The organism is Streptomyces nidicola (genome assembly GCF_050106155.1).
Lineage (GTDB): Bacteria > Actinomycetota > Actinomycetes > Streptomycetales > Streptomycetaceae > Streptomyces.
Genome location: NZ_JBNBPI010000001.1, coordinates 7,708,539 through 7,763,857, shown reverse-complemented (window position 1 = coordinate 7,763,857; position 55,319 = coordinate 7,708,539). Strand labels below are relative to the sequence as shown.

Sequence of the window (55,319 nt, the reverse complement as noted above, 5' to 3'; positions counted from 1 at the left end):
CCTGGGCCTCGTACACCGCGTCGTAGATCCGGCGCTGGACGGGCGTGAAGGTGCCGTTGATCGGCAGGGTGCGGGTGACGTCGGCGGTGTAGAGGGTGCGTGATTCGACGCCGGCGTCGAGCAGGAGCAGGTCGCCGGGGCGCACCGGGCCGTCGTTGTCGGTCCAGTGCATGATCGTGGCGTGCTCGCCGGCCGCGCAGATGCTGCCGTAGCCGACGGCGTTGCCCTCAAGTCGCGCGCGGCGGAAGAAGGTTCCCTCGATCCACCGCTCGGACGAGGCGACCGCCTTCGACAACTCCCCGACCACGTCGGTGAATCCGCGCACGGTCGAGTCGACCGCGCCGCGGATCTCGGCGATCTCCCAGTCGTCCTTGACGACGCGCAGGTCGTCGAGCGCCGTCACCAGTTCGGCGTCGCGGTCGGCGTCGGTCGTGACGGCGGCCTCCAGGGCCGGGTCCACGCCGCGGACGATACGGGTGGGTGCGCTGCCGGTGGCGCAGGCGGAAGCCAGGTCGGCGGCGGCCGTACGCACGTCCCGGCACTCCAGGCCGAGTACGCGCTGCGCCTCCGCGAGGGAACGGCGGCGGCCCATCCACAGCTCGGCGGTGGCACCGGTCCAGAACCCGTCGTCGTCGCGGCTGTCGCGCGGAAGCTGGTAGCAGTACGCGTCGTGGCCGCCGTCCGCGCGGGGTTCGAGCACGAGCGCGCCGTCACGGGCCTGGTCCCCGGTCAGGTGGACGTACGCCGAGTAGGGCCGGAACGGGTAGGTGTCGTCGTTCGACCGCACCTTGAGGTTCCCCGAGGGGATCACGAGCCGCTCACCGGGGAAGCGGGCGGAGAGCGCGGCGCGCCGGGCGGCCGCGTACGGGGCCTGCTCGTCGGGGGCCAGGTCACGCCGCTCGGTGTCCGCCCAGTGCGTGCGCATCAGGGCGGACAGTTCCTCGGAGATCCCGGAGTAGAGCCCATTCCTGCGGCCTTCGGCCATGACGTGTGCCTTCCAATCCTTTGGGTGGTCGGGGGGGCCGCGGCTGGTCGGCCGGCGTGTTCCGCTACCGGTCGGCTGCGGTGCTCCGCGGCTGGTCGGCCACGGCGTTCTGCGGCCGGTCGGCTGCGGTGCTCCGCGGCCGGTCGGCTGCGATGTTCCACTGCCGGTCGGCTGCGATGTTCGGCCGCCGGCAGACACGGTGTTCCGCAGCTGGTCGGCCACGGTGCTCCGTGGCCGGCCGGCTGCGGTGTTCCACTGCCGGGTCAGCCACGATGCTCCGCTGCCGGTCGGCTGCGGTGTTCCGCCGCCGGTCGGCCACGATGCTCCGCTGTCAGTCGGCCACGGCGTTCCGCTACCGGTCAGCCACGGCGTTCCGCCGCCGTCGGCCGCGGTACCCGCGCACCGTAGTCGGCCCGGCGGGCCTCTGGTGCCCAGTAGTGCCACTGGCACGGATCGGTCACGCGCGGGCTAGGGAGGCAGTCGATAATGCGCTTCATGACCAACGCGAAACTCGGCGCGGCCCTCCGGCTGCTCGGCCTCGACGACGCGGCGGCCCGGCTCTATCCGGCGCTGCTCGACCTGGCCCCCGCTCCGCTGGGCGAGATCGCCGCGGCGGCGGGCCTGGACCGTACCGACGACCCGGCCGCGGCGTACGCCACGCTCGTCGACGCCGGTCTCGCCGTGGCCACCGGCCCGGACGGGGATCCGGTGGCACCCGTGCCGCCCGCCGCCGCGCTGGAGGTGCTCGCCCGGCACCGGACGGCGGAGCTGGAGGAGTCGCGGGTCGCCGTCGGCGGTGCCTTCGAGTCGTTCCGGCGCCGACGCCTCGCCACCCACCGGGACGCGCTCGTCGAGGTCGTCACCGGTGACGCCGTGGGCCCCCGGACGCGGCAGGCCTGGGCGAGCGCGCGCGAGCAGATCCGCCAGCTGGAGTCACCGCCGTACACACCCATGCCCGAGTCCACGGACGACGCGCTGGCCACACTCGCCCGCGGCGTCACCCAGCGCGTCGTCTACTCGCGCGAGTCACTGGAGCATCCGGGCCGCCTGCGGGAGTCCATCGAACCGTGCATCAACGCCGGCGAGCAGGCCAGGGTGCTCCCCTCGGTACCGGTCAAGCTCGTGATCATCGACGACGCGTACGCCCTGGTGTCGCTGGCCATCGAGGAGGCCGACGTGAACCACACGACGCTGGTCGTGCAGCCGTGCGGGCTGCTGACCGCGCTGGTGGCCCTGTTCGAGCAGTGCTGGCGCCAGGCCCTGCCGTTCCACGGCCGCACCTCGGCCCCGGGCGGCCCGCCGCCCGCCGACCGCCGGCTGCTGTGGCTCCTCGCGGGCGGTGCGAGCGACGAGACCATCGCCCGCGAACTGGGCATCAGCCGACGCACCCTCTTCCGCCGCCTGCAGATCCTGATGGCCCGGCTCGGCGCCGCGAACCGCTTCCAGCTCGCACTGCACGCGCAGCGCAACGGGTGGCTGTGACGGATCCCCGTACGTACGACGGACGGGTCATGGCAGGGGAACGGCAGGAGAACCGTCCTACTCGTGGTCGGCGCAGAGGTCGGCGGTCAGGGCCGCGCGGGCCCATTCCTCCCAGGCGTCCGGGGACCAGCCTCGGTCACGGACGAAGACCAGGTACAGCTCGGGGCTGAGCACCCCGTACAGCAGATCGGCGGCGCGGGCGACATCGACGTCGGCGCGGGCGTCGGGCTTGGTGACCAGCGCTTCGGCCGCGGCGTACTGGACCGTGTAGCGCGGATCCGGACTCGCGGGCCACTGCGCGGCGATCTCCGGATCGGTGGCCGCGGCGGCCGCGATGAGCGGCATGATCGGGGCGACCCGGCCGAGGATCTCGCGCACCCCCCGTACGTGGGCGCGGAGTTGGCCGGCCGCGGTGGGCTCGGCGCACGCGTCGCGGAACCAGTCCCGCTCCATCGTCGCGACCGGTTCGGCGTCACCGGCGATGGACGTGTCGACGACGTCCTTGAACAGCGCGCGCTTGTTGCGGAACACGAAGTACACCGTCTGCACGGCCACGCCCGCACGGTCCGCGACCTCCTGAAGGCTCGTCGCCCCGTACCCCTGCGCGACGAACAGCTCCCGCGCGGCCGCGACGACCTTCTCGCGGGTTCGCCGCGAACGCTCGGCCCTCTTGTCGGGCCGCTTGTCGATGCGCTTACCGATGGGTTTGCCGGTACCTGTGTCGGATCCCTTGACCGCCGCCATGCCCGGAGTCTATCTCTAGAGTCAGTCACTAGAGTTCAACTCTAAGTACTTGGGGGCAACGATGCGCGAGACCGGGACATGGACGGCCGCGGAGCTCGACCAAGAGGCGGCGGTGCGCCGCGCGTTGGAGGACTACTACCGGGACGGCGAGCCGCCGTGGGACAGCGGCGTCACACCGCCCGAGCTGGTGGACGTGGTGGAGGGACCCGCCGCGCCGCCATCCGGCCGCGCCCTCGAACTCGGCTGCGGCACCGGGACCAACTCCGTGTACCTGGCCCGGCACGGCTGGCAGGTGGCGGCCGTGGACCTGGTCGACCGCGCGGTCCGGCAGGCCCGCGAGAAGGCGGCCACGGCGGGGGTGGACGTCACGGTGCTGTGCGGGGACGCCACGCGCCTCGACGAGGTGGGCGTGCCCGGCCCGTACGACCTGTTCTTCGACCTGAGCTGCTTCTGCGGCATCCCGACACACCGCCGCGACGCCTACGCGTCCGGCCTCACGGCACGGGCCGCACCGGGAGCACGCCTGCTGATGTTCGGCTACGCCCCCGGGGTGCTCGACGACCGGTTCTCCGGAACCACCGCGGACGAACTCCGTTCCAGGTTCCCGGGGTGGCACCTGACCGACGTCACACCGGGCACGAACCCGTTCCCGACGTTCTGGTTCACCTTGCAGCGCGACGGGGCGGCGGCGTGAGGGCTGTCGACCCGCCCCTGCCCCCGCGTCAGAAGAACGCCGGCGGGTGCTGGGTGCCGTAGGACGGTTCGAGTGTGTGGGCGGCGGTCAGGGCGAGGTCGTCGCGGTGATGGGGGGCGACGAGCTGGACGGCGAGGGGCAGGCCGTCCGGGGCAGTGCCGGTGGGGATGCTGATGGCGGGGTGGCCGGTGTCGTTGAAGACGGAGGTGTACGAGATGGGCAGGGCCCTGTCCCGGACGGCCGCGGCGATGTCGGGGCCTTCGGCGGGCCACGCGGTGGTGGGGGTGGTAGGCATGAGCAGCAGGTCGTACCGGCCGAAGAGGTTGGCCGCCCAGTGGCCGAGGCGGGACCGGTGGGCCCAGTAGGCGGCCTGCTCGGCCGGTCCGAGCGAGCGGCTGCCGTCGAGGACATCGGCGAACCACGGCTCGAAGGCGTCCTGGCGGGCGGTGAAGTCCTCGTGGACGTCGAGCAGTCGGGCGTACGCCAGAAGGCGCTGCCGCAGTTGGAAGGGGGCGGGGAACCGGTCGGCGCCAGGGAGGTCCGCCTCGTCGTCACGGACGTCGTGGCCCTGGTCACGCAGGATGCCGGCCGCGTGGTCGAGGGCGCGCAGGATCTCGGGGCGCGGTGCGGCGACGCCGAGGGTGCGCAGGACGCCGATACGCAGAGCGGGCAGCGGCTCGGCGAGGGCCGCACGGTACGAAAGGGCGGGTGCGGGCAGCGAGTTGGGGTCGACGGGGTGGTGTCCGGCGGCGACGTCGAGGTGCAGCGCGGTGTCCCGGACGGTGCGGGCCATGCCGCTCAGACAGGAGTGCTGGGTCCACTGCGGCATCCGGGACGGGCCGTGCGGGACGCGTCCGCGGGACGGTTTGAGGCCGACGACGCCGCAGAGTGCGGCCGGGATGCGGGTGGAGCCGCCGCCGTCTCCGGCGGTGGCCAGGGCGACGAGTCCGGCGGCGACCGCCGCGGCCGACCCACCGCTCGAACCTCCCGGAGTCCGCTCGGGATTCCACGGGTTGCGGGTGACGCCGAAGGCCTCGTTGGCGGTGTGCACGGCGGCGCCGAGCGGGGGTGTGTTCGTCTTGCCGATGACCAGGGCGCCGGCGGCCCGCAGCCGGGAGACGTGCACGCTGTCGTGGTCGGCGGGCGCGCCGTCCCGGTAGGCGCGCGTGCCTCGGGTGGTGCGGAAGCCCGCGGCGTCCTCGAGATCCTTGACGAGGACCGGCAGGCCTGCGAGGGGCCCCGCACTCTCTCCGTGGGCGAGGCGCCGTTCGAGGTCGGTGGCTTCGGAGAGTGCCCGCTCGGGGTCGAGCGCGACGACGGAGTTGATCGCCTTGTCGGCCGTGGCGATCCGGTCGAGGGTGTGGCGCATCAGCTCGGTCGGTGAGAGCTCCCGGCGGCGGATCAGATCGGTGAGTTCGGTCGCCGAGGCGTAGGACAGATCGGTCATGTCGTGGGTTCCTTGGGGGTCCGGACGAGGGCGGAGGTGGCGGAGGTGGCGGCGGCTTCCAGGCTGATGCCGGTGGTGCGCGGGCCGAAGCGGGCGGCGACCAGGCCGCCGGTGGCGGCAAGTACAGCGAGCAGGGCGAAGACGGCCGTGTATCCGGCGCCGCTGTAGACGGCGGCGACGATCATCGGGGCGGCGAAGTTGAAGATGCGGGACAGGGCGTTGGCGGTGCCCGAGCCGAGGGCGCGGATGCGGGTGGGGAAGATCTCGGCCGAGTACACCTGGAGGAAGGGCACGGCCATCTGGAACAGCAGGCTGACCAGGCAGCCCAGGATCAGGACGGCGGCGGGGGCGCGGACGAACGCGAACAACAGCAGAGTGACGGCGGACAGGGCACCCAGGACGAGTTGGGTCCGGCGCCGGTCCCACCGGTCGATGAGCGGCACGGTCACCAGAGCCCCCAGCGGAGCGGCGGTCGCCAGGGCAGCGGACAGCAGCAGCGTGTCGTCGAGGTCGAGTCCGGTCTCGGCGAGGAGTGTCGGCGTCCAGGTGTTGTACGCGGAGTAGGCGAGCAGTCCGGTCACCCACATCGTGCTGACGACAAGGAAGTTGCGGCGGTTGGCGCCGGTCCACAGTTCGCTGATCCGGGGGCGCTCCGGAGCGCCGGCCTGGTCCGGCACCGTCGTCGTGGCCGGTGCGGGCGGCCCGTCGACCGGCGGCCGGACGCCGGACCGGAGCTCGATCGAGCGCACGATGTCCTCGGCCTCGGCGAACCGGCCCCGGGAGGCGAGCCAGCGGGGACTTTCCGGGACCCAGCGGTGGATCAGCCAGGCGAAGACGACGCCGAAGAGACCGAGGCCGAACACGAGGCGCCAGCCCCAGGTCCACTGCGGCACCAGGAAGTAGCCGACCCAGGCGGCGATGGGGATACCGAGCGAGCCGACCGCCACCTTGTACGTCTGCAGGCGCCCCCGGGCGGCGGCGGGAACGAATTCGCTGAGGACGACGATGGCGACCACGGCCATGCCCTGGACACCGAGGTGCGCGGCGGTGCGGGCGGCGATCAACTGCCATGGGTTCTGGACCAGTACGCAGCCGACGGTGGCGACGCAGTAGAGGGTGACGCAGGCCAGCATGGTGCGCCGGCGGCCGATCCGGTCGGCGAGATAGCCGCTCAGAATGCCTCCCGCGAAGGCGCCGAGCTGACCGACTCCGGCGACGAGCGCGACGGTCGACAGCGGCATGCCCCACTGCTCGCGCAGAGCGGGGGCGACGAACGCGAAGGCATAGGTCTCCACCCATTCGAAGAGGATCATCCCGGCGAGAGCGATGACCATACGGCGGTGGAACGGACCGAGCGGGAGCCGGTCGAGACGCCTCCCGAGTGCGGTGGCTTGCAGGGTGACGGCCATGGGTGCGATACCTCCCGGACGAGGAAATGGGCAGGAGGGGTCAGATCACGCCGTCGGCCCGCAGGGCCGCGAGTTCGTCTTCCGAGAGGCCGAGCACACCCGCGTACACCTCGGAGTTGTGCTCGCCGAGGGCGGGTCCTGTGGACCGGATGCTGCCCGGAGTCTTCGACATCCTCGGCAGCGGAGCGACCATCGGCAGCGGCCCGAAGTCGGGGTCCTCCACCGTGACGAGCGTCCCCCGCTCCCGGTAGTGCGCGTCGGCGGCGATGTCGGCGATGCTCATCAGCGGCGATGCCGGAATCCCGGCATCGCTCAGCAGCTTTGTCACCTCGTCCGCCGCGTACCCGACCGCCCAGTCCGCGACGACGGCGTACAGCGCGTCCGCGTTGTCCATCCGTGCCGCACGCGTCGCGTACGAGGGGTCCGTCGCCAGCTCCGGGCGTCCCATGGCCTCGGCGAGGCGACCGAAGAGGCCGTCGGTTCCGGCATGGATCGACACGCGGCGCCCGTCGGCGGTGGTGAAGTCGCTGGCGGGCACGATCTGCGGGTTCCGGTTCCCCAGTCGCTCGCGGACCCTGCCCGTCGTCGCGTACGCGGCGAGCGCGTCCTCCGAGGCCCGGAACCCCGCCTCGTACAGGGCCAGATCGATCACCTGGCCGCCACCGCCCCTGGTGTCACGGTGGTAGAGCGCGGTGACCACCGAGAACGCGCCCAGGTAGGCGGCCATGTAGTCGATCGTGGAGTACCCGCTGCGCACCGGCGGGCGGTCCGCGTCGCCGGTCACGTACGTCAGTCCGGCGAAGGCACTCGCGATGCGGTCGAAGGATCCGCGGTCGCTGTACGGCCCGGTCAGGCCGTAGCCCGTGACGTACACGAGCACGGTGTCCGGCGCGAGTTCGCGCAGCGAGTCCGGGTCCAGGCCCCACGCCTTGAGGGTCGGCGGGCGGTAGTTGGTGATGACGACGTCGAAGTGCGGCACGAGCCGTCGCACCACCCGCTGTCCCGCTTCGGTGCGCAGATCCAGGGTGACGGACTTCTTGTTGCGGGCCTCCTGTGCCCAGTACGGGGACCGGGCGCCCGGGGTCGTGCCACGCGTGAAGTCGCCGCGGCCGGGGTCCTCGACCTTGACGACCTCGGCGCCGAAGTCGCCGAGAAACGTGGCGGTGACCGGCGCGGCCAGGACGGTGGACAGGTCGAGGACGCGTATGCCCGCCAGCGGAAGTGTCGACATGGGTGCCCCTTCGCACGCTATTCACGTTCCGTTATTAACGAAACGTTGTTAGCGGGACCTTAGAGTGGTCCCCTCGGCACGGCAAGGGTTGAGGCGGGAAGTTTTGTCCAGGACGGACGGGGAGCAGCACATGACCGACAGTGGGGCCGGCGCGGCGGGTGAGGCCGGGCGGACCGGGGCCGGGAAGAAGCGGCGCCGGCGACGCAGCCGCGAGGAGACCGAGGCGGACCTGCTGTCCGCCGCGCGCACCCTGCTGGAGCGCGACGGAGTCCTCGCCGGGGTGAACCTCCGCGAGATCGCCGCCGAGGCGGGCGTCAACCACGGGCAGATCTACCAGTACTTCGGCACCCGGCAGTCCCTGCTGCGCGCCGCGGCGTCCGAACTCGTCGAGCGCCAGAGCGAGGAGCGCGGCGACCACTGGGAACAGCCGTTCTCCGAGCGGCGCCGCGAGATGTTCCGGCATCGGCTGGACGAGCCCGAACTGGTCAAGCTCGAAGCGCTCCTGGCGCTCGACGGCGACGACAACTTCAGCCCTCTGCCTCGCTTCTCCCAGACGCTGCAGAGCCTGGAACGCGACCAGGCCGACGGCTCCCTGCCCGAGGAGGCCGATGTCGTCGCCGCCCATGTCATGACCGCCGCGGCGCAGATGGGTTACGTCATCTTCCGCGAGGCCTACGCCCGCGACACGGGCGTCACCGTCGACGAACTCGACGCGCGAGCCGCCCGGGCCTACGGCCTCATGCTGGCCGGACTCACCGCGCCGCCGTCGCAGGGGTCCGGGCAGGCGTGACGGGTCCTTGTTGGTGTCGCGAGGGCGGGCTTTCCGGCGACGGCGGTTCAGGGGTGTGGGAACCGGTGGGGTGTGGCTGCACGGTCTTCGTCGGGTGTGGGGCGTTGCCGCTCCCCTTCTCCGGAGGGTCGAGGAGGTGGCCTGTCGTCTGGACCCCGGCGCCGCAGACGAGCAGCGCCACGGCCAGCGCGGTGAGTCCGGTGGCGGCGCGCCGCCGCCGGGGCGTCGGGGAACGCGGGTCGGTGTCCGTCATCAGTCCACGTACTCCTGGGCGACCTCGACGTAGTTGAAGCCCTTGACGTCGGTGGCGATCTGCATCCGGCCGCTCTTCGACGAGGCGATCAGGGTGTTGAGCAGACCCGTGATCGCGCCGCTCAGCGCCGACTCGGTGTCCGAACCGTCGGCGATGAACAGCGCCTTGGTCGCCACCTGTTCCAGCACGTCGCGCTTCGCGCCGCCGAAGCCGTAGGCGATCACGTGCGGATGACGCGGCCAGCCCCGGTCCACCAGCTTGCGGAACGGTTCTTGCCAGTGCGCGTCGGTCGGCACGCCGTCGGTCAGGAAGAAGACCGTCGGCCGCAGCACGTCGAGGTTCTGCCTCCTCAGGTCGCTGACATCCTGTTCGATGCACTCCCGCACCCGGTCGAAGGTCTTGCCGTACTCCGTGCGTCCGCCGCAGATCACTTCGGGCATGACCGGCACCTGTTCCATGTCCGACATCGGGATCACGACGTGCACGTCGGTGGAGAAGGCGACCACGCAGACTCTGGCGAACTCCGAGACGCGGGGGTTGGTCGCCAGGTTGTAGTGCAGGCGGGCGAGGGTCGCGTTGAGCACTGACTCGTGCTGCTTCATCGACGAGGACGCGTCGATCACTACGTAGGTGGGCAGGCAGAGTGTCATGGTGCACCTCTGGGCTAGTGGTTGGCGAGGATCACGATCAGCAGGATCGCGGCGATGACGAGGACGGCGATCCAGCCGGCGTCCAGGCCGTTCTCGGGCGGTTTCGGGGGCGTCGACTCGGCTTCCTTCACGGGCCGTTGGGCGTCGGCGGCAGGTCGCGGAGCCGGGAGCCGTGCGGGCTTCGAAGGCAGCGGGGGCAGCTCGGTGCGGGTCGGACGTGGTGTCGTCCTCAGATACGGGCCGTTGTTCAGCGCCTGGTGCAGCTGCGCGGCCGAGGGCCGCCGCTCACGGTCGGTCGCGAGCAGCATGTCGAGCAGCACTTCGGACACGGCCGGCCGGTTCGGCCAGGGGGACGCGGCGACGGTGTGGAAGGTGTGCGCGTCGCGCAGCCCCGTCATGCACTTGGCGACGAGCAGTCCGAGCCGGTAGCGGTCGGTGTACTCGTCCGCGTCGGCGCCCGCCGGCGTGAGCGGGTCGGCCCAGTTCGGCTGGTGGATGTCGGGCATCTTCGCCGGCTGACATCCGTCGACGTCGATGAGGTAGACGGAGTGCTGGGCCGGGCTCCAGAAGGCGTTGGAGAACGACCAGTCCGAGTAGACCAGGCCCAGGCTCTCCAAGACCGCGGCGAGCCGCGTCAGTTGGCGGCAGGCGGCCAGCCTGCCCGCCGCGCCGGGGGACGGCAGTCCGACGCCCCGGATCGACTGGTCCGACTTCGCCAGCCAGTCGATCTCCACGAACCGGCGCTCGCTGAACGCGCCGCGCCGTAGCTCGCACCGGTACTCCTCGGGCGCCATCGGGATCACGCAGCCGACGGCGGGGTTGCCGGGCTCCTGGATCCGGGCAGCGGGCCAGCACGTACCGGCGTACAGCAGCGCACGCTCCGCCTCAGGCAGCGTGTCCGGGGCCGAGATCAGCAGGTCGAGACGCTCGGCGTCCTCCGGATGCTGGTCGGGCCGGTAGAGCTTGGCCAGCCAGCCAGGATGGTTCGTCAGGGGTGTCACCGCGACGGCCTGGCCGTTGTGTTCCGAGATCGGCTCGGCCAGCGGGCCGAGGTCACCCACGCTCACGGTGCGGGGCAACGCCCAGCCCCGCGGATCTGCCGCCGGACCACCGCCGGTGCTGTCATCGGCGCCGTCGACGCCGTCGACGAGAGAAGTCATGCCCCGGCTCCGTTCCACAGGACGACCGCGGTCCGGTCGTCGAGGCACTGCGGGGCGTCGAAGCCGACGTCGGCGGTGAACCGGGTGGCCGGGACCGGCGCGCGCCAGGCGTTCGCGAAGTACTCGTTGACGTTGCCCGCGGGGTCCGCCCACGCGTCGCCGATGCCGTCCGTGACGAGGGCGAGGGCGGCGCCGGGGGCCAGCGTGACGCAGTGGTCCCTGGTCAGTTGCGGGGTGTCGGGCAGCCGACCGACGACCTCGTTCGAGACCACGGCGGACGTACGGTCCTTGACCTCGCCTGCGGCGAACCGCCACAACGGGACGTGCGGGTCGAGTGTCCAGGCCGAACTGTCGCCGAGCCAGGCGATCCAGGCCCGCGCGACGCCGTTCGCGTCCGGCTCCGCGAGCACCGCGGTGATCAGCACGGTGGCCAGCTGCGAGCTGTCGACGCCCCGGCCGTTCGCCTGCGTGGCGACCGACTGCGCGATGCGCCCGTACAGCTCCTTGGCGTCGAGCCCGTCGAATCCCACCGTCTCCAGTTGTTCGCGCAGCAGGGTGACGGCCTGGCTGGAGGCCGTGGTGGCCCCGGCGTCGGACCGGGCCGCGCTGGACAGGCCGTCGGCCACGGCCACGATCGCGTGCCGGCTGTCCCGGCTCCGTCCGATCCGGTAGGAGTCCTGGCGCGGCTCGGCGGGTTGGGCGCAGCGGTGGCCAGGGCCGATGACGGAGGCCGCGCGGAGGGTGAAGGCACCGATGGTGGCCTCGTCGGCGGCGATCCCGTTCTGGACGGTGCGTTCCGGGAGCTGCCAGCGGTAGCCCTGGGCGCGGGCGCCGTCGCCGAAGCGGGGGACGCTCAGGTCGGTCGGCCGCTCGCGCAGGAACGGCCGGGGCTTCGGGGGCTGGGGCATCGGTGGCTGGGGCTGCGGCGCCGCGGGTGCGGTGACGTAGCGGCAGATCGGGGGCGCTGTGTCGGGCGGGGCGCCGTACTGGGGTTCCCTGGCGAGTCGCTCGCGCGGCCCCGACCCGGAACCGGACCCCAGCACGGCCGCCGCGCCGACCACGCCCACGGCCGCGAGGGCGAACGCGTCCACGAGCGGGCCGAAGCGTCGGTGCTCCGTGGTGACCTCGAAGAAGGCACCGATCACGACAGCCGCGAGCAGCACCGAGCGCCACCGTGTGTCCATGCGGGCGCCCCGCCGGGCGCCGTCCCGGCTCACGGCCGTTCCCCGCGCGCGTGGGTCTCCTGCCGGGACTTCGGCCCGGAGGCGAAGTGCTGGCTGCCGTTCTGCACCGCGTACAGCTCGGCCGAATCGGTGGCGAAGTTGAGCTGGGTCACGTTGTCCGGCCTTTCCGGTGTGCGCAGCGAGGCCAGGGCCATGACGTCCTGGGCGAGATCCGGGTCCCGGTCGAGCAGCCGGGACAGGGCCTCGGTCCAGTAGTCCACGGCCCGGGCGTCGACCGCTCCCCTCGTGGCGGTCGACGCCCGGTCAAGGGCCGGAGCGCGGTCAAGGGCCGACGCCCGGTCAAGGACCGAAGCGCGGTCAAGGGCCGACGCCCGGTCAAGGACCGAAGCGCGGTCAAGGGCCGACGCCCGGTCGAGCGCTTCGGCCAGCTCGTTGTCGCGGCCGCCGCCGCGGGCCCGGGCGAGCACGCGGCTCATCAGCCCCTTCGCCTCGTACCAGAGATCCGTGCCCATGGCGGAGACCAGAGCGGTGGCGCCGCTTGCGGCCAGTTCGGCGAGTTCCTCGTTCATCAGCGGGTATCAACCTCGGTCGTCGTGGCGGATGTGCTGGTCGCCCCGGTGCACGGCGAAGACCGTGCCGTGCCCCGTGGCCCGGACGAGCTGCTCCACGGCCCGCGGCTCGGGCGGCTCCGGCGGCGCGGGCGGTGCGGGCCGCTCCGGCTGCGTGCCGGAATCGCCCCGTGGCCCGATGGGGCTGCCCGGGTACCAGAGCCAGGCCCTCGCGGCGTACTCCTTGACCCGCACGTCGGCCGCGGTGAAGGCGTCGGCCGCCAGCCCCTCGTGGCCGTGCCCGACGGTTTCCTCGTGGACGTGCTGCGAAAGGATCGCGGCCAGCGGGGCGCCGTCGGTGCCGGTCAGGGTCGCGCGGCGCAGCGGGGCCGAGTCGAGCAGTCGGGCCAGCGCCTCGAAGGGGGCGCCGGAGACGGTGCCGTCCGGATCGAACCGGATCTCCCCCGCGTGCACCGCGGCCCGCACCCGTAGCCGGCTGTCCGCGCCGGCCCGCCGGTTGTGCGCACGGATGCGTGCGCTCAGCTCCGGGAGCAGCGGGAACAGCAGTGCGGCCTTGGGCAGTTGGGCCGGGGCGACGAGCCGGCAGCCGTCGCCGGTGTCGCCGCAGGTGAAGTCCCGCACGTCCAGATCAGCGGCGCCCAGCGCGTCGGCCAGTGCGGAACGCAGCACGCCGCGGATCTCCTGCAGCCGCCGCTCGCCGCGGCCCGCGGAGCCGGCGATGTCACACGCCAGCAGGGCTCGGTACTCGTATCTCGGAATCACTGTTCCTCCGCGTTCATCTGCGGCCACGACGAACTCGGGCAATTCCAGGCCGAGTTGTCGCCGTCCGGGCATCCGGGTCATCCGGCGTGGACAAGATGATTGACGAGACCGTAGAGGAGGGGTCCCCGAGCAGAACGGCTACTAATACGGCTTGTGCCGCTTCGGCCGCACGAGGAAGAGAGGTGGGGCGATGGACACCACACGTGTTCGCGGGGCCGGGGCCTACTGGCCGCCCGCCGGGCTGCTCGGCCGCGTCGACGAGGACGAACGCGCGATCCTCATGGGACTCGGCCACGGCGTGACCTATCCAGCCGGCCAGATCACCATCCGCGAGGCGGAGACATCGGACTTCGCGCTGCTGCTGCTCGGCGGCATGGTGAAGGTCACCGCGCACGCGCAGGACGGCCGCGAGGCGCTGCTGGCGGTGCGGATGGCCGGAGACCTGGTCGGGGAGTTCGCCGGCATCGACGGCAGGCCACGCGTCGGCACCGTGACCGCGTGCGGCAGGGTGCTGGCCCGCTACATCCTCCGCTCCGAGCTCCTGGAGTGCACGAAACGGCACCCCGCCATAGGACTCGCGCTCAGCGCGAGCGTCGTGGCCAAGCTGCGCACGGCGACCGGCCGGATCGTCGATTTCACCGGCTGCGACGTGCTCGGACGACTGGCCAGGATCCTGCACCACCTGGCCGTCATCTACGGGCGCCCCGGTCGGCACGTGGCCCAACTCCCGCTGTCCCAGCCGGAGATGGCCACCCTCGTCGGCGCGGCGGAGTCGTCCATCCACAAGGCCCTGCGGGCGCTGCGGGAGTCCGGCGCGATCACGACCGGCTACCGCAGGATCACGATCCTCGACCTGGATCACCTCGCCCGGATCGCCGTCACGGCCGGGCCCGCCTGACCGCCTGATCACCGGCGATCCCGCCGAATACGTAAAAGCACCGGGTTCGTACGACGGGTCGGCGCCAGCCTGCCCAAGTACCAAGACCCTGGCGCGGGAGAGAACGAGGGAAGCAGATGTCAGAGAACAACGGGGCTCCGGGGATCCGGACCGGCGATGTGTCCGGAACGGTGGTCATCGGCAACAACAACACCGTGAGCATCCTGGAGGGAACGCCGCCGGATCCGGTCAAGCGCCCGTCGATCTCCCAGCTGCCGCGCTCCACCAACGAGCCGCTGATCGGCCGGGCGCGGGACGTGCGGGCGCTCCAAGAGGCGGTTCAGACACGGTCGTTGGTGCAGGTCTGGGGCGCGTCCGGGATCGGCAAGAGCGCGTTGCTGCGCCACCTGGCGTGCACTTCGGAGCGCGGCCAGGACGGCGCGGCGTACATCGAGGCCGGCGGACGCACGGCCGACGACATCGCGCAGGCCGTCTTCGACATCGCCTTCGACGCACCGAACTACAAGCCGTCGTGGGAGGTGATGAAGGAACATCTGAAGACGCTGCGGCTGCGGATCTACCTCGACGACGCCGGGCTCGACGACAAGGAGCTGCGCCGGCTCGTCGACATGGCCGAGCACTCCACGTTCGTGTTCACCTCGCAGCAGCGGTCCGCCGTCGACGGTGTGCATGCGGTCCGGCTCCAGGGACTGACGACCGCGGCGGCAGCGGAACTTGTGGCGGCGCTGCTCTCCCGCGAGCTGCGCCCCGACGAGGTGCCGCTCGTGCACGCGCTGTGCGACGCGGTGGACGGCAACCCGCTCCGGCTGCGGCGCATCGCCCTGTCGGTCGCGACCGGCAAGGGCCTGCCCGGCATCGCCGACCTTCCCGAACTGCTGCCGGCACTGCTGAACAAGGTCCGCCCGGAGGAACGCGACCTGCTGCACCTGCTCGGCTCGCTGGCCGGCGCCGAGTTGGCGCCCCGACACCTCAACGATCTGCTCGGCCGGACGGACTCCGACGCGCTCGCCGGCGGCCTGGTGCGACACGGACTGCTGCTCGCGACGGAGACCGGATACAGCTGTCCGCCGGATGTCGCCGAGTGCGTACTGAACACGCGGCACACGGAGTTCCCCGCCGACCGGCTCTGCCGGACACTCACCACGTGGGTCGAGGCGAGGGACACCACCCCGGAGGATGTCGCGGTGCACTTCCAGGCACTGGATGTCGCGGTGCTTCGGGCGGAGCGACACGGTCACGCGGGACTCGGGGTGGCGCTGGCCCGGGCCGCCTCGCCGAAGCTGGCACTGTCCCGGCAGTTCGACGCGTGGGGCAGCCTGCTCGGTGCCGGGTGGTCGGCGGCCCGGAGCGCGGGCGACGAGGGCGGTGAGGAGTTCTTCCTGCACGAGGCCCGCACCCGGCGGAAAGCGCTCGGGCGCGGCGCGATGACGGCGGCGCTGGCGCTCGAGGCGGGGGTGCTGTTCCGCGAACTCACCGTTCTGCACGCGCAGTCGGCGACCCAGCAGGTGGCCGGAGCGGCATCGACCGGCGCACTGCCGCACTCGGCCGCCTCCGCACACGGCGCGGCCCACTCGGCCGCCTCCACGCACGCCGCCGCCCACACGGCGGCCGCACCGCACACCGCCGCCGCCACGTCCGCCGCCCCGGCTCCCGCGCACACAGCCGTGACCCACGGGGCGACGAGGCCGGTGGTCGACCTGTCCTCGCAGGCCGCACAGCCGCACGTCGCCGCCCACGGGGCCGGTACACATTCGGCCGCCGCACACTCGGCCACCGCGCCGACACCACCACGGATCGACCTCTCGGGGGCGCACTCTTCGGCCGCCCACCCGACATCCGCCGCGACCACCACATCCGCGACGGGCACGGGCCACTCGGCAACCGCCGCGGCCGGCGCGGCGGGCGCCAAGGGCGGCATGTCGGCACTCGCCGTCGCCTGCACGATCGGCATCGCGGCCGTACTCGGCGTGGGTGCCATCGTCTACGCGAACGACCAGCCGAACACGTCGCCTGCGGCCGGGGCGAGCTCAGTCAGTACGCCGGACCTGAGCGACGACACCGTGCCCGACGACGGCACCGTGCCCGACGAGGCCACCTCGCCCAGTGTTGATCCCGTGTGCGCGACGGTGCTCCCCGAACTGTCCGCTCAATCCGCGACGTTCAACGCGGACGCCGCCCGCGCGAGCACCGCGATCGATTCGTACAACTCGGCGATGAACTCCTACAACTCGGGGGCCACGTCGACTCCCCCCAGCGAAAGCATGTTCCTCTCCGAGACCGGCTCCGTAGTCAGTGACATGGAGGACGTCGAGAGCACGCTGCGGGAGGCCGACGCGCAGGCCCAGGACAGCGCTGTGTCATCGGACCTCAACGACATGCTGGCCGCCGCCGAAGAAGTCAAGAGCCAATACGAATCGTTCGGGGGCGGCCAGGAAGGTTCGGCGATCGACACGACGAGTGGGACTTCGGACTTCAACTCGGCGCTGTCCAGTCTGCAAACCGACTGCGGCGCGTGATCCGCCGCGCCAGACCAACAAGGAAGGGCGGGCCATGGCCGAGAATTCCACCCACGGAGACATCCACACCGGGGACGTCTCCGGCACCTTCGTCGTAGGAGACAACAACCGCGTGACGAACACGACGCGTGACCCCGAACAAGCACCATCGCGACCGGCGCCGGAGCCGCAGCCGCAGCCGCAGCCGGAGTCGCAGCCTCAGCAGGAGAGTTCGGCGACGGACCGGGCAGCCGTCTTCGCACTCCAGCACGGCACGATGCACGTCACGTACAACGCCGCACCCGAGCCCGAGGCAGAAGACTGAGAGACGCCGCGTGCCCCGGCCGACGACCGGCCGGGGCACGTACGCAGCGATCCGCTCAGTCCTTCAGTCGTTGTCGGCCAGCAGCTCCAGATCCTGCGCACTCAGCGTCGCCGTCTTCAGCAGTTCCCTGATCAAGTTCACACTGAGCGTCGAGCCGACCGGCTCGCCGACCTCGTCGCGCAGCAGTCCGCGCACACCACGGCGGTGCAGCCGCTCGCGCACGTCCTCGACCGTGTTCGCGACCGACTTGTGGGTCCAGGACTTGTTCGCGTAGGGCGAAGCGTTGGCCAGACGAGCCGTGTCCTCCCAGGCCAGCGGGAGCGGAAAGGCATCGTGGCCCGCCAGATAGCGCCGGGCGAGCGCGGTGAGCACCAGCCGCTCCTGCGGGGAGAGTTCGTAGACCGTCTCGGGATCCACGGTCTCCGCACCGCTCGCGGAACGCGGGTTGCCGTCGTCCTCGTCCACGACGCGCACCTCCACCAAGTGGGAACGCCGCTTGGACGAGTTGATCACCAGCGGGGTGTATCCGGACTCGATGAGCCGCTTGTGGCCGTTGAGTATCAGCACACCGTCCGGCAGCTCGATGGGCAGATTGCCGGTGTTGACCAGCCACCAGTCGCCGTCCGCGGCCGTGCAGGTGAACACGCCGTGCCGACGGCTGACGGTCGGGTCGTCCACACCGACCGGCACATGCACGTCCTCGCGGTCCCGCCCGAACAACAGCGTGTACCGGCGCGGCGGCACGGCGTACCCGCCCTCCGGCCCCAGTACGAAGATCGTCCCTGGCGGCGCCGAGGGCACCCGGTCCGAGGGACTGCCCGGCGGCAGCATCTGGGGTGGAAAGTTTCCGTACGCCATGTCACATACCTCCGGCTCGGCTCGCGTCAGTGTAAGAGCGCGCCGCGAGGACCGGTCCCCCCACAGATGTGCGACAGGCAAGGGCACGTTTGCCGCCAACTCGTGTTGCCTTGCCCCGACTTGATCGATAGCCTGCCCGCCGTGAGCGCGAGCGGTCGGGGACCTGTTGATGACGGATAGCACGATCGCCGAGCCGCTCGGCACGGACGATCCGCAGGAGATCGGCAGCTTCCACATCATCGGCCTGCTCGGCGTCGGTGGCATGGGCGAGGTCTACCTCGGGGCGTCCGACAAGGGCTACGCCGCCGTCAAGCGCGTCCGGCCGCGGCTGGTCGCCGGAGAGCGCTTCGAGCGCGAGGTCGGCATCCTCTACCGGGTACCGGCCGGGGTGGGCCCGCGGGTGCTGGCGAGCGACGGCACCGCGGAACGCCCCTGGTTCGCCACCGAGTACGTGCCCGGGCTCACCGTCGACGAGGCGGTCCGGCTGCGCGGCCCGCTGCCCGCCGAGGCATTGTGGCTGCTGCTGGCGGAGGCGGCCACGCACCTTTCGGCCGTGCACGCTTCGGAGATCGTGCACCGTGACATCAAGCCCGGCAACGTCATGCTGGTCCGGGACGGCGTGCAGCTGATCGACTTCGGGATCGCACGCGCGGCGGACCAGGCGAGGCTCACCAAGAGCGGCGGCAGCTACGGCACGCAGGGCTTCTCGGCACCGGAACAGCAGGCCGGGGACGAGGACGTGGGCGCACCCGCGGACGTCTACTCGCTCGGGGCGCTCCTGCTCTACGCGGCGTCGGGCCGCACGCCCGGTGTCGTCCCCGACGTAGAGCCGTTACGTGCCATGGACGCCGACCTCGCCGACGTCATCGGGTCCTGCCTCACGACCGGCCCCGGGGATCGCCCGACCGCCGCCGAGGTGGCGCGGGCGGCCCGCGCACACCTGCTCGTTCCTCCTCCCTCCTGGCCTTCCGAGGTCACGTCACGCATCGACTCACGACGTGCCTTCGCCTCGACCCCGGTCGGCAAGCTGGAGACCGTCCCGCCGCCGGACCTGGAGGCGGATCCGACGCCCGGCGCCGCGCACCGCCCACGTGCCCGCCGGCTCCTGCTTCCGGCCGCCGCGGTGATCGCCCTCGGCGCCGTCGCGGCGTTCGTACTCGTTCCGTCCGATTCCCGGCACGACGGCGCCGCGCGTCCGTCCGCCGACGAGACCGTGGCCGCGGCGACACGGACGCCCGCCAAGGGCCCGACCCGTTCGGCCTCCCCCTCCGAGAAATCCGGACACCCGACCCCGACCACCGCACCCGACAAGGCCGACAGCGCCCCACCGGGGACATCCAGCGCCCGCCCGCCCACGCACACCGCCCCCACCACCGCGCCCTCGCCGGCGGCCACTCCCCGCGTCACCTCGTCGTCGATCAGCGGAGTCAACGGCAGCGACGATCCGGCACAGGTCAAGGGCTCCGAGGCGGACACCTCCTGGGTCGGCAACAACGCCACCTGCTCCGCCTGGCTGGACCACAACGGCTCCGGCGAACTCGCGGGCGTGCTCAACACGTCCATGAACCAAAGCTGCGGCGCCGAACTGCACCGCAGCGACGGCATCGCCCACACGTTCCAGGCCTCCTGGGGCGCCGCGAAAACAAACTTCATCTCCGGCGTCGGCCACACGATGTGGATCTGCGTCTGGAACGCGAGCAACCGATCCGACGAGCAGTGCTCCGCCCGCTTCACCATGAACGGCAACACGCCGGTCAAGCAGTGAGCAACCGACACACTCCACCTTCAGGCAAGAAACGACAACCGCACCTGCCGGCGAGGATTGTCCTTGTTGGTGTCCACCAGACACACCGACTGCCACGTCCCCAGCTCCAAGCCGCCATCCACCACCGGCAACGTCGCATGCGGCGGCACGATCGCCGGGAGGACGTGGTCGCGGCCGTGGCCCGGGGAACCGTGGCTGTGCTGCCAGCGGTCGTCCGCGGGGAGGAGGGTGTGGAGGGCGGCGAGGAGGTCGTCGTCGCTGCCGGCGCCCGTTTCGATGATGGCGATGCCGGCCGTGGCGTGCGGGACGAAGAGGTTGAGGAGGCCGTCGCGGCCTTGGGCGACCTCGCGCAGGAAGGACTCGCAGTCGCGGGTGAGGTCGGCGATGCGCTCGGTGGAGCCGGTCGTGATGTCCAGGATTCGGGTCGTGAAGACGTCTGACATGAGTGCATTGTCCCCCAGGAAGGCGGCCGGGCGCCCGGTGGGGACGGCCGGGGTTCGGGACGTGCGGTCCATACGTTGAGACGTCATTGACCATGCGTCGGCGACTGGATACGTTCTGCCGCATGTTGCGTTCAGCCATGCTCACCACGCGCGGTCACATCGACCTGCTGCGGGTGGCCTCTGCCGCGTGTCGTCGCGGCTGCTGACGCCCCCTCTCGCCACTTCTGCGCTTCTTCATTCCCCTGCGCTCACCCGTTCTCGTTGCCGCTTCGGTGTTCGTCCGTGACGGCGCGCCGCTGACGCGCGCCCGCTGACGCCGAGGCGCGCCCTCGCCTGCCATGGAGTGCCATGAGCATCAGTCATGCTCCGCCCGTTTCGTCCGCCCCGGACCGGTCGTCGCCAGAGTCACCCTCTACGGCGCCACCCGAACTCGTTCCTCTCGTCCCCTCCTCCACCCGCCGCGCCCGCGTTCCCCGTTGGCTGCGGCGCACCAGTGGGCCGCTACTGCTCCTCGTACTGTGGCAAGTCCTCACGTCTGTAGGGGTGTTGACGCCTGATGTGTTGGCGTCGCCGGGCACCATCGCGCGTGTCGGGGCGGATCTGGTGTCCGACGGGTCGTTGCCCTCGGCCATGGGTGTCTCGCTGCAACGTGTCGCCGTCGGGCTGCTGTGCGGTGTCGTCGTCGGGACCGGGCTCGCGCTGCTGTCAGGTCTTTTCCGGGTCGGCGAGGATCTCGTCGACGCGAGTGTGCAGATGCTGCGGACCGTGCCGTTCGTCGGGCTGATTCCGCTGTTCATCATCTGGTTCGGGATCGGTGAGGCGCCGAAGGTCGCCATCATCACCCTTGGCGTGTCCTTCCCGCTGTACCTGAATGTGTACGCCGGGATTCGTGGCGTCGACTCCCAACTCATCGAGGCCGGTGAGTCGTTGGGGCTGAGCCGGTGGGGGCTCGTGCGTCATGTCGTACTGCCGGGCGCGCTGCCCGGCGCCATGACCGGGTTGCGGTACTCGCTCGGTATCGCCTGGCTGGCGCTCGTCTTCGCCGAGCAGATCAACGCGGACGCCGGCATCGGGTTCCTGATGGTGCAGGCGCGGGACTTCCTGCGCACCGACGTCATCGTCGTCTGCCTGATCGTCTACGCGTTCCTCGGCCTGCTCGCCGACTTCGTCGTCCGTTCCCTCGAAAGGCTGCTGCTGCAATGGCGACCGACGTTCACCGGCCGGTGACCCCGTCCCCCGAGACCACCATCGGCGCCGGCTCCGCCGTGCGCGTCGAAGGTCTCTCCCGTTCCTTCGACGGTCGTGCCGTCATCGATGACCTTCAACTCGATGTGCAGCCAGGGGAGTTCGTCGCCCTGCTCGGGCGCAGCGGGTGCGGCAAGTCCACGCTGCTGCGCATCCTCGCCGGGCTCGACCGCGACATCGAAGGCACCGTACTCGTACCCCGACGCAAGGCCGTCGCGTTCCAGGCGCCGCGGCTCATGCCGTGGAAGCGGGTGTGGCGCAACGTACTGCTCGGTCTACCGGGCAAGCCCGAACGTGCCGTCGCCGAGCGGGCGTTGGACGAGGTGGGCCTCAGTCACCGTACGGACGCCTGGCCCAAGACGCTCTCCGGTGGCGAGGCCCAGCGTGCCTCGCTCGCCCGCGCCCTCGTGCGCGAACCCGATCTGCTGCTGCTCGACGAGCCGTTCGGCGCGCTCGACGCGCTGACCCGGATCAAGGCCCAGCGCCTGGTCGGCGAGCTGTGGCAACGGCGGGGCTACGCCGTGCTGTTGGTCACCCACGATGTCGAGGAAGCGGTGCTGCTCGCCGACCGGGTGCTGGTCATGGACGACGGTGTCATCGCCCACGAGACCCGAATCGATCTGGAGCGGCCGCGCGATCTCACCGATCCGCGCTTCGCCGAACTGCGCGCCGAGCTGCTGAATCGGCTGGGTGTGGACGGGGCCTCTCACTAACCCACCCACTGGTCCTGTCACTAGTCCCGTCACTAGTCCCGTCACTAGCCCACCCACTGGCCCTCGCACTGGTCCCCCACTTGTCCTCTCGCTGAGCCCACCGCCACTCCCTCCCCTCCTCGCGTTTTCCCTCCTCGTCCCCCTATTTTTGAACGGACTTGTCATGCGACGCCCTCTCATAGCCGGCGCCCTCGTCACTCCCCTCGCCCTCCTGCTCGCCGCCTGCTCCGGTGCCACCACCGCCAGCACCTCCACCGGCAGCGGTGGCAGTGGTGGCGGCGTCGACGGAAAGGGGTCGCTCACCCTCAACGTCGGTGACCAGAAGGGTGGTTCGGAGGCAGTACTGAGGGCCGCCGGTGAACTGGACGACCTGGACTACAAGATTCGCTGGTCCACATTCACCTCGGGGCCGCCGCTCCTCGAAGCCATCAACGCCAAGGCCGTGGACATCGGCGGCGTCGGCAACACACCTCCCGTCTTCGCGGCCGGTGCCGACTCGAAGATCAAGGTGGTGTCCGCCAGTCACGGGACCGCCAGGGGTGACACGATCCTTGTCCCGAAGGACTCGAAGCTGAAGAGCCCGGCGCAGCTCAAGGGCAGGTCGATCGCCGTGGCCCAGGGGTCCTCGGCGCACTTCCAGCTCGTCGCCTCGCTCAAGAAGGTCGGGCTCACGCTGAAGGACGTGAAGGTCAAATACCTTCAACCGGCCGACGCACTCGCCGCGTTCACCGCCGGCAAGGTCGACGCGTGGGCCGTCTGGGACCCGTACACCTCGCAGGCGTTGCGCGCGAAGCTCGGTCGTGTGCTCACCGACGGCGACGGTGTCACCAACGGGCTCGCCTTCCAGGTCGCCTCCCCCGTCGCCCTCGCCGACAAGAAGAAGTCCGCCGCCATCAAGGACTATCTCGATCGGCTGCGGCGCGCCCAGAACTGGGTCTACAAGCACCCGCAGGCGTGGGCGAAGGTGTGGGCCAAGGACACCGGGCTGCCGTACGGGGCGGCGTACGACGCCGTGAAGCGTACGAACGGCACACGTGTCACCGTCGCCGTCGACAAGAACGTGATCGCCTCGGAGCAGCAAATCGCCGACACCTTCACGAAGTTGAAGCTGATTCCGCGCCAGGTCGACTTCTCGAAGTACGTCGACACGCGCTTCAACGACAAGCTGCCGCCCTCCACCACCGCCCCGCGCACATACGGCAAGGAGTCCTGAAGCCATGAACGTTCATCTGCACTGGTTCCTGCCGACCGGCGGCGACGGGCGGACCCTCGTCGACCGGCATGCCTTCAGTGGTGGCGCCCTCGAGCGTGCGCCGGGCGGGCCGATCTCCGGAGTGCGCGCGCCCGACCTCGACTATCTCGTTCAAATCGCCAAGGCCGCGGAGCAGTTGGGCTTCGAGGCCGTGCTCACTCCGACCGGGACGTGGTGCGAGGACGCGTGGCTGACGACGGTCGCGCTCGCCCAGCACACCGAGCGTCTGAAGTTTCTGGTGGCGTTCCGGCCCGGAGTGATCTCGCCGACGCTCGCCGCGCAGATGGCGTCGACGTATCAACGCCTCACGAACGGGCGGCTCTTGCTCAACGTCGTCACCGGTGGTGACTCGGCCGAGCAGCGGCGCTTCGGCGACCATCTCGACCACGATCAGCGCTATGCGCGCACCGACGAGTTCCTTTCGGTGGTGCGTGGTGTGTGGGGCGGCAGCTCGCAGCAGCCGTTCGACTTCGCCGGGGAGCACTATCGGGTCGACGGCGGCTACACGGCGCTTCCGCCGGACCCACAGCCGGAGATCTTCTTCGGTGGCTCGTCGGCCGCCGCGGGGCCCGTGGCGGCGCGGCACTCCGATGTGTATCTGACCTGGGGCGAGCCGCCGCAGCAGGTGAAGGAGAAGATCGACTGGATCCGTTCGCTCGCCGAGCGGGAGGGGCGCACCGTGCGGTTCGGTATCCGACTGCACTCGATCTCGCGCGACTCGGCTCGGGACGCGTGGGACACGGCGGGCCGGCTGCTCGACGACCTCTCCCCCGAGACCGTCGCCGCCGCGCAGGCCGCGCTCGGGCGCAGTGAGTCGGTCGGGCAGCAGCGGATGCTGGCGCTGCACGGCGGTGAGCGGGAGAGCCTGGAGATCTCGCCCAATCTGTGGGCCGGGGTCGGTCTCGTGCGCGGTGGCGCCGGGACGGCGCTCGTCGGCAGCCACGCCGATGTCGCCGACCGGATCGAGGAGTACCACGCGCTCGGCATCGAGCACTTCGTGCTCTCCGGGTATCCGCATCTGGAGGAGGCGTACTGGTTCGGGGAGGGGGTCATTCCCGAACTGGCCGCACGCGGGCTCGTGGAGCCGGTCGCGCGCCGGTCCGGTGCGCCGTTGGCGGTCGCGGGCGGGCGCTGACGGTCGAGGACGGGCGCCGAACCCACTTGGGGCGCCGGGTACGGGAAGATCTCGCGTCCCGATGGAGTTAGTAGAAACGTGAACGATATCGGGGTACGAGACGCCGCCTCCGCCGATGGTCCGCGCCGGGTCGACGTCGTCGTCATCGGCGCCGGCCAGGCAGGGCTTTCGGCCGCCTATCATCTGCGCCGCGTGGGCTTCGAGCCCGAGCGGGACTTCGTCGTCCTCGACCACGCGCCCCGTCCGGGCGGCGCCTGGCAGTTCCGGTGGCCCTCGCTCACCTACGGCAAGGTGCACGGCATGCACGCGCTGCCCGGCATGGAGCTGACCGGCGCCGACCCCGCGCGACCGTCATCGGAGGTCATCTCCGGGTACTTCACCTCGTACGAGGAAGCCTTCGATCTGCGCGTACGGCGCCCGGTCGACGTGCGGTCGGTGCGCGAAGCAAGCGAGGGGCGCGAGGGGCGCGAAGCGGAGGACGGCCGGCTGCTCGTCGAGACCTCGGACGGGGTGTGGTCGGCGCGCGCCCTGATCAATGCGACGGGCACCTGGGACCGGCCGTTCTGGCCGCGCTACCCGGGGCAGGAGACGTTCCGCGGGCGGCAGTTGCACACCGCGCAGTACCAGGGACCCGAGGAGTTCGCAGGTCAGCGCGTCGTGGTGGTGGGCGGCGGGGCCTCCGGGACGCAGCACCTGATGGAGATCGCGCCGGGCGCCGCCTCGACGACCTGGGTGACCCGCCGGCCGCCCGTCTTCCGGGAGGGCCCCTTCGGCGAGGAGGCGGGGCGGGCCGCCGTGGCCATGGTCGAGGAGCGGGTACGTCAGGGGCTCGCGCCGCTGAGTGTGGTGTCGGTGACCGGGCTTCCCGTGAACGACGCGATCCGTGCGGCCCGCGCGAACGGCGTCCTCGACCGGCACCCCATGTTCGACCGGATCACGCCGACCGGCGTGGCCTGGGACGACGGGCACGAGGTGGCGGCCGATGTGATCCTCTGGGCCACCGGGTTCCGTGCCTCCATCGAGCATCTGGCGCCGCTGAAGCTGCGGGAAGCGGGTGGCGGGATCCGGATGGAGGGCACGCACGCGGCCCTCGATCCCCGCGTCCACCTGGTCGGCTACGGCCCTTCGGCGAGCACGATCGGTGCGAACCGCGCGGGGCGGTCCGCGGTCCGGGACATTCAGCGGCTGCTGGGACGGCGGACGCCGGTCGCGGTGTGAGGCGACGCGGGTCGGCGCCCCTGCCTGCCGTTCAAGCGCCCGGGCCCATGGCACTCCGGCCCCCAAGCCCCCGGGGCACCCCGGCCTCCGGCACCCCGAAGGGCCTCGTCAACCGTCCTTCCTGGCCTTCGCCTGGTTCTCGTTGAACTCCGCCACGTTCTTCTCCTGCACGCCCAGGTCGGCGGTGAAGCGCGTGTCCCCCGGCTTGACCGTCACGAAGTACAGCCAGTCCCCCGACGCCGGTCTGGTCGCCGCCTCCATCGCCTGCTCCCCCGGATTGCCGATCGGGGTGGGCGGCAGCCCCTTGCGCGCGTAGGTGTTGTACGGGTTGTTGATCTTCGTGTCGTCGTGGGTGGTGTCCAACGTGGAGCGGCCGAGCGCGTAGTTGATGGTGGAGTCCATCTGCAACGGCATGCCGTGATCGAGCCGGTTGTATATGACGCGGGCGACCCTGCCCATGTCCTCCTTGTTGTCCGCCTCGGCCTGCACGATGCTGGCGATGATGACGCGCTGGTACGGGTTGACGGCGGTGCGCTCGGCGCCCGCGGCCGTGCCGCTACGGCTACCGCTGCCACTGCTGCTGCCGCCGAACCTCTTGTTCGCCGTGTCGACCATGTACGAAAGGACCGACTGCGGAGTCGACTTGTCGTTCAAGGGATACGTCGCCGGGAACAGGTACCCCTCGGCGTTGCCACCCGCGTCGCCCGGAAGCTTGAGGTGCGCCTTGGGTGCGGCCTTCTTCGTGGTGCCGGCCGGGACGTCGAGCGCCTTGTCGACGGCCTCGTACACCTGGCCAGAGCGCCAGCCCTCGGGGATGGTCAGCACCCGGTCCGACTCGTCCCCGCCCACCAGGGCCAGTGGCACCGCGACGGCGGCTGCCGCCACGACGGCCCCGGTCACCGTCATGGCGACGCGTCCTCGGCGCGTGAGTCGCGTCGTGTTCCGTCGCGGAGTCTCGGTCTGCATGCCGGAACGGTAACGCGTGCGTCAGAACATCCCTGACATACCTCTGCCCTCCTTGACTCCCTCACGGACTCTCTCCCCGCTGTTCGCGCCGATGTCATGGCGGCCCGGGCACAACACCCGTCACGCCGCCGCTGCCACGCGCGCGTCCTGCCGCACGAGCGCCGCGTAGCGGCCCTCCCGACCGAGCAGTTCCTCGTGCGTGCCGCGCTCGGCTATTCGCCCGGAGTCCAGGACCACGATCTGCTCGGCGCCGCGGACCGTGGAGAGGCGGTGCGCGATCGTGAGCGTCGTGCGGTTGGCCGAGAGGGCGTCGATGGCTTCCTGTACGGCGTGCTCGGTGCGGGTGTCGAGCGCGCTGGTCGCCTCGTCGAGGATGAGCACCGGCGGGTCCCGCAGAATCGTGCGGGCGATGGCCAGGCGCTGCTTCTCGCCTCCGGAGAAGCGGTGGCCGCGCTCGCCGACCACGGTGTCGTAGCCGTCCGGCAGGGCGGCGATGTGCTCGTGGATCTGCGCCGCTCGGGCCGCCGCGTACAGCTCCTCGTCGGTAGCGTCGGGCTTGGCGAACCGCAGGTTCTCGGCCACCGAGGCGTGGAACAGGTACGTCTCCTGGGAGACCACGCCGATCGCGCGCGCGAGGGTGTCGAAGTCCAGGTCGCGAACGTCGACCCCGTCGAGCGTGACGCGGCCTCCCGTGACGTCGTAGAGCCGCGGCACCAGATAGCTGAGCGTGGACTTGCCGGAGCCGGTGGGGCCGACCACGGCGAGGCTGCCGCCCGCGGGGACGGTGAGGTCGATGCCGTCGAGGATCGCGCTCTGCCGCTCGTCGGTAGCATCGTCGGTGGCGTAGCGGAACTCGACGTTCTCGAAGCGGACCTCGCCCTTGACGGTGTCGAGGTGGACCGCGTCCTCACGCTCGGTGATGTCGACCGGCAGGTCCAGGTATTCGAAGATGCGCTGGAACAGGGCGAGCGAGGTCTGGATCTGGACGCCGGTCTGCAGCAGGCTCACGGTCGGCCGGAAGAGGCCCTGCTGCAACGAGACGAACGCGACGAGCGTGCCGATGGAGACGGTGGGGCCGCCGAAGTGCAGGGCGATGCCGGCCGCCCAGTAGATGATGGCGGGCATGGCGGCCATGACGATGCTGATGACGGCCATCCGCCAGCGCCCCGCCATGTTCGACCTGACCTCCAGGCCGACCAGTTCGTCCGACTCGTCGGCGAAGGACTTGGTGAGGGAGTCGGCGCGGCCCATGGTGCGGCCGAGCAGGATGCCGCTGACGGAGAGCGACTCGGTGACCGTGGCGGCCATCGCGGCCATCTGCTTCTGGCGCTGTGTGGCGATCTTCTTGCGCTCGCGGCCGACCCGGCGGCTGATCCACACGAAGATCGGCAGCAGGAGCAGGGAGACGATCGTCAGGCGCCAGTCGAGGGCGATCATCGCGATGACCGTGGCGACGACACTCGTCAGGTTCGAGACGAGGGAGGTCGCGGTGGAGGTCACGGTCGCCTGCATGCCGCCGATGTCGTTGGCGATGCGGGACTGGACCTCGCCGGTGCGGGTCTTGGTGAAGAAGGCGAGGGACATGCTCTGCAGCCGGCCGTAGACGGCGGTGCGCAGATCGTGCATGACGCGCTGGCCGACGGTCGTCGAGATCAGCGTCTGCAGGACGCCGAAGACGCTCGTCACGACGGCGCTGACGATCATTCCGAGGGCGAGCAGGCTGAGCAGCCCGGTGCGGCCCTGCGGGATGGCGACGTCGAGGATCTCCTTGAGCAGGAACGGCGTCGCGACCGTGACCAGCGAGGCGGCGGCGACGAGCAGCCCGACGAGGGCGAGTCGGCCGCGGTAGGGGCGGAAGAGGGACAGGATGCGGCGGATCTGCCGCGGCTGCCCCGATGCGTTGGCATCGGGGGGCGGCGTCCAGCGGATTTCGTCGCGGGGCATGGGCCTCCTAGGCGTAGAGGGAACTCGGCACGCGCCACTCATCGGGTACGGACGGGGCAGCGGTCGAGCTCGACTCGAGGAGCATAATGCATTGTTACCTCTATTCACAATGCACAAGGTCCTGCTACTGTTCCCGGCATGAAGACACCGGACGCCGACGGTTTCCTCGCCGAGCAGCTGCTGCGGCTGACCCGCCGCCTCCAGCGGATACAGCGCCGCCAGCTGGAGCCGGTCGGGATCACCCCCGCGCAGTCCCGGCTGCTGCGCACGCTGGTGCACTACGAGACGCCGCCGCGCATGGCCGATCTGGCCGAGCGCCTCGAGGTGGTTCCGCGCGCCGTGACGACGACGGTGGACGGCCTGGAGGCGGCCGATCTGGTGCGCCGTGCGCCGGATCCCACGAACCGCCGGGTGATCCGCATCGAGCTCACCGACAAGGGCCGGGCCGCTCTGCGGGAGCTGCGCAGCGCGCGCCGCGCGGCGGCAGAGGAGATCCTGGCACCGTTGGACAAAGAGCAGCGCGCGCAGCTGACGGTCTTGCTGAACGCACTGTTCGAGCCCCCGCGCACACCGGAGTGCTGACCGCGCCGGAACTGGCAGTGCCGGAGTCCGGAGTACTGGCAGTGCCGGAGTACTGACAGCGATCGAGGAGAGGCCATGCCGCTGCTGGAGCCGAAGCCGGAAGCCCTGCGTCCCGGAGCCCGTCCGTCCGGCCCCGCTCCCGACCGGGTCGCGGACCGGCAGGCCGGTGGCACGCCCGAGCCCTTGCGCTCGGAGCTGACGCGGCTGCTCGGCGCGGACAAGGTGCTCACCAAGATCTCGGACCTGGTGCGCTACGCGTCGGACGCCAGCCCGTACCGCTTCGTGCCGCAGGTCGTGGTGGTCGCCGAGGACATCGACGACGTGTCGGCGGTGCTCTCCTACGCCCACGGCAAGGGCCGCGAGGTCGTCTTCCGCGCGGCGGGCACGTCGCTGAACGGGCAGGCGCAGGGCGAGGACATCCTCGTCGACGTCCGTAAGTTCTGGGCGGGCATCGAGGTGCTCGGCGACGGTTCGCGCGCGCGGATCGGCCCCGGCACCACGATCGTGCGGGCGAACGCCACGCTCGCGCGGCACGGGCGCGTGCTCGGCCCCGACCCGGCGAGCGCGATCGCCTGCACGGTGGGCGGCGTGGTGGCGAACAACGCGTCGGGGATGACGGCGGGCACGACCCGGAACTCGTACCGGATGGTCTCCTCCCTCACCTTCGTGCTCCCGTCCGGCACGGTCGTCGACACGGGCGACCCGCGCGCGGACGAGGACCTGGCGCACGCCGAACCGGCGCTCTGCGAGGCCCTGTTGGCGATCAAGCGGGAGATCGAGGAGGACGCCGAGCTCTCCCGCAGGATCCGCGCCAAGCACGAGATCAAGAACACGAACGGCTACCGGCTGGACGCCTTCCTGGACGGCGAGACCCCGGTGCAGATCATGCGCGGCCTGATGGTGGGTTCGGAGGGCACCTTCGGCTTCATCTCCGAAGTCGTCTTCGACACCCTGCCGTTGGACCGGAAGGTGTCGACGGCGCTGCTGTTCTTCTCCTCCCTGCCGGCGGCCGCGGCGGCGGTGCCGGTGTTCAACGAGGCGGGCGCCCTGGCCGTGGAGCTGATGGACGGCAATACGCTGCGCGCCTCGGTCAGCGTGCAAGGCGTGCCGCAGGACTGGGCCGAGCTGCCCAAGGAGACGACGGCGCTGCTCGTGGAGTTCCGCGCCCCGGACGAGAAGACCCAGGCCGCCTACGAGAAGGCGGCCGCGAAGGCCCTCGAAGGTCTTGAACTCGTCGCGCCCGTCGCCTCGGTGACCAATGAGTTCACGCGGGACGCGAAGACCATCGCGGGCTACTGGAAGGCGCGCAAGGCGTTCGTGACGGCGGTCGGCGGCTCGCGTCCTTCGGGCACGACGCTCATCACGGAGGACTTCGCGGTGCCGCCCTCGCGGCTCGCGGAGGCGTGCGAGGCGCTGCTCGAACTACAGACGCGGCACGGCTTCGACGCGGCAGTGGCGGGCCACGCGGCGCACGGCAATCTGCACTTCCTGCTGGCGTTCGACGCGGCGAAGGCGGAGGACGTGGAGCGGTACGCGGCGTTCATGGACGAGTTCTGCCGCCTCACGGTCGACCGGTTCGACGGCTCCCTGAAGGCGGAGCACGCGACGGGCCGCAACATCGCACCGTTCCTCGAGCTCGAATGGGGCGCCAGGGCCACGGAGTTGATGTGGCGCACCAAGCAGGTCATCGACCCGGACGGAGTGCTCGCGCCGCGCATCGTGCTGGACCGCGATCCGAAGGCCCATCTGCGGGGCCTCAAGACGATCCCCAAGGTGGAGCTGATCGCCGACCCGTGCATCGAGTGCGGCTTCTGCGAACCCACGTGCCCCAGCGAGGACTTGACGACCACGCCGCGCCAGCGGATCGTGCTGCGCCGCGAGATGATGCGCCAGCCGTCCGGTTCACCGGTGGAGGACGAGCTGATCGACGCCTACGGGTACGACGCCGTGGACACCTGCGCCGGTGACTCCACCTGCAAGTTGGCCTGCCCGGTCGGCATCGACACGGGGGCGTTCATGAAGGGCTTCCGGCACGCCCGTCACTCGCCGCGCGAGGAGCGGACGGCCGCGCTCGTCGCGAAGAACTTCAAGGCGGTGGAGGCCTCGGCCCGGCTCGCCGTGGCGGCGGCCGACAAGATCGGCGACCGCCTCCTGACCGCCGTAACGGGCGCCGCGCGCAAGGCGGTTCGGCCGGACCTGGTGCCGGAATGGCTGCCGGAGGTACCTGCCGCGGCGGCCCGGAAGCTACCGCGTACCGCGCGCGTGGGAGCCACGGCCGTCTACTACCCGGCGTGCGTGAACCGCATCTTCGGCACCCCCGGCGACGTATCGCTGCCTCAGGCCGTTGTCGCGGTCTCCGCGCGCGCGGGCAAGCCGGTGTGGATCCCGAACGATGTGGCCGGAACGTGCTGCGCCACTATCTGGCACTCCAAGGGCTACGACGAGGGCAACACGGTGATGGCGAACCGGATCGTCGAGGCGGCCTGGGCCTGGACCGGTGGCGGCAGGCTTCCCCTCGTGGTGGACGCCTCCTCGTGCACGCTGGGCATCGCGCACGAGGTGGTGCCGTATCTCACCGACGACAACCGGGAGTTGCACGCGGAGCTGACCATCGTGGACTCCCTCGTCTGGGCCGCCGAGGAGCTGCTGCCGCGGCTCACCATCGAGCGCACGATCGGCTCGGCCGTGCTGCACCCGACATGCTCCATGGAACACCTGGGCGACGTGGGCCAGTTGAGAGCCGTGGCCGAGGCCTGCGCCGACGAGGTGGTGCTGCCGGACGACGCGGGCTGCTGCGGCTTCGCGGGTGACCGCGGCATGCTCCACAAGGAGCTGACCGAGTCCGCCACGGCGAAGGAGGCCGCGGAGGTCACGTCCCGCGCGTACGACGCCCATCTGTCGGCGAACCGGATGTGCGAGGTCGGCATGGACCATGCGACGGGCCGCTCGTACTACTCCGTACTGGTCGAGCTGGAGCGGGCGACGCGACGCGGCACGGCCCGCGCGTGAGGGCTCGTCACCTGAGTCCAAAAACCCGATGACATAAGTCCAACCACCCGTCCGATTCGACCTCTTGCGCCCCTGCTCCCACTCCCAGCAGGGTGGCTTGCGCTTGCCACGGCACCGCACCCACCCTGTTGGAGGTCCGATGCACGACAACGAGCGCAGCCCCCTCGACTCTCCCGAACCCGATGGCCGGTCCCGTCGCGAGGTGCTGCGCACCGCGGGCGCCGCCGGCGCCGGACTCGGGTTCGTCGCGCTGGGTTCGAGCTCGCCGGCACAGGCCGCGGCTTCCGAGGCCAGTGGCTCCGGGGCGGCCGAGGCCGGCACTGCGGCGGCACCGGCCCGGCAGGGCGACACGATGATCGGCGTACCGTTCGAGCGGCGCTCCACGGTCCGGGTCGGCATCGTCGGCCTGGGCAACCGCGGCGGCAGCATGATCGACCTCTTCCTCGCGATGCAGGGCGTCCAGGTCGTCGCCCTGTGCGACCCGGTCAAGGAGAAGACCGCCAAGGCGGCGGCGAAGGTGACGGCGGCGGGCCAGCCCGCGCCTGCCGGCTACGTCAAGGGCGACCACGACTTCGAGAACCTGTGCAAGCGAGGCGACATCGACTTCGTGTACGTGGCGACGCCCTGGGACTGGCACTTCGAGATGGCGAAGACGGCGATGCTGAACGGCAAGCACGTCGGCGTCGAGTGTCCCATCGCGCTCCAGCTGGACCAGCTGTGGGAGCTGGTGAACCTCTCCGAGCGCACCCGAAGACACTGTATGCAGCTGGAGAACTGCTGCTACGGACGCAATGAGATGCGCGTCCTGCGGATGGCCCACGCGGGCAAGTTCGGCGAGCTGCTGCACGGCGCCGGCGCCTACAACCACGACCTGCGCGGGCTCATGTTCGACCCGGACTACTACGAGGGCCCGTGGCGCCGGCTGTGGCACACGCGGCTGCGCGGCGACCTGTACCCGAACCACGGCTTCGGCCCCGTCGCGAACTACATGGACGTCAACCGCGGCGATCGCGTCACCCACATCTCCAGCTTCGGCACACCGTCCCTGGGGCTCGCCGAGTACCGCGCGGCCAACATGCCCAAGGGCGACCCGAGTTGGAAGGAGTCGTACATCGAGTCGGACCGCACGATCAGCCTGGTCCAGACGGCGAAGGGCCGGGTGATCCGTCTCGAGCACGACGTCAGCACCCCGCACCCGTACTCGCGGATCAATCAACTCGGCGGTACGAAGGGCGTGTTCGAGGACTACCCCGAGCGGATCTACATCGAGCCCGACCACACCGACGACGCCTGGGGCGACTTCGCGAAGTACGCCGACTGGGACCACTGGCTGTGGAAGGAGCACGCGAACCCGCCGGGCGGGCACGGCGGCATGGACTACATCATGGTGTTCCGCCTGATGCAGACGATGCGCCTCGGCCTCGTCCCGGACTTCGACGTGTACGACGCCGCCACCTGGACCTCGCCGGTGCCGCTGAGCCACCTGTCGATCAAGGCGAAGGGCGCGCCGCAGCAGATCCCCGACTTCACGCGCGGCGGCTGGCGCAAGGCGCGCGGCGGCGTCAACTCGGAGAAGCCGAGCGAGACCTGACGGACTTGAGCACGGGGCGCGGGCCCGCGCGGCTCACGCCTTGAGCTCGGCCTTGTCGCCCATCACGACCACCGGGTGCTGCTTCGGGTCGAGCGTCTTGAGCAGGTACTCCATGTCGCCCTTCGACTGGCTCACGCACGCCGAGGTGCCGCTGCCGTGGTCCATGTGCAGCCAGATGCTGCCGCCCTTGGACTGGCCCTGCGGCCGGGTCGGGTCGTTGGGCGAGGTGCCCTTGGCGCGGTTGTAGTCGATGGCGATGACGTAGTCGAAGTCGTGCCAGTGCGACTTCGACCAATAGTGCGGGGCCTGGAACGACGCGGACTGCGTGTACGGCAGCTTCGCGCCCGGGTCGGCCAGGACCCCGCCGGCGTCGCTGAGCGTGAAGACACCGACGGGGCTGCGGTTGTCGCCCTCGTGGTGGCTCGTCGTCCAGCCCTTCTTGCCGTTGTGCCCGGACCAGCCACGCTGCTTCTTCCAGGTGTCGCCGGACTTGGTGTAGAGGGCAATGGTGGAGCCCGCCGCGTCCTTGCCGTCTCCGTACACGGCGACGACCTGCCGGGCGTTCGCCGGGATCTGCTTCTGGTACCGGTCACCCACCCCCGGGATGCGCTTGAGATCCGCCGCGCGCGCCTCGGCGCCCTGGGACTCGCCGCCCGAGGAGTTCGCCCCCGTCGTGGCCTTCTTCCCGCTGTCGCCGCCGTCGGCGCCGCAGGCGGCCACCGTCGTCAGCAGGACACCGCACGCCGCCATCGCGACGCCCGCCCTGATCACACCCGCACTCCGCATGCGTTCCATGGTCGCACCACAGGTCAAAAACCGCGGACCCGACTCCGATCACGACGGTCGATCCGGTCCGATTCTTTGCCCGGCGCCGGAAAACCGTTTGCCTCGGCTCGCCGCGGGGCGCGAACCTTTCACGGTTTGCTGCCTTTGAGTCCGCTTCTTCGATCCACCCCGCTTCGAGCCCTGGGACGTCATGCAGATCTCCGACCTTCCGTATCCAGACCCTGGTACGCCAGACGCACGCTCGGGCCCCCGGTTCCTGCTCTGGCTCGGCCGGAACCAGCTCGGTGGGCAGACCAAGTCCCTTGGCTGGGGCCTGATCCACTTCGTCTCCGTCGCCGGCCTCGCGTACGGCGTCGGCTACGCGGTGCAGGCGGTCGTCGACCGCTCCGGCGCCGGTCTCGCCAAGGCCGGCGCGCTGATCGTGCTGCTCGGCATCGGCGTCGCGGTCGGCGACACGATGCTGCACCGCACCTCCGTCACGAACTGGATCACGGCCGCCGCCCGCGTCCAGCAGCTGCTGGCCCGCAAGACCGCGACACTCGGCGCCGCCCTCACCCGGCGGGTCGCCGCGGGCGAGGTCGTCGCGGTGTCCACCGGTGACGTGGAGAAGATCGGCTGGTTCGTCGAGGCGCTCTCCCGCTTCACCGCCGCCGCGCTCACCATCGTCATCGCCGCCGTGGGCCTCCTGATCTACCAGCCCGCGCTCGGTGTCGTCGTCGCGCTCGGCATGCCGGTCCTGGCGCTCGCCGTGCTGCCCCTGCTCCCCCGCGCCACCCGGCGGGCGGACCACCAGCGGGAGAAGGCGGGCCATGCCACCGAACTGGCCTCGGACACCGTCGCGGGCCTGCGCGTGCTGCGCGGCATCGGCGGTGAGGAACTGTTCCTCGACCGCTACCGCCGCGCCTCGCAGGACGTGCGCCGGGCCGCCGTGCGCAGCGCGCGCATGTGGGCGCTGATCTCGGCGATCCAGGTCCTCCTTCCCGGTCTGCTGACGATCGTGCTCGTCTGGTACGGCGTCGCCCTCGCGCGCGAGGGCCGGATCACCGTAGGTGAACTGGTCACCGTCTACAGCGGGGTGATGCTCCTCAACTACCCGCTGCGCCACTTCGAAGAGATCGCCATGGCCTACTCGTTCTCCCGGCCGTCCGCGCAGCGGGCGTCCAGGGTGCTGGCGCTGGAGCGCGTCACCGAACCGGAGGGCGGGCTGCGCGACGCCAAGGCGCCGACCGGCGACCTGTACGACCCGGCGACCGGCGTGCTCGCGGCCGCGGGGCGGCTCACCGCCGTGGTCTGCGGCGACCCGGACCTGGCGGGGCGTCTCGCCGATCGGCTCGGCGGACACCCCGCTTCCGCCACCGACGACGACGCGGGCGAGGCGCGCGAGGCGGCACCGTCCGTCCTGCTCGACGGCGTACCGCTCGACGAACTGCCGCTGGATGTCGCGCGGACGGCCGTGCTCGTCCAGGACAAGGACCCGGTGCTGCTCTCCGGCACCCTCGCCGAGCTCCTCGACGTACCGGCCTCCGGAGGCGTCGCACCCGAGGACGCGCTGGCCGCGGCCCAGTGCTCCGACGTGCTGGACGCTCTCACCCAGGGCTCCTTGGACGAGGACCCGATGAACGCCCGCATCACCGAACGCGGCCGGTCGCTCTCCGGCGGCCAGCGCCAGCGCCTCGCGCTGGCCCGCTCGCTGGTCACCGACCCGGAGACGCTGGTGCTCGACGAGCCGACGTCCGCCGTCGACTCGCACACCGAGGTCCGGATCGCCCAGGGCGTGCGCGCGCTGCGGCGCGGCCGCACGACCGTGGTGCTGACCTCGTCACCGCTGGTCCTCGACCGCGCCGACCGCGTGGTGTTCGTCCACGAGGGCGTGGTCGCCGCTGTCGGCGAGCACCGCGAACTGGTGCGCACCGAGCCCCGGTACCGCGCGGTCGTCACCCGCGAGACCGACGAGGAGAAGTCCTCCCCCGACGCCGGGTCGCGGCCCGGCGAGGACGGCACGGACACCGGAGCCGGCACCGGGATCGGGACTGGCTCCGGCTCCGGCTCCGGTATCAGCACCGATATCGAGATCGACATCGAGGAGACGGCATGATCGGCGTAGCGCCCCCGGCCTACGACCCGGCGGCCCCCACCACGGCGCACACCCTGCCGGTCGGCGCCCCTGCCACGGTCCGCGCCTATGTGCGCGAGCTGTACCAGCGCCACCGGCGCGAGTTCCTCCTGCTCATCGGCGTGAACACGGTCGCCGTCATCGCCTCGATGGCCGGCCCGTACCTGCTGGGTGGACTCATCCAGGACGTCTCCGAGAACCCGGGCGGCGTCGACTCCCTCGAAGGTCCCCAACTGGCCCGCACCATCGGCCTGTTCGCGCTCGCCCTGGTGGTCCAGGCCGTGTTCATCCGGCAGGTCCGGCTGCGCGGGGCGATGCTCGGCGAGCGGATGCTGGCGGACCTGCGGGAGGACTTCCTGGTGCGGTCCGTGGGCCTGCCGCCGGGTGTCCTGGAGCGGGCGGGCACGGGCGACCTGCTGTCCCGGATCACCACGGACATCGACCGGCTCGCGAACGCGATGCGGGAGGCCGTGCCCCAGCTGTCCATCGGTGTCGTGTGGGCGGCGCTGCTCATCGGCGGGCTCGCGGTGACCGCGCCGCCGCTGGCGCCCGCGCTGCTCATCGCGGTGCCCGTGCTGGTGCTCGGCTGCCGCTGGTACTTCAAGCGGGCGCCGTCCGCGTACCGCTCGGAGGCCGCCGGGTACGCGGCCGTCGCCGCCGCGCTCGCCGAGACCGTGGACGCCGGGCGCACCATCGAGGCGCACCGGCTCGGCGACCGCCGCATCGACCTGTCGGAGCGGCGCATCAAGGAGTGGACCGCCTGGGAGCGGTACACCCTCTATCTGCGCTCCGTGCTCTTCCCGGTGATCAATACCGTGCATGTCCTCGTGCTGCTGTCGGTGCTGGTGGTCGGCGGTGTCTTCGTCCTCCAGGGCTGGATCGGCGTGGGTCAGCTGACCACGAGTGCGCTCATCGCCCAGATGCTGGTGGATCCGATCGGGCTGATCCTGCGCTGGTACGACGAGCTTCAGGTCGCCCAGGTGTCGCTGGCTCGGCTCGTCGGTGTGCGGGACATCGAGCCGGACGCGGGCGACGCCTCCGTGCGGCCCGACGGCCGTGATGTCCAGGCCGACGCGGTGCACTTCGGCTACCGCGAGGGCGTCGACGTGCTGCGCAAGGTGTCCCTGGAGGTCGCGCCCGGCACGCGGCTCGCCCTGGTCGGCCCCTCGGGCGCGGGCAAGTCGACGCTCGGGCGGCTGCTCGCCGGGATCTACGCGCCGCGCACCGGCCAGGTCACGCTGGGCGGCGCGGAACTCTCCCGGATGCAGGCCGAGCGGGTCCGCTCCCATGTGGCCCTGGTCAACCAGGAGCACCACGTCTTCGTGGGTTCCCTGCGGGACAACCTCCGCCTGGCCCGCACCGGGGCAGAGGACGCGGAGCTGTGGGCCGCCCTCGGCGCGGTCGACGCCGAGGGGTGGGCCGGTGGCCTCGCCGACGGCCTCGACACGGAGGTCGGCTCGGGCGGGGTGGCCCTCACCCCGGCGCAGGCGCAGCAGATCGCACTGGCCCGGCTGGTCCTGGCCGACCCGCACACGCTGGTCCTCGACGAGGCGACCTCGCTGCTCGACCCGCGCGCGGCCCGCAACCTGGAGCGCTCGCTGGGCCGGGTGCTGGACGGCCGCACGGTCGTGGCCATCGCGCACCGGCTGCACACGGCGCATGACGCGGACGTGATCGCCGTGGTCGAGGACGGCCGGATCCGCGAACTCGGCAGCCACGACGACCTGGTCGCTGCCGACGGCGCGTACGCGGCGCTGTGGCGGTCCTGGCACGGGTGACGTGCCGGCGGCGCCGGTCGGGAGCCCTTCTTCGGTACGGCTCCCGACCGGCGTCGTTCCCATAGGCATATCGACCGGGGCGACCTGGCGGACCCTGTGGGCCTGATGGGCCTGATGGACCGCACCGGTCGGGTCCGGGCGTCCGCCGATCTGGGCGGCCGACGACCGCCCGGTGCGGGGACGGCCCTCGGTCAGATGAAGTTCAGTGCGGCCGCGCAGCCCACGCCGCCTGCCAGCATGAACACCGGCATGAGCACCTTCAGCTCGATCCAGCTGCCGGCCCGAAACCGCATCGGCTTCGGCGGCCCGAGCGGGTACCAGCGCTTGCGGCCGATCGGGATGGGCCACAGGATCGGGCAGCCCGAGACGGTGAGCGCGTCCCCGATGTCGTGCACCAGCGCGCCGAGCACGATCGGCAGGCCCAGCCACAGGTACTCCTGACCGGGGTCCGTGAACAGCCAGTCCGAGCCGTTGCCGGGCTGGTCCAGGATGCCCGCGAGGATCCACGCGCTGGTCGCCGCGAGCAGCCATACGAGGAGGTCGCTGCTGTGACCGCGGGCCGCCCGCCACAGCAGGCCCTCGATGGCGAGCACCATGTGCACGAAGAGGATCCCGAGGACGGCCCAGCGGCCGCCGAAGATCGCCAGGGCCGAGGCGCCCGCCCCTATGAGGACCGCCCAGACCCACGTGTGGGTGAGCGTGCGGTGACCGCCCGAGCGCCGGGGGTCGCCCTGCATCCGGGTCCCCTTGTAGACGGCGTACGAGAGTTTGTCGACGATCTCGCAAAGGCCCCGGGAGATCGGGCCGAAGGCGCCCGAGATGGTCGCCGACTTGTGGTCGAGGTCCGGGGCGAGCGCGGCGCCCGCGCAGATCAGCGCTCCGACGAGGAGGACCGGCCACGGCATCGGGTACCCGGCCGCCGTTGTCGCCGCCCCCACCCCCAGCCAGGCCGCCGCTCCTGACAGCGAGTGTGCCGGTCCCATCATGGCTGTGTTCCGCCCCTGTTTCTGTTGTGCCGGCCGCGCGCGATGTACCGACATGTCGCTTGTTGCTGCGCCGAGTTGCCCCGTGAGGGCCGCGCGCGTGCTGACGCCCCGTCGGCGACCCAGCGTAGCCTTCGTGATCTTCGCTCCGACATCCGATTGCCGGATCGAGCCGGAAGGCAGGCAAGATGGTGCTGTGACCCTTATCGATCAGCTCCCGAAGACCGCCGACCCGGACGCCCTCTACGACGCCTTCGAGTCGTGGTCCGAGGAGCGTGGGCTCACCCTCTATCCCCACCAGGAGGAGGCGCTGATCGAGGTGGTGTCGGGCGCGAACGTGATCGTTTCGACGCCCACCGGGTCCGGCAAGTCCATGATCGCCGCCGGTGCGCACTTCGCGGCGCTGGCCCGGGACGAGGTCACCTTCTACACGGCGCCGATCAAGGCGCTGGTCTCCGAGAAGTTCTTCGAGCTGTGCAAGCTCTTCGGCACGGAGAACGTCGGCATGCTGACCGGCGACGCCTCCGTGAACTCGGACGCGCCCGTCATCTGCTGCACCGCCGAGGTCCTCGCCTCCATCGCGCTGCGCGACGGCGCGCAGGCCGACATCGGCCAGGTCGTGATGGACGAGTTCCACTTCTACGCGGAGGGGGACCGCGGCTGGGCCTGGCAGATTCCGCTGCTCGAGCTGCCGCAGGCGCAGTTCATCCTGATGTCGGCGACGCTCGGCGACGTCTCCATGTTCGAGAAGGACCTCACGCGCCGCACCGGCAGGACCACGTCGGTGGTCCGCTCGGCCACGCGCCCCGTACCGCTCTCGTACGAGTACCGGCTCACGCCGCTCACGGAGACGCTGACGGAGCTCCTGGAGACGAAGCAGGCGCCCGTCTACATCGTGCACTTCACGCAGGCGCAGGCCGTCGAGCGCGCGCAGGCGCTGATGAGCATCAACATGTGCACGCGCGCGGAGAAGGACCAGATCGCCGAGCTGATCGGCAACTTCCGGTTCACCACCAAGTTCGGCCGCAACCTTTCCCGTTACGTACGCCATGGCATCGGTGTGCACCACGCCGGCATGCTGCCGAAGTACCGCCGCCTGGTGGAAAAGCTCGCCCAGGCCGGCCTGTTGAAGGTCATCTGCGGCACCGACACCCTCGGCGTCGGCGTCAACGTGCCCATCCGCACGGTGCTGTTCACCGCCCTCACCAAGTACGACGGCACGCGCGTGCGCACGCTGCGCGCGCGGGAGTTCCACCAGATCGCGGGCCGCGCGGGTCGCGCCGGGTTCGACACGGCGGGCTTCGTCGTGGCGCAGGCGCCCGAGCACGTCATCGAGAACGAGAAGGCGCTCAACAAGGCCGGCGACGACCCCAAGAAGCGCCGCAAGGTGGTCCGCAAGAAGGCCCCGGAGGGCTTCGTCGCCTGGACGGAGAACACCTTCGAGAAGCTGATCGGCTCCGACCCGGAGCCGCTCACCTCGCGCTTCCGTGTCACGCACACGATGCTCCTGTCGGTCATCGCCCGCCCGGGCAACGCCTTCGACGCGATGCGGCACCTCCTCGAGGACAACCACGAGCCGCGCAAGGCGCAGCTGCGGCACATCCGCCGGGCCATCGCGATCTACCGCTCGCTCCTGGACGGCGGCATCGTCGAGAAGCTGGACACGCCGGATCCGACCGGCCGCATCGTGCGCCTGACCGTCGACCTGCAGCAGGACTTCGCGCTCAACCAGCCGCTGTCGACGTTCGCCCTCGCCGCGTTCGACCTGCTCGACCAGGAGTCGCCCTCGTACGCCCTCGACATGGTCTCCGTCGTGGAGTCCACGCTCGACGACCCGCGGCAGATCCTGCACGCCCAGCAGAACAAGGCGCGCGGCGAGGCCGTCGGCCAGATGAAGGCGGACGGGGTCGAGTACGAGGACCGGATGGAGCGCCTCCAGGACATCTCGTACCCGAAGCCCTTGGAGGAGCTGCTCTTCCACGCCTACGACACGTACCGGCAGAGCCACCCGTGGGTCGGCGACCACCCGCTGTCCCCGAAGTCCGTGATCCGCGACATGTACGAACGCGCCATGTCCTTCACGGAGTTCGTGTCCTACTACGAGCTCGCCCGCACCGAGGGCATCGTCCTGCGCTACCTGGCGAGCGCGTACAAGACGCTCGACCACACGGTGCCCGACGACCTGAAGTCGGAGGACCTGGAGGATCTGATCGCCTGGCTCGGCGAGATGGTGCGCCAGGTCGACTCCAGCCTCCTGGACGAGTGGGAGCAGCTCGCCAACCCGGGTGAGATGACCGCCGAGGAGGCCCAGGAGAAGGCCGACCAGGTCAAGCCGGTCACGACGAACGCGCGCGCCTTCCGGGTCCTCGTCCGCAACGCCATGTTCCGCCGCGTCGAACTCGCGGCGCTCGACAACGTCGAGGAACTCGGCGAGATGGACGGCGACTCGGGCTGGGACGCGGACGCCTGGGGCGACGCGATGGACAAGTACTGGGACGAGTACGAGGACCTCGGTACCGGCCCCGACGCGCGCGGCCCCAAGCTGCTCATGATCGAGGAGGATCCGGAGCACGGGCTGTGGAAGGTGCGCCAGACCTTCCAGGACCCGAACGGCGACCACGACTGGGGCATCAGCGCCGAGGTCGACCTCGCGGCCTCCGACGAAGAGGGCCGCGCCGTCGTTCGGGTCACGGACGTCGGTCAGTTGTAGATCCGAGGACGGCCGGACGGTAGATTCCGGCCGCTCCCCCGCGCCGGAGCGGTCCGGCCCCACACACGAGAAAGAACCACCCATGACGAATCCTGCGGAGAAGCTCGTCGACCTGCTCGACCTGGAGCAGATCGAGGTCAACATCTTCCGCGGACTCAGCCCGGACGAGTCCCTCCAGCGCGTCTTCGGCGGGCAGGTCGCGGGCCAGGCCCTGGTGGCGGCGGGACGCACCACCGAGGGCGACCGCCCCGTGCACTCGCTGCACGCGTACTTCATTCGCCCCGGCCGCCCCGGCGTGCCGATCGTGTACCAGGTCGAGCGGATGCGCGATGGGCGCTCGTTCACCACGCGGCGCGTCACCGCCGTGCAGCAGGGCCGCACGATCTTCAATCTCACCGCCTCCTTCCACAAGCCCGAAGAGGGTGCCTTCGAGCACCAGTTGCCGCCGGCCCGGCAGGTGCCGGACCCGGATTCGCTGCCGACGATCGCCGACGAGGTGCGGGGCCATCTGGGCGCGCTGCCCGACGCCCTGGAGCGGATGGCCCGCCGGCAGCCCTTCGACATCCGCTACGTCGACCGGCTGCGCTGGTCGCCCGAGGACATCGAGGCGGCCGAGCCGCGCAGCGCGGTGTGGATGCGTGCCGTGGGCCCCCTCGGCGACGATCCGCTCGTGCACACGTGCGCGCTCACCTACGCGAGCGATATGACGCTGCTCGACGCCGTGCGGCTGCCGGTCGAGCCGCTGTGGGGGCCGCGCGGCTTCGATATGGCCTCGCTCGACCACGCCATGTGGTTCCACCGTCCTTTCCGTGCCGATGAGTGGTTCCTGTACGACCAAGAGTCGCCGATCGCGACGGGCGGCCGTGGCCTTGCCCGTGGCCGCATCTACGACACGGAGGGGCGCCTGCTCGTCTCCGTGGTCCAAGAGGGGCTGTTCCGCAAGCTCGAGGGCTGACCGGGCGCGCGGCCGGTGGTCGGCGCAGGGCGACCGAACTGGCGGGGGGCCGCGCGGCGGTTCAGGCTCCTCTTCCGACGAGGCGGGCCCACAGGCTCCGCGGCCGCACCTCCACAGGCTCGGCGACGGGCTCCGGAGGGGCCTGCGGCAGTGCCGCCACGGGCTCCAGGTGCCCGGCGGGCCGTGGTGCGGGGAGCCGCCTTCGGGCCTCCTCCAGGTTGAGCAGCAGGGTTCCGCGCAGCCAGCTGATCTCGTCCGGGTCGTCGGCGGTCAGAATGCGCTGGACGATCGCGGCGTTGGGCGACTCCGGTGCTCCGTACCAGAACTCGTCGGGCCGCAGTCGCTGCAGATGGGCGCGCTCGTAGGGGCTCACGACGAGTTCCGCGAGCTGCGTCGGGTCCAGGAGCGTGGCGACCGCCGCCGCCCGGTCCCACGGCCCGTCGGCCTGCCCGAGCAAGTACCCGGCGTGCCTGGCCCGCCAGTTCTTCGGCCGCAGGTCCGCGCCGTCCCGCAGCCTGGCGCGCACCCGGTCGGGCGCCCGCCCCGTCAGGAGCGGCCCGTTGATCTCTGCCGCCGCGAACTCCCGTAGTTCCTGGGCGAGATACAGCCACACCACCGTGCGGTACCGGTTGACGTAGAACTTCGCGGGCGTCAGCATTCCGGCGCGAGCCAGCCTGGTGAAGCGGGACGACGGGATGTCCAGGAGTCCGGCGCCCTCCGCCGTGCCCACGACCTTGACCTGATCGAGGAGCGTGTCCGGGAACCCCTCGGCCTCACGGATGCGGACGATCTCCTCACGCGGGACACGGCGTCGGCCGCCGCCCGGCGCCGGAACGGTACGGATGCGGCCCAGCCGGACGGCGAGGTCGAACTCGCCGCGTTTCAGCCCCAGTTCCCGCGCCGCGCTGCTCTGAGGCCTGGTCATGATGTCGCCTTGCACGATGGTTCTCCCCCGTCTGCGAATCAGACGCGGTCACTCTCCGTGACCACTTGTGAGAACCGTAGCTCGGATCGACCAGACCCGTGCGAGCCTGTGGATAACCCTTCCGACCTCTGTATCGCCGCAGCTCAGAGGTCTGCGAGCGGGCCTCGCTCCGGATTGCGCGTGTCGACCGTGAGATGTTCGCCGACGCGGTGCACCAGCAGCGTCATCTCGTACGCGACCTGCCCGATGTCGGCCTCGGCCGCGCTGAGCACGCACAGGCAGCTGCCCTCGCCCGCCGCGGTGACGAACAGCACCGCGTCGTCGAACTCGACCATGGTCTGGCGCACTCCGCCGGTGCCGAAGTATCTTCCGGATCCCTTGGCGAGGCTGTGCAGTCCGGACGAGACCGCGGCGAGATGCTCGGCGTCCTCGCGGCGCAGGCCTGTGCTCGCCCCTGCCACCAGGCCGTCGTTGGACAGGACCAGAGCGTGCCGCACGTGTTCGACGCGCTGCGTCAGGTCGTCCAGCAGCCAACCGAGTCCTTCGTACTGCTGCCCCATGATCCCCTGTCCCCGCTTCCCTGTGGCTCCCCGTCCCCGGAGGGGATCCGCTCCCCTGGCCGGAGGATTCACTCGCAAGCCTTCCCCACGGTGGGCATCCGGGCAAGGAGGATGGGCGCATGGCACACAAGATGACCGATGAGGAATGGAAGGCCTTCGTCTCCGAGGGCACTCACACCGCCAAGTTGTCCACCGTGCGGGCCGACGGCAGCCCGCACATCGCGCCCGTCTGGTTCGTTGTCGACGGCGACGACATCCTGTTCAACACCGGCAAGGACACGGTCAAGGGACGCAACCTGGCCCGGGACGGTCGGGTCGCCCTCTGCATCGACGACGAGCGGCCCCCGTTCTCGTTCGTGTCGATCCAGGGCCGCGCCGAGCTCAGCGAGGACCCGGACGAGTTGCTGGATTCGGCCACCAGGATCGGCGGCCGGTACATGGGCGCGGACCGCGCCGAGGAGTTCGGCCGGCGCAATGCGGTGCCGGGTGAACTCGTCGTCCGCGTACGGGTCGAGAAGGTCGTGGCGCTGGGCGACATGACCGGCTGAACCGGCCGGTCACCCGCGTCAGCCCACGGAGTCGAGCAGCCGGGCGGAGTGCATGCGCCCGGCGTACTCGACCAGTCTGATCAGCACCTCCTTCCCCGAGTCGCGGTCGCGCGCGTCGCACAGCACCACGGGTGTCCCGCGGTCGAGGTCCAGGGCACGGGCCACTTCGTGCGCTCCGAAGGCCCTGCTGTCCGCGAAACAGTTCACCGCCACGACGAACGGAATGTGCCGGTGCTCGAAGTAGTCCACGGCGGGGAAGCAGTCCTCGAGCCGCCGGGTGTCCGCGAGGACGACCGCGCCGAGCGAGCCCTGCGAGAGCTCGTCCCACAGGAACCAGAAGCGGTCTTGGCCCGGCGTGCCGAACAGGTAGAGCGACAGACCGGACCTGATGGTGATGCGGCCGAAGTCCATGGCGACGGTCGTGGTCGTCTTGCGTTCGACCGCCCCGGTGTCGTCCACGTGCTGGCCCGCTTCGCTCAGGCGTTCCTCGGTGCGCAGCGGCCTGATCTCACTGACCGCGCCGACCAGAGTGGTCTTGCCCACCCCGAATCCGCCCGCGACCAGAATCTTCAGGGCCAGTGCCGTGGTGGGGCCGTCGGCCGTGGTGTCAGAGTGCTCTGAGTCCATCGATGACTTCTCTCAGGATCTTCTCGTCAGGTAGCTGGGCGGGCGGCACCGGCCTGCTGACCTTCACGCAGGCCAGTTCGAGCAGGTCGCCGAGGAGCACACGGACCACGCCCACGGGTACGTCGGTGCCCGCGGCCAGTTCGGCGACCGTCTGGGTCTCCGTGCGGCACAGTTCGATGATCGACCGGTGCTCGGGGCCGAGGGCGGTGTCGTCGTGGGCGCCGGGTGCCGCGGTGTCGAGGGACACCAGGGCGATCAGGTCGAAGTGCGCTCCCTGGGGCCCCGGCGCGGTCCGTCCACCGGTCATCGCGTAGGGGCGGACCAGGGGCCCGGCCTCTTGGTCGAACCACTGGCTGCCGGGGTCGTTGTCGTTCATGTCGTCGACCGTGCCCGTCAGCCCGCGGCGGGCGGCTGCCCGGCGGCTCTCGGGGCCGTGTAGAGGTGTTCGCCGACCCTCCTGACCAGGCGTGCCATCTCGTAGGCGACGAGCCCGATATCGGCGGTTCCGGTGCTCAGGACAGCGAGGCAGGAACCGTCGCCCGCGGCCGCCACGAAGAGGAAACCTTCATCCATCTCGACCATGGTCTGCCGCACCCCGCCCGTGCCGAAGTGCCGCCCGGTGCCCTTGGCGAGGCTGTTGAAGCCGGAGGCGACGGCCGAGAGGTGTTCGGCGTCCTCCCTGCGCAGGCCGCTGGAGGAGCCGACGGCGAGCCCGTCGTTGGAGAGGATCACGGCATGCCGCAGTTCGGGCACTCGCAGCACCAAGTCATCAAGGAGCCAGTCGAGTTCGCCGGCACCGTGGGCCGTCCCCGTGGTGCTCGGTTCCTTGATCATGCGGGATCTCCTTCATGGGTGTCGGGGCCGGGCGGTCGGCCACCGCCTCTGGCCCAGCCGTCCCGGAAGGAGGCCATCCGGGCCCGGACCTGTTCGGGGGTGCGCTCGTCCGGTGCGGGTACGCGCGCGGGGGACGTCGGTTCGGCCGGCCGCTCACGCAGTTGAGGCGCGAGGCTGGCCTGGCGTACGCGGCGCGGGAGGCCGTCGGGGGGTGGGTCCGTGTCGTCCGCGGGCTGCTCGGGGAGCGCGGGCTCCGGTGAGGTGCGCAGGCGCAGCGCGGTGACCCCCGGTGGGTGCCGGGGGCTCTCGGGCTCCGTCGAGGGCGCGAGCGCCGGGCGGGGCGCCGGTGCGGGGACGGGGTGGCTGTCGTTCATCGGCCCCGCTTCGGGCTCGGGCACGCGCGCGTAGCGGCGCTCTTCCTGGGACGGTCGGTGCGCTTCATGGGCGCTCGGCCCGATCTCTCCGTCCTTGTGCAGCAAGGGAGTGGGCAAAAGGACGACGGCGGTGGTGCCTCCGTACGGGGACGTACGCAGGTGCACCTTGATGTCGTGGCGTTTGGCGAGCCTGCTGACCACGAAGAGGCCGAGCTGGTCGCTGTCGAACAGGTCGAGGGCCTCCGAGTGCCCGATGCGCTGGTTGGCCTCTTCGAGGCTCTCCTTGCCCATGCCGAGGCCGCGGTCCTCGATCTCGATCGCGTACCCGTTGCCGACGGGCTCACCGCTGATGCGCACCTTGGTGTGCGGAGGCGAGAACTGCGCGGCGTTCTCGACGAGTTCGGCCACGAGGTGGGTGAGGTCGGCGACGGCGGCACCGGAGACCTGGGCGGCGGAGAGGTGGCGCACCTCCACGCGCGCGTAGTCCTCGATCTCGGAGACCGCGGCCCGCACGACGTTCGTCAGCGGGACGGGCTGTCGCCAGGCGCGGCCCGGCGCGGCTCCGGAGAGGATGATCAGGCTCTCCGCGTGGCGGCGCATCCGTGTGGTGAGGTGGTCGAGCCGGAACAGGTCGCTGAGTTCGCTCGGGTCGTCGGCGCGGCGCTCCATGCCGTCCAGGAGGCCGAGTTGACGGTGGACGAGGACCTGGCTGCGGCGGGCGAGGTTGACGAACACCCCGGAGATGCCGCTGGCGAGTTCGGCGCGCTCCACGGCGGCGTACAGGGCCGCGCGGTGCACCGTGGTGAGCGCCTCGGACACCTGGCCGGTCTCGTCCTCCGCGGGCGGGCCCTCGGGGGCTTCGGCCGCCACGTCGATCTCCTCGCCGGCCCGCAACCTGCGCATGGTGTCGGGCAGTTTGCGGCGGGCGATCTCCAACGCGGTGTTGCGCAGGCTGACCAGTTCGACGACGAGGCCGCGGCCGATGCGCACGGAGATCACCAGCGAGGCCGTCACGGCGAAGAGGCCGAGCAGGACGGCCCCTCCGGCCGGGGTGAGCAGTCCGCGGGTGAGCGGGTCCGCGCGCACCGCGGCGCCGCGTGCGGCGTCCGTCTCGATGGCGCGCATGCGGTCCTGCACGGTCGCGTACGCCGTGTTCCAGGCGTCGGCGGACGCGGCGGCGAGCGCCTTCCCGCCCGGTTCGGCGATGAGGGTGCGGTCCTCGACGGCGCGTACGTCTCCGTAGGCGCGGCTCGCCGCGAGGCGCTTCCAGGCGGCGCGTTCGGGCCCGCGCAGGTCGCTCGCGGCCGTGCCGATCAGGTTGCCGCGGGTCCCCACCGCCCCGGTGAACAGCCGCAGCCGCTCGCCGTCCAGGGAACCGGCCAGTCGGGCGCCGACGAGCACCGCGTTCTCCCGGGCGAGCATCTCGCCGGAGCGGCCGAACTCCAGGAGCACGCGCGCGTCGGAGCCGAGTTCGGAGTCCTGGATGCCGGTGAGCGAACCGCTGACCGCGAAGGCGCTGTCGACGGTCCTGGTGTACTGCCCGTACGCGTCGTCCCAGCCGGTGCGCCGCTCCTGCACGGCCTTGCGCACACTTCGTAGGTGCTCGACGCCGCCGACGAACGACTCCAGCCGGCCGGTCACCGCGCGCGGGAGGTCGGCTCCGTCCGCGACCGTGCCGTCGTTGCCGATGCGCAAGGAGGAGACGGCGCGGTCGGTGGTGGCGGCGCGGCGTGTGAGGGTGTCGCCGCGGGCGGCGGTGGGTTCGGTGGCGTAGGCGACAGCTGCGGTGCGTTCGGCCTGCAGGGCGGCGACGGCCGCGCCCACGGGGGTGCGCACCGTCTCGTCGACGCGCTGCAACTGCCGTAGTCGCGCGACGTCCTGGGCGGTGCTCACGGTGGCGAAGGCCCACAGGGCGAGCAGCGAGACGACGGGCACCATCAGGAGGCAGATGATTTTCGCCCGGACCGTACGCGGACGCAGGTGCATGGCTCCCCCGCGCGCGGGGGACGCGCCGCGGGGCTCCGGCTCCACGAGGACGTCTTCGTCGGCGGGCAGCCCGGCGTGCGCACGCCGACCGCGCGCGGGGGCCGAAGTCTCGTGCACAGGGCCGGAGCTGGGGGTTCTGCGGGGCGGGCGCATGGCCTCCTCGATCGGGGTCGGGGCACCTTTCGCGCTCCTGGTGCCGGGCCGGTGGCGGTGCGGGGGGGGTGGTCAGGGGGTCTGGTGCTCCAGCGGGCGCTGCGCCGACTTGGAGGCCTCCCTCTCGTCCGCGGCAGGGGACAGCGCGACGAACGCCGAGGTCAGGAAGAGGTAGGAGCCGAGCCCCACGGCCAGCGGGAAGATGAACTGCATCGCCGTGGCCCCGGCGAGTTCCGCCGTGGAGGGGGCCACCCGCACGCTCACCGCCATCATCCCGGTGTAGTGCATGCTGCTCACGGCGCCGCCCATGACGAGGGAGGCGACCGCGACGGCGCCCGGTGACCTGATGTTGAGGGCGGCCCACAGCGCGGCGGTCGCCGCGACGACGGCGATCACCACGGAGAGGGCGACCAGCATCGGGTCGTAGCTGACCTTCCCGTGCAGGCGCAGGGCCGCCATCCCCAGGTAGTGCATGCTGGCCACGCCGACGCCCGTGGTGAGGCCGCCCAGGGCCAGCGCACGCCCGCGCTCGTGGTGATGGCCCACGGCGAAGACGCCGACACCGACGACGGTCACCGCGACGACCAGGCTGAGGATGGTCAGCGGGACGTTGTAGCGGATCTCGGTGCCGGTGACGGTGAACCCGAGCATCGCCACGAAGTGCATGGTCCAGATGCCGGTGCCGATGGCGGAGGCGGCGGTGAGCAGCCAGTTGCGCCGTGCGCTCCCCGTGGTGTTCAGGGCGCGTACGGTGCAGCGCAGTCCGAGCGCGGCGCCGATGCAGGCCATCGCGTACGACAGCACGGGGGTAAGCCAGCCGAAGGCGGCGTGGTCCAGGTGTCCCATGGGTCAGGGACGGTATGCCGGTGGGGGCGTACAGCAGGGGCGCAGTTCGAAAGGTTTTGGAATACGGAGGAGATGCGGTTCGGAACGGTCGCCGGAGAGTCGAACATGCGCACCGCACGTGCATGCGATGTCTTCGACGAAGAACGGGACCTTTCGATCCCGTGTCCCCCACTCGTGTCACGGGACGCGCCTGGGCGCCGCTGTCAGTGCGCTGCGCAATCATGGAGCGCATGAGCGATGACGCCACACGTGTGCAGGAGTTCTTCGCGGCCAGAGCCGCCGACTGGGACACCCGTTTCCCCGACGACGGCCCGGCCTACGCGTCCGCGGTGGCCGCGTTGGGGCTGCGTCCCGCTGCCCGTGTGCTCGACGCCGGGTGCGGCACGGGGCGGGCGCTGGCGCCGCTGCGGGCGGCCGTAGGACCTTCCGGGGTGGTCCTGGGCGCCGACCTGACGGCGGCCATGCTGGAGCGGGCCGTACGGGCGGGCAGGGACACCGAGGGGCGGTTGCTGCTCACGGACGTGGCCAGACTGCCGCTGCGCGCGGGCGTGCTGGACGCGGTGTTCGGCGCCGGGCTCATCTCGCACTTGCCGCAACCGTCCGAGAATCTGCGCGAGTTGGCGCGCGTGGTGCGCCCCGGCGGACTGCTCGCGCTCTTCCACCCGATCGGCCGGGCCGCCCTCGCCGCCCGCCACGGCCGCGCACTCACCCCGGACGACCTGCGCGCCGAGCCCAACCTGCGCCCACTGCTCGCCGCCGCAGGCTGGCGCATGACCTCGTACGCCGACGAGGACGACCGCTTCCTGGCCCTCGCGGTACGGGAGGATGACTGAGCCGCGCCGACAACGCCGGCAGACGGCCGCCTGGAACCGGGTCCCACTGACCCCCGCCGCACGGGATCCGCTGTGTGGTCGGGTCTGTCACCATGGCCGGGACTCCGTGACAGACGTCGGGGGTTACGGGTAGGGGGACGGTGGCGTCCATGATCGATCGGGTCCGTAAGGCGTGGAGGGCGTGGCGCGAGGACGGTGGCACGCCGGGCAGGAAGGAGCGGGCGCACAATCTGTTCGAGGCGGCCGCTACCTATGTGGTGGCCGGTGTCGAGGACGATCAGGAGCGGGCCGACGAGGCGGCGGGCTGGGTCGAGCCGAGTGCGCTGGCCTTCGGGGTCAATGAGCTCGCCTGCCGGGCCGTCATCGCCCTCGCGCGGGAACGCGACGAGCCGCCACGAACCGTCGCCCGCGCCCTTCTTGGGCTGCCGGCCGGCTGACCAGCGCCCGCGAGGCACACATGGCGGGCACGGGATGTCGACAGTTTGTTCACGGGAGGGGCGCAGAGGCTGGGTTGCTGTCGATTTTCCTGGTCATCGAGCATGGACCCCCCTGTACGACGGCATCGAGCACTGGCTAAGGTCTCGCCGGTGGAACGAAGTTCAGGGGAGGCTGGCGTGGCCGGAGTGGACGAAGCGGCGGTCGAAGGCGACGACGCGCTGTACGTGCTGACGGCGGTGTTGCTGACGCCTGCGAAGTTCCCGAGCGTGCTCGGTGACGACTACCCGGAGGCCTGCGGGGCCCTGGGGCTCGCGCCGGTGGCCGAGGGATACGGCCTGGTGCTCGGCCAGGACGGTACGGGCGCCCGCTGGACCGTCGTGGTCGACGACGTGTCGCTCGTCGCCGTCGCCATCGCGTCGTGGGACTGCGGCATGGAGTACGAGCTCTCGCCCGACGAGGACAGCATGGTCGCCGCGCTGCCGGGCTGGCCGCTCGCGCTCGCCGTGTCCGCCCCGGGCGTCCCCGCGCCGCACGATCCCGAGCCCGACCCCGAGTACGACGACACCCCGCCGCTGACGCCGCCCGACACAGAGACGTGGGGCCCGGCCCAACGGCGCCTGGGAGCCGACGAGATAGCGCTCCAGTGGGCCGTGTGGCGGGAGCAGCTCGACGACTCCCAGTTCGCCACGGAGGAGGACGCCGAGGCGCCTCAGGAGGGCGAGCCGAGCGGCACGCGGACGGGCATCCGGCGGGTCCTCTCGGAGGTGCGCGGGTACGTGGACGCGCCGCCGCCCCTGGGCCGCGTGCGCTCCTCGTTCGCCTCCGGCGACGCCCGGACGCTGCGCGCCGACGGGCCCGGCTGGTCGATGGTCGCGCGGACCGACGACATCGCCTTCGTGCTCCTCGACGACGAGCCGGGTGAAGTGCTGCCGGTCGGCCGTGGCCGGGAACTGCCGAGCCTGCTCGAAGCGCTCGACAAGATGGCCGTACGCCCTACGTGAACCGCCGGAGCCGCACGGGACGTTCGCGCCCCGCGCGGCTGCGACCGTCACGATGTCCCCTCAGCGCCCCAGCTCCTTGCGCGAGACACGGCGCAGCCTGCGCCGCTGCGAGGGGTCGAGCATCAGGTACGCGGCGGCGGGCGCGCCCAGCACGATGAGCAGGGCCGCCCACCAGGGCAGCCAGATCAGCAGGATGATGCCGGCCGCCACACCTCCCGCGGCGATCTTCGCGTTCTTCGACATGTGTGGCCTCCTTCGGGGCGGCCCGCCCTCGCCTGAGTGGAGCGGACCCGCCTCTGCTGTGAGAAACGGGCCCACGTCGCCCGCAGTTCCGTCCGGTAACCCTGAGACATCCCTGATTCCGCGCCCCCGCCCACGGCCGGGCGGCCGTCAGATGTCGACCCGCAGCGGCTCCCCCACTTCATACATGTGGCGCAGCGCCTGGCGGTAGGAGTCGACAAGCCCTGTCTCCACGAAGGGGATGCCGAGTTCGCGGCAGTGCGCCTTCACCATGGGCTGGGCGAGGCGCAGGTGGGGGCGGGGCATGCTCGGGAACAGGTGGTGCTCGATCTGGTAGTTGAGGCCGCCGAGGAACCAGTCGGTCGGCGCGCTGCCCTTGATGTTGCGCGAGGTGAGGACCTGGCGGCGAAGATGGCCCCACTTGTCGCCGTCCGGGTCCGGCATCTCCATGCCCTTGTGGTTGGGTGCGAAGGCCATGCCCAAGTGCAGCCCGAACAGGGCCTGGTGGAGCGCCGCGAAGACGAGCGCGTGGCCGAGCGGCATGGTGGTGAGGAGCAACGTGACGTAGCCGGCGACGTGTGCGACCAGGAGCGCGCCTTCCACGAGGCGTTCGCGGCCGCTCTGGCGGCGCAGGTCCTGGAATCCGTAGATCTTCAGGGCGAGGCCCTCGAGAAGGGTGAGCGGGAAGAAGAGCCAGGCCTGGTGTCGGGTGAGCCAGCCGCGGAACCCCGCGCGCGTGGCGGCCTGTTTGCCGGTGAAGACGAGTACGTCGGCGGCGACGTCCGGGTCCTTCTCGATGTGGTTCGGGTTGGCGTGGTGCCGGTTGTGCTTGTCGTTCCACCAGGAGTAGCTCATGCCGAGCAGCAGATTGCCGTGGACCAGGCCGATCAGCCGGCTCACCGAGCGGTTCCCGGTGATCTGGGCGTGGCCCGCGTCGTGTCCGATGAAGGCGGTGCGCGCGCACAGTGCCGCGAGGACCGGCGCGAGGGCGAGCACCCACCACGAGCCGCCGAGAAGGGCCATGCCCGTGACGACGGCGCCGAGACACAGGGCGTTGACCAGAATGGTGCGCACGTACCAGCCGGTGCGCCGCTTCAGCAGCCCCTGCCCCTTGATGGCGCGCAGCAATGGCGTGAACTCGCTTCCCCCTTCGGGGGAGGCCGGCCCGGTGATGGGTTCCGGCAGGGTTCCGACGGCCGAGGGCATGGCGGTCTCCGGTCTGTGGTGGGTGAGGTCGATGCGGCGGGCTACGCGTCGCCCGACCCCCGGAAATCTATGGATCACGGACCCTCGCCGACCATGGCGCCACCACCCGAGTACCGCCTGGGTTCACCCCACCGCGACAGGGGGGTAAGCCCCACCCTTAAGGGTCAGGTGATGCAGATCACGATATATGGAGGCGCGTCCGGCTGATCGGGAGGTGTACCCTCGGCGCCTCCAGGGTGAGTAGTCAAGTTTGATGAATACGAGGACGTCGCCATCTCCGAGCACACCCACACCGCTCCGCCCACCCCCTCCGAAACCACCGAACTCGCGCGCTGCGGCGTCGTGTTCACCCCCGCCGACCCGGCCCGCACGTCGACCGTGGCCTTCTGGCGGCCCGAAGGCGGCGAGCCGCCGCTGCCGGACGCGGGCACCCGCACCGAGCTGCGCCTCGCGCTGCCCGGCGAGGACGCCGTGGAGCCGGTGACCGTACCGGCCGTCACCCTGCCCGTGCGCGCCGCACTGCCGGTGCTCACCCGCGCGCGTACCACCGCGGACGCCGACCCGACGGCTGCCTTCTGGGGCACGGCCGGCCTCCTGGCGCTCCAACTCGTCGCCCGGGGGCTGCTGTTGCCGGGGGTGAGCGCCGAGGGCCACGACGCGTGGCGCGCGGGGCCGCTGGGGGCAGGCGACCTCGACCGGGTCAGGGAGCTGGCCGCCGCGATGCCGCCCGAGGCGCACGCCGTGCCGCTGGACGGGGCCGAGGCGCCGCGCCTGCACGCCCCGGAGCGGCTGCTGCGCGCGTTCCTGGACGCGGTGGCCGACGCCCTGCCACGCTCCCCCGCCGCCGCGCACGCCGCCGGTGGACCCGCGTTCGCCGCGCGGGAGCCGCAGCGGGTGCCCGAGCTGCGCCCCTGGGCGGGCGATGTCGCGGCGGGGCTCGACGCGGGCGTGCGGATCTCGCTGCGCGTGGAGGTCCCCGGACTCGAACAGCTCACGGACGACGAGCCCCGCTCCCCGTTCCGCGCGGTGCTCCAACTGCACAGCGTCAGCGACCCCACCCTCGTCGCGGACGCGGCACAGGTGTGGGCCGGGGGCGGAGCCTCGGCACGGGCCTTCGGCGACCGTGCCCGCATGGACGCGTTGCTGGCGCTGCGCCGCGCCACGCGCGCGTGGACACCGCTCGCGCCGCTGCTCTCCGCGACCGTGCCGGACGCCGTCGAACTGGCCGACGAGGAGGTCACGGAGCTGCTCGGCGAGGGCGCGCGGGCGCTGTCCGCGGCCGGCGTCGAGGTGCACTGGCCCAAGGAGCTGGCCCGCAAGCTGACGGCCCGTGCGGTGATCGGCCCGGCCGAGGCGCCCGACGGGCTCGCCTCCGACGGCCCGTCCTTCCTGTCGGCCGACGCCCTGCTGGCGTTCGACTGGCGGTTCGCCCTCGGCGACCAGGAGTTGAGCCGCGCCGAGCTGGACGTGCTCGCCGAGGCGAACCGTCCCGTCGTACGGCTGCGCGACCAGTGGGTGCTGATCGACCCCGCGGAGGCCCGCCGCGCCCGCTCGCACCAGGATCGCAAGGTCACACCGGTCGACGCGCTCAGCGCCGTTCTCACGGGCTCGACGGAGGTCGAGG

Annotated in this window: 50 protein-coding genes (2 of these 50 cut by a window edge); 25 read left to right on the top strand and 25 right to left on the bottom strand. The window is 71.4% G+C overall.

The window, feature by feature from the left end:
- Positions 1-985, bottom strand: partial view of an aminopeptidase P family protein gene (locus ACOKM3_RS35105; protein ID WP_426905258.1) — the 5' portion only. Its footprint begins 437 nt before the window's first position; only the first 985 of its 1,422 coding nucleotides appear in the window; the start codon lies at positions 983-985; its stop codon lies beyond the left edge, outside the window.
- A 495-nt stretch (positions 986-1,480) separates the two neighbouring features.
- Here ACOKM3_RS35105 and ACOKM3_RS35100 point away from each other — a divergent pair, with 495 nt between their 5' ends.
- Positions 1,481-2,467, top strand: a complete 987-nt coding sequence (locus ACOKM3_RS35100; RefSeq protein WP_426905257.1) for a helix-turn-helix transcriptional regulator — start codon at positions 1,481-1,483, stop codon at positions 2,465-2,467.
- Between the two features lie 57 nt (positions 2,468-2,524).
- Here the strand turns inward: ACOKM3_RS35100 and ACOKM3_RS35095 are convergent, their stop codons facing one another.
- Positions 2,525-3,211, bottom strand: coding sequence for a TetR/AcrR family transcriptional regulator (locus ACOKM3_RS35095; RefSeq protein WP_426905256.1), 687 nt, complete (start codon positions 3,209-3,211; stop codon positions 2,525-2,527).
- 61 nt (positions 3,212-3,272) lie between these two features.
- On the opposite strand from ACOKM3_RS35095, the gene ACOKM3_RS35090 reads away from it, so the two are divergent.
- Complete coding sequence (locus ACOKM3_RS35090) at positions 3,273-3,905, top strand: class I SAM-dependent methyltransferase (protein ID WP_426905255.1); 633 nt, start codon at positions 3,273-3,275, stop codon at positions 3,903-3,905.
- 28 nt (positions 3,906-3,933) lie between these two features.
- On the opposite strand, the gene ACOKM3_RS35085 is transcribed toward ACOKM3_RS35090, so the two are convergent.
- From ACOKM3_RS35085 to ACOKM3_RS35075, 3 genes are read right to left on the bottom strand one after another with little or no spacing between them, the layout of a single operon-like run.
- On the bottom strand, positions 3,934-5,352 hold the full coding sequence (locus ACOKM3_RS35085; RefSeq protein WP_426905254.1) for an amidase: 1,419 nt from the start codon (positions 5,350-5,352) through the stop codon (positions 3,934-3,936).
- A complete protein-coding gene (locus ACOKM3_RS35080; RefSeq protein WP_426905253.1) occupies positions 5,349-6,761 on the bottom strand; it encodes an MFS transporter in 1,413 nt (470 codons plus the stop codon). The genes ACOKM3_RS35085 and ACOKM3_RS35080 overlap by 4 nt, the downstream gene beginning before the upstream one ends.
- Before the next feature lie 40 nt (positions 6,762-6,801).
- Entirely contained in the window at positions 6,802-7,992 is a 1,191-nt protein-coding gene (locus ACOKM3_RS35075; protein ID WP_426905252.1) for a CaiB/BaiF CoA transferase family protein, read from the bottom strand.
- 130 nt (positions 7,993-8,122) lie between these two features.
- On the opposite strand from ACOKM3_RS35075, the gene ACOKM3_RS35070 reads away from it, so the two are divergent.
- Positions 8,123-8,782 (top strand): TetR/AcrR family transcriptional regulator, encoded by a 660-nt coding sequence (locus ACOKM3_RS35070; RefSeq protein ID WP_426905251.1) that lies wholly within the window; start codon positions 8,123-8,125, stop codon positions 8,780-8,782.
- Between the two features lie 252 nt (positions 8,783-9,034).
- Here ACOKM3_RS35070 and ACOKM3_RS35065 read toward each other — a convergent pair whose 3' ends face one another.
- The 5 genes from ACOKM3_RS35065 to ACOKM3_RS35045 are packed head-to-tail and all read right to left on the bottom strand — an operon-like array spanning position 9,035 to position 13,360.
- Positions 9,035-9,685: a vWA domain-containing protein gene (locus tag ACOKM3_RS35065; RefSeq protein WP_426905250.1), complete on the bottom strand. Its 651-nt coding sequence runs from the start codon at positions 9,683-9,685 to the stop codon at positions 9,035-9,037.
- Between the two features lie 14 nt (positions 9,686-9,699).
- Positions 9,700-10,845, bottom strand: coding sequence for a hypothetical protein (locus ACOKM3_RS35060; RefSeq protein ID WP_426905249.1), 1,146 nt, complete (start codon positions 10,843-10,845; stop codon positions 9,700-9,702).
- On the bottom strand, positions 10,842-12,029 hold the full coding sequence (locus ACOKM3_RS35055) for a protein phosphatase 2C domain-containing protein (RefSeq protein ID WP_426905248.1): 1,188 nt from the start codon (positions 12,027-12,029) through the stop codon (positions 10,842-10,844). The genes ACOKM3_RS35060 and ACOKM3_RS35055 overlap by 4 nt, the downstream gene beginning before the upstream one ends.
- 29 nt (positions 12,030-12,058) lie before the next feature.
- Positions 12,059-12,598, bottom strand: a complete 540-nt coding sequence (locus ACOKM3_RS35050; RefSeq protein WP_426905247.1) for a hypothetical protein — start codon at positions 12,596-12,598, stop codon at positions 12,059-12,061.
- A 9-nt stretch (positions 12,599-12,607) separates the two neighbouring features.
- On the bottom strand, positions 12,608-13,360 hold the full coding sequence (locus tag ACOKM3_RS35045; protein ID WP_426905246.1) for a hypothetical protein: 753 nt from the start codon (positions 13,358-13,360) through the stop codon (positions 12,608-12,610).
- A 190-nt stretch (positions 13,361-13,550) separates the two neighbouring features.
- On the opposite strand from ACOKM3_RS35045, the gene ACOKM3_RS35040 reads away from it, so the two are divergent.
- The 3 genes from ACOKM3_RS35040 to ACOKM3_RS35030 all read left to right on the top strand — a co-directional run bounded on the left by ACOKM3_RS35040 (position 13,551) and on the right by ACOKM3_RS35030 (position 17,078).
- Complete coding sequence (locus ACOKM3_RS35040; RefSeq protein WP_426905245.1) at positions 13,551-14,258, top strand: Crp/Fnr family transcriptional regulator; 708 nt, start codon at positions 13,551-13,553, stop codon at positions 14,256-14,258.
- 116 nt (positions 14,259-14,374) lie between these two features.
- Positions 14,375-16,774: an ATP-binding protein gene (locus ACOKM3_RS35035; protein ID WP_426905244.1), complete on the top strand. Its 2,400-nt coding sequence runs from the start codon at positions 14,375-14,377 to the stop codon at positions 16,772-16,774.
- 34 nt (positions 16,775-16,808) lie between these two features.
- Positions 16,809-17,078 carry a hypothetical protein gene (locus ACOKM3_RS35030; protein WP_426905243.1) on the top strand — a complete coding sequence of 90 codons (270 nt, stop codon included), beginning with the start codon at positions 16,809-16,811 and terminating at the stop codon, positions 17,076-17,078.
- A 63-nt stretch (positions 17,079-17,141) separates the two neighbouring features.
- Here ACOKM3_RS35030 and ACOKM3_RS35025 read toward each other — a convergent pair whose 3' ends face one another.
- On the bottom strand, positions 17,142-17,936 hold the full coding sequence (locus tag ACOKM3_RS35025) for an FHA domain-containing protein (protein ID WP_426905242.1): 795 nt from the start codon (positions 17,934-17,936) through the stop codon (positions 17,142-17,144).
- 169 nt (positions 17,937-18,105) lie between these two features.
- Between ACOKM3_RS35025 and ACOKM3_RS35020 the strand changes: the two genes are divergently transcribed.
- Positions 18,106-19,701: a serine/threonine protein kinase gene (locus tag ACOKM3_RS35020; protein WP_426905241.1), complete on the top strand. Its 1,596-nt coding sequence runs from the start codon at positions 18,106-18,108 to the stop codon at positions 19,699-19,701.
- A 20-nt stretch (positions 19,702-19,721) separates the two neighbouring features.
- Here the strand turns inward: ACOKM3_RS35020 and ACOKM3_RS35015 are convergent, their stop codons facing one another.
- Complete coding sequence (locus ACOKM3_RS35015) at positions 19,722-20,144, bottom strand: YjbQ family protein (protein ID WP_426905240.1); 423 nt, start codon at positions 20,142-20,144, stop codon at positions 19,722-19,724.
- 92 nt (positions 20,145-20,236) lie between these two features.
- On the opposite strand from ACOKM3_RS35015, the gene ACOKM3_RS35010 reads away from it, so the two are divergent.
- The 6 genes from ACOKM3_RS35010 to ACOKM3_RS34985 all read left to right on the top strand — a co-directional run bounded on the left by ACOKM3_RS35010 (position 20,237) and on the right by ACOKM3_RS34985 (position 25,707).
- The gene (locus tag ACOKM3_RS35010; RefSeq protein WP_426905239.1) at positions 20,237-20,350 is read left to right on the top strand and encodes a putative leader peptide; all 114 of its coding nucleotides are present in this window, start codon (positions 20,237-20,239) and stop codon (positions 20,348-20,350) included.
- Between the two features lie 142 nt (positions 20,351-20,492).
- Positions 20,493-21,371: an ABC transporter permease gene (locus ACOKM3_RS35005; RefSeq protein ID WP_426905238.1), complete on the top strand. Its 879-nt coding sequence runs from the start codon at positions 20,493-20,495 to the stop codon at positions 21,369-21,371.
- Entirely contained in the window at positions 21,344-22,102 is a 759-nt protein-coding gene (locus ACOKM3_RS35000) for an ABC transporter ATP-binding protein (RefSeq protein WP_426905237.1), read from the top strand. Before ACOKM3_RS35005 ends, ACOKM3_RS35000 begins: the two co-directional genes overlap by 28 nt.
- A gap of 163 nt (positions 22,103-22,265) precedes the next feature.
- Positions 22,266-23,315, top strand: a complete 1,050-nt coding sequence (locus ACOKM3_RS34995; RefSeq protein WP_426905236.1) for an ABC transporter substrate-binding protein — start codon at positions 22,266-22,268, stop codon at positions 23,313-23,315.
- A gap of 4 nt (positions 23,316-23,319) precedes the next feature.
- Complete coding sequence (locus tag ACOKM3_RS34990; RefSeq protein WP_426905235.1) at positions 23,320-24,489, top strand: LLM class flavin-dependent oxidoreductase; 1,170 nt, start codon at positions 23,320-23,322, stop codon at positions 24,487-24,489.
- Between the two features lie 78 nt (positions 24,490-24,567).
- Positions 24,568-25,707: an NAD(P)-binding domain-containing protein gene (locus ACOKM3_RS34985; RefSeq protein WP_426905234.1), complete on the top strand. Its 1,140-nt coding sequence runs from the start codon at positions 24,568-24,570 to the stop codon at positions 25,705-25,707.
- A gap of 108 nt (positions 25,708-25,815) precedes the next feature.
- Here the strand turns inward: ACOKM3_RS34985 and mltG are convergent, their stop codons facing one another.
- Together mltG and ACOKM3_RS34975 are read right to left on the bottom strand one after the other, a co-directional pair.
- Complete coding sequence (gene mltG / locus ACOKM3_RS34980; protein WP_426905233.1) at positions 25,816-26,673, bottom strand: endolytic transglycosylase MltG; 858 nt, start codon at positions 26,671-26,673, stop codon at positions 25,816-25,818.
- Positions 26,674-26,793: 120 nt separating this feature from the next.
- The gene (locus ACOKM3_RS34975) at positions 26,794-28,617 is read right to left on the bottom strand and encodes an ABC transporter ATP-binding protein (protein WP_426905232.1); all 1,824 of its coding nucleotides are present in this window, start codon (positions 28,615-28,617) and stop codon (positions 26,794-26,796) included.
- A gap of 138 nt (positions 28,618-28,755) precedes the next feature.
- Here ACOKM3_RS34975 and ACOKM3_RS34970 point away from each other — a divergent pair, with 138 nt between their 5' ends.
- The 3 genes from ACOKM3_RS34970 to ACOKM3_RS34960 all read left to right on the top strand — a co-directional run bounded on the left by ACOKM3_RS34970 (position 28,756) and on the right by ACOKM3_RS34960 (position 33,799).
- Entirely contained in the window at positions 28,756-29,199 is a 444-nt protein-coding gene (locus ACOKM3_RS34970) for a MarR family winged helix-turn-helix transcriptional regulator (RefSeq protein WP_327664558.1), read from the top strand.
- 75 nt (positions 29,200-29,274) lie between these two features.
- Positions 29,275-32,208, top strand: coding sequence for an FAD-binding and (Fe-S)-binding domain-containing protein (locus ACOKM3_RS34965; protein WP_426905231.1), 2,934 nt, complete (start codon positions 29,275-29,277; stop codon positions 32,206-32,208).
- 139 nt (positions 32,209-32,347) lie between these two features.
- Positions 32,348-33,799: a Gfo/Idh/MocA family protein gene (locus tag ACOKM3_RS34960; protein WP_426905230.1), complete on the top strand. Its 1,452-nt coding sequence runs from the start codon at positions 32,348-32,350 to the stop codon at positions 33,797-33,799.
- A 33-nt stretch (positions 33,800-33,832) separates the two neighbouring features.
- Here ACOKM3_RS34960 and ACOKM3_RS34955 read toward each other — a convergent pair whose 3' ends face one another.
- Entirely contained in the window at positions 33,833-34,585 is a 753-nt protein-coding gene (locus ACOKM3_RS34955) for a L,D-transpeptidase family protein (protein WP_426905229.1), read from the bottom strand.
- 190 nt (positions 34,586-34,775) lie between these two features.
- Between ACOKM3_RS34955 and ACOKM3_RS34950 the strand changes: the two genes are divergently transcribed.
- Together ACOKM3_RS34950 and ACOKM3_RS34945 are read left to right on the top strand one after the other, a co-directional pair.
- Complete coding sequence (locus ACOKM3_RS34950) at positions 34,776-36,680, top strand: ABC transporter transmembrane domain-containing protein (RefSeq protein WP_426905228.1); 1,905 nt, start codon at positions 34,776-34,778, stop codon at positions 36,678-36,680.
- On the top strand, positions 36,677-38,476 hold the full coding sequence (locus ACOKM3_RS34945) for an ABC transporter ATP-binding protein (RefSeq protein ID WP_426905227.1): 1,800 nt from the start codon (positions 36,677-36,679) through the stop codon (positions 38,474-38,476). Before ACOKM3_RS34950 ends, ACOKM3_RS34945 begins: the two co-directional genes overlap by 4 nt.
- Positions 38,477-38,667: 191 nt before the next feature.
- Here ACOKM3_RS34945 and ACOKM3_RS34940 read toward each other — a convergent pair whose 3' ends face one another.
- Positions 38,668-39,462, bottom strand: coding sequence for a metal-dependent hydrolase (locus ACOKM3_RS34940; protein ID WP_426905226.1), 795 nt, complete (start codon positions 39,460-39,462; stop codon positions 38,668-38,670).
- Between the two features lie 52 nt (positions 39,463-39,514).
- Between ACOKM3_RS34940 and ACOKM3_RS34935 the strand changes: the two genes are divergently transcribed.
- Positions 39,515-42,169, top strand: a complete 2,655-nt coding sequence (locus ACOKM3_RS34935) for a DEAD/DEAH box helicase (RefSeq protein WP_426905225.1) — start codon at positions 39,515-39,517, stop codon at positions 42,167-42,169.
- Between the two features lie 82 nt (positions 42,170-42,251).
- A complete protein-coding gene (locus ACOKM3_RS34930; protein ID WP_422405858.1) occupies positions 42,252-43,124 on the top strand; it encodes an acyl-CoA thioesterase in 873 nt (290 codons plus the stop codon).
- 61 nt (positions 43,125-43,185) lie between these two features.
- On the opposite strand, the gene ACOKM3_RS34925 is transcribed toward ACOKM3_RS34930, so the two are convergent.
- Together ACOKM3_RS34925 and ACOKM3_RS34920 are read right to left on the bottom strand one after the other, a co-directional pair.
- Complete coding sequence (locus tag ACOKM3_RS34925; protein ID WP_426905224.1) at positions 43,186-44,049, bottom strand: DUF6397 family protein; 864 nt, start codon at positions 44,047-44,049, stop codon at positions 43,186-43,188.
- A 143-nt stretch (positions 44,050-44,192) separates the two neighbouring features.
- Entirely contained in the window at positions 44,193-44,609 is a 417-nt protein-coding gene (locus ACOKM3_RS34920; RefSeq protein ID WP_426905223.1) for a roadblock/LC7 domain-containing protein, read from the bottom strand.
- 119 nt (positions 44,610-44,728) lie between these two features.
- On the opposite strand from ACOKM3_RS34920, the gene ACOKM3_RS34915 reads away from it, so the two are divergent.
- The gene (locus ACOKM3_RS34915; protein ID WP_426905222.1) at positions 44,729-45,157 is read left to right on the top strand and encodes a PPOX class F420-dependent oxidoreductase; all 429 of its coding nucleotides are present in this window, start codon (positions 44,729-44,731) and stop codon (positions 45,155-45,157) included.
- Positions 45,158-45,175: 18 nt separating this feature from the next.
- Here ACOKM3_RS34915 and ACOKM3_RS34910 read toward each other — a convergent pair whose 3' ends face one another.
- From ACOKM3_RS34910 to ACOKM3_RS34890, 5 genes are all read right to left on the bottom strand, one after another.
- Positions 45,176-45,784, bottom strand: coding sequence for a GTP-binding protein (locus tag ACOKM3_RS34910; protein ID WP_426905221.1), 609 nt, complete (start codon positions 45,782-45,784; stop codon positions 45,176-45,178).
- On the bottom strand, positions 45,765-46,160 hold the full coding sequence (locus ACOKM3_RS34905; RefSeq protein ID WP_426905220.1) for a DUF742 domain-containing protein: 396 nt from the start codon (positions 46,158-46,160) through the stop codon (positions 45,765-45,767). Before ACOKM3_RS34905 ends, ACOKM3_RS34910 begins: the two co-directional genes overlap by 20 nt.
- Positions 46,161-46,177: 17 nt before the next feature.
- On the bottom strand, positions 46,178-46,618 hold the full coding sequence (locus tag ACOKM3_RS34900; RefSeq protein ID WP_266722368.1) for a roadblock/LC7 domain-containing protein: 441 nt from the start codon (positions 46,616-46,618) through the stop codon (positions 46,178-46,180).
- Positions 46,615-49,131, bottom strand: a complete 2,517-nt coding sequence (locus tag ACOKM3_RS34895) for a sensor histidine kinase (RefSeq protein ID WP_426905219.1) — start codon at positions 49,129-49,131, stop codon at positions 46,615-46,617. Before ACOKM3_RS34895 ends, ACOKM3_RS34900 begins: the two co-directional genes overlap by 4 nt.
- 72 nt (positions 49,132-49,203) lie before the next feature.
- Complete coding sequence (locus tag ACOKM3_RS34890; protein WP_426905218.1) at positions 49,204-49,977, bottom strand: MHYT domain-containing protein; 774 nt, start codon at positions 49,975-49,977, stop codon at positions 49,204-49,206.
- Positions 49,978-50,207: 230 nt separating this feature from the next.
- Between ACOKM3_RS34890 and ACOKM3_RS34885 the strand changes: the two genes are divergently transcribed.
- From ACOKM3_RS34885 to ACOKM3_RS34875, 3 genes are all read left to right on the top strand, one after another.
- Positions 50,208-50,810 carry a class I SAM-dependent methyltransferase gene (locus ACOKM3_RS34885; RefSeq protein WP_426905217.1) on the top strand — a complete coding sequence of 201 codons (603 nt, stop codon included), beginning with the start codon at positions 50,208-50,210 and terminating at the stop codon, positions 50,808-50,810.
- Positions 50,811-50,959: 149 nt separating this feature from the next.
- Entirely contained in the window at positions 50,960-51,247 is a 288-nt protein-coding gene (locus tag ACOKM3_RS34880) for a hypothetical protein (RefSeq protein WP_426905216.1), read from the top strand.
- Between the two features lie 177 nt (positions 51,248-51,424).
- Positions 51,425-52,249 (top strand): hypothetical protein, encoded by an 825-nt coding sequence (locus tag ACOKM3_RS34875; RefSeq protein WP_426905215.1) that lies wholly within the window; start codon positions 51,425-51,427, stop codon positions 52,247-52,249.
- 60 nt (positions 52,250-52,309) lie between these two features.
- Here ACOKM3_RS34875 and ACOKM3_RS34870 read toward each other — a convergent pair whose 3' ends face one another.
- Positions 52,310-52,492 carry a hypothetical protein gene (locus ACOKM3_RS34870; protein ID WP_385764163.1) on the bottom strand — a complete coding sequence of 61 codons (183 nt, stop codon included), beginning with the start codon at positions 52,490-52,492 and terminating at the stop codon, positions 52,310-52,312.
- A gap of 147 nt (positions 52,493-52,639) precedes the next feature.
- Entirely contained in the window at positions 52,640-53,695 is a 1,056-nt protein-coding gene (locus ACOKM3_RS34865) for a fatty acid desaturase family protein (protein WP_426905214.1), read from the bottom strand.
- Positions 53,696-54,037: 342 nt separating this feature from the next.
- On the opposite strand from ACOKM3_RS34865, the gene ACOKM3_RS34860 reads away from it, so the two are divergent.
- A protein-coding gene (locus ACOKM3_RS34860; RefSeq protein WP_426905213.1) for a DEAD/DEAH box helicase crosses the window boundary here: on the top strand, positions 54,038-55,319 show its 5' end (the start). The gene runs 1,514 nt beyond the window's last position; only the first 1,282 of its 2,796 coding nucleotides appear in the window; it begins with the start codon at positions 54,038-54,040; its stop codon lies beyond the right edge, outside the window.

Excerpts from the sequence above, each read along its gene's own strand:
- ACOKM3_RS35030 (WP_426905243.1), top strand. The coding sequence starts at position 16,809 with ATGGCCGAGAATTCCACCCACGGAGACATCCACACCGGGGACGTCTCC.
- ACOKM3_RS35065 (WP_426905250.1), bottom strand. The coding sequence starts at position 9,685 with ATGACACTCTGCCTGCCCACCTACGTAGTGATCGACGCGTCCTCGTCG.
- ACOKM3_RS35040 (WP_426905245.1), top strand. The coding sequence starts at position 13,551 with ATGGACACCACACGTGTTCGCGGGGCCGGGGCCTACTGGCCGCCCGCC.
- ACOKM3_RS34940 (WP_426905226.1), bottom strand. The coding sequence starts at position 39,462 with ATGATGGGACCGGCACACTCGCTGTCAGGAGCGGCGGCCTGGCTGGGG.
- ACOKM3_RS34925 (WP_426905224.1), bottom strand. The coding sequence starts at position 44,049 with ATGACCAGGCCTCAGAGCAGCGCGGCGCGGGAACTGGGGCTGAAACGC.
- ACOKM3_RS34950 (WP_426905228.1), top strand. The coding sequence starts at position 34,776 with ATGCAGATCTCCGACCTTCCGTATCCAGACCCTGGTACGCCAGACGCA.
- ACOKM3_RS34995 (WP_426905236.1), top strand. The coding sequence starts at position 22,266 with ATGCGACGCCCTCTCATAGCCGGCGCCCTCGTCACTCCCCTCGCCCTC.
- ACOKM3_RS34965 (WP_426905231.1), top strand. The coding sequence starts at position 29,275 with ATGCCGCTGCTGGAGCCGAAGCCGGAAGCCCTGCGTCCCGGAGCCCGT.
- ACOKM3_RS35020 (WP_426905241.1), top strand. The coding sequence starts at position 18,106 with ATGACGGATAGCACGATCGCCGAGCCGCTCGGCACGGACGATCCGCAG.
- ACOKM3_RS35000 (WP_426905237.1), top strand. The coding sequence starts at position 21,344 with ATGGCGACCGACGTTCACCGGCCGGTGACCCCGTCCCCCGAGACCACC.
- ACOKM3_RS34905 (WP_426905220.1), bottom strand. The coding sequence starts at position 46,160 with ATGAACGACAACGACCCCGGCAGCCAGTGGTTCGACCAAGAGGCCGGG.
- mltG (WP_426905233.1), bottom strand. The coding sequence starts at position 26,673 with ATGCAGACCGAGACTCCGCGACGGAACACGACGCGACTCACGCGCCGA.
- ACOKM3_RS35015 (WP_426905240.1), bottom strand. The coding sequence starts at position 20,144 with ATGTCAGACGTCTTCACGACCCGAATCCTGGACATCACGACCGGCTCC.
- ACOKM3_RS35060 (WP_426905249.1), bottom strand. The coding sequence starts at position 10,845 with ATGACTTCTCTCGTCGACGGCGTCGACGGCGCCGATGACAGCACCGGC.
- ACOKM3_RS34890 (WP_426905218.1), bottom strand. The coding sequence starts at position 49,977 with ATGGGACACCTGGACCACGCCGCCTTCGGCTGGCTTACCCCCGTGCTG.
- ACOKM3_RS35025 (WP_426905242.1), bottom strand. The coding sequence starts at position 17,936 with ATGGCGTACGGAAACTTTCCACCCCAGATGCTGCCGCCGGGCAGTCCC.
- ACOKM3_RS35050 (WP_426905247.1), bottom strand. The coding sequence starts at position 12,598 with ATGAACGAGGAACTCGCCGAACTGGCCGCAAGCGGCGCCACCGCTCTG.
- ACOKM3_RS35010 (WP_426905239.1), top strand. The coding sequence starts at position 20,237 with ATGCGTCGGCGACTGGATACGTTCTGCCGCATGTTGCGTTCAGCCATG.
- ACOKM3_RS34955 (WP_426905229.1), bottom strand. The coding sequence starts at position 34,585 with ATGCGGAGTGCGGGTGTGATCAGGGCGGGCGTCGCGATGGCGGCGTGC.
- ACOKM3_RS34975 (WP_426905232.1), bottom strand. The coding sequence starts at position 28,617 with ATGCCCCGCGACGAAATCCGCTGGACGCCGCCCCCCGATGCCAACGCA.
- ACOKM3_RS35005 (WP_426905238.1), top strand. The coding sequence starts at position 20,493 with ATGAGCATCAGTCATGCTCCGCCCGTTTCGTCCGCCCCGGACCGGTCG.
- ACOKM3_RS35090 (WP_426905255.1), top strand. The coding sequence starts at position 3,273 with ATGCGCGAGACCGGGACATGGACGGCCGCGGAGCTCGACCAAGAGGCG.
- ACOKM3_RS34990 (WP_426905235.1), top strand. The coding sequence starts at position 23,320 with ATGAACGTTCATCTGCACTGGTTCCTGCCGACCGGCGGCGACGGGCGG.
- ACOKM3_RS35070 (WP_426905251.1), top strand. The coding sequence starts at position 8,123 with ATGACCGACAGTGGGGCCGGCGCGGCGGGTGAGGCCGGGCGGACCGGG.
- ACOKM3_RS34895 (WP_426905219.1), bottom strand. The coding sequence starts at position 49,131 with ATGCGCCCGCCCCGCAGAACCCCCAGCTCCGGCCCTGTGCACGAGACT.
- ACOKM3_RS34920 (WP_426905223.1), bottom strand. The coding sequence starts at position 44,609 with ATGGGGCAGCAGTACGAAGGACTCGGTTGGCTGCTGGACGACCTGACG.
- ACOKM3_RS35085 (WP_426905254.1), bottom strand. The coding sequence starts at position 5,352 with ATGACCGATCTGTCCTACGCCTCGGCGACCGAACTCACCGATCTGATC.
- ACOKM3_RS34910 (WP_426905221.1), bottom strand. The coding sequence starts at position 45,784 with ATGGACTCAGAGCACTCTGACACCACGGCCGACGGCCCCACCACGGCA.
- ACOKM3_RS34900 (WP_266722368.1), bottom strand. The coding sequence starts at position 46,618 with ATGATCAAGGAACCGAGCACCACGGGGACGGCCCACGGTGCCGGCGAA.
- ACOKM3_RS34930 (WP_422405858.1), top strand. The coding sequence starts at position 42,252 with ATGACGAATCCTGCGGAGAAGCTCGTCGACCTGCTCGACCTGGAGCAG.
- ACOKM3_RS35080 (WP_426905253.1), bottom strand. The coding sequence starts at position 6,761 with ATGGCCGTCACCCTGCAAGCCACCGCACTCGGGAGGCGTCTCGACCGG.
- ACOKM3_RS35035 (WP_426905244.1), top strand. The coding sequence starts at position 14,375 with ATGTCAGAGAACAACGGGGCTCCGGGGATCCGGACCGGCGATGTGTCC.
- ACOKM3_RS34935 (WP_426905225.1), top strand. The coding sequence starts at position 39,515 with ATGTCGCTTGTTGCTGCGCCGAGTTGCCCCGTGAGGGCCGCGCGCGTG.
- ACOKM3_RS34865 (WP_426905214.1), bottom strand. The coding sequence starts at position 53,695 with ATGCCCTCGGCCGTCGGAACCCTGCCGGAACCCATCACCGGGCCGGCC.
- ACOKM3_RS35100 (WP_426905257.1), top strand. The coding sequence starts at position 1,481 with ATGACCAACGCGAAACTCGGCGCGGCCCTCCGGCTGCTCGGCCTCGAC.
- ACOKM3_RS34885 (WP_426905217.1), top strand. The coding sequence starts at position 50,208 with ATGAGCGATGACGCCACACGTGTGCAGGAGTTCTTCGCGGCCAGAGCC.
- ACOKM3_RS35055 (WP_426905248.1), bottom strand. The coding sequence starts at position 12,029 with ATGGACACACGGTGGCGCTCGGTGCTGCTCGCGGCTGTCGTGATCGGT.
- ACOKM3_RS34915 (WP_426905222.1), top strand. The coding sequence starts at position 44,729 with ATGGCACACAAGATGACCGATGAGGAATGGAAGGCCTTCGTCTCCGAG.
- ACOKM3_RS35075 (WP_426905252.1), bottom strand. The coding sequence starts at position 7,992 with ATGTCGACACTTCCGCTGGCGGGCATACGCGTCCTCGACCTGTCCACC.
- ACOKM3_RS34880 (WP_426905216.1), top strand. The coding sequence starts at position 50,960 with ATGATCGATCGGGTCCGTAAGGCGTGGAGGGCGTGGCGCGAGGACGGT.
- ACOKM3_RS34960 (WP_426905230.1), top strand. The coding sequence starts at position 32,348 with ATGCACGACAACGAGCGCAGCCCCCTCGACTCTCCCGAACCCGATGGC.
- ACOKM3_RS34970 (WP_327664558.1), top strand. The coding sequence starts at position 28,756 with ATGAAGACACCGGACGCCGACGGTTTCCTCGCCGAGCAGCTGCTGCGG.
- ACOKM3_RS35095 (WP_426905256.1), bottom strand. The coding sequence starts at position 3,211 with ATGGCGGCGGTCAAGGGATCCGACACAGGTACCGGCAAACCCATCGGT.
- ACOKM3_RS34870 (WP_385764163.1), bottom strand. The coding sequence starts at position 52,492 with ATGTCGAAGAACGCGAAGATCGCCGCGGGAGGTGTGGCGGCCGGCATC.
- ACOKM3_RS34945 (WP_426905227.1), top strand. The coding sequence starts at position 36,677 with ATGATCGGCGTAGCGCCCCCGGCCTACGACCCGGCGGCCCCCACCACG.